Here is a 56,580-nt window from a genome sequence, read left to right as displayed (position 1 = left end):
CCGATCAGAATCCCTTGACCCCTGTCATGTCAGGCAGCTGGTGCGCAATCCCCTTGTGGCAATCGACGCAGGTATTCTCGCCACTGGCCAGGTTGGTGGCGTGCATCTGAGCGGCGCGCCGTCCTTGCAAGGAGAAGTCCATGTACTCGAAGTTGTGACAGTTGCGGCACTCCCTCGAATCCGTGTCTTTCATCCGCTGCCACTCTCGCTCCGCCATCTCACGGCGGTGAGACTCGAATTTCTCGCGGGTATCCACCTTGCCGGTCAACATGCCCCACAGCTCCTTGGAGGCCTGCACCTTGCGAATGATCTTGTAAGTCCACTCGTGGGGGACGTGGCAATCGGGGCAGCTGGCCCGCACCCCGGAACGGTTGGCATAGTGGATGGTGTCGCGATACTCGACGAAGACGTTGTCTTTCATCTCGTGACAGCCGGTGCAGAACTTCTCGGTGTTGGAGGCTTCCATGGCGGTGTTGAAACCGCCCCAGAAGATGACACCGCCGAAGAAGCCCATCATCAGCAGCACCCAGAGCGCCGCCTTGGAGGGCGACTTGAAGGTGGTCCAGATCCGCTGCACAAAACCGGGTAATTTCATCTAATGACTCCTTAGTTCAGCGCATCGACCGGTTTGAAAGTATTGTCCACCAGCGGCTTGGCATCGGTCTGCGGTACATGACACTGCAAGCAGAAGTAGCGGCGCGGCGAGACTTCGCCCAGGGTCAGGCCATCTCGCGACTCGAAATGGGTCGGGCTTATCTTGGGCGCCTTCATGGCGGTGGCATTCTTGAAGCTATGACAGGCCAGGCACTTGTTGACCTTCTTGTCTATCTCATAGTTGCGAATGTCATGGGGGATCAGCGGTGGCTGATGCATGTATTGGCGGGTATAAAGATCGCCATCCTTGCGAAAGTTCTTCATCTGGGCCGCGGGTGCCTCGACGGCAAGATCCGCACTGTTGCGCAGGGACTTGACGCCGCCGCTCTCGGTGGTGGCCTGTGGTGCCTCGGCAGCCATCAGACTCCCCGCCATCAGGCAGGCCAACATTGCTCCAATCAGCTTCTTCATTATTTTTTCTCCGAACATGTTATCCGCAAGGGCCCGCGCCGGGCAGGCCCCTGGGTAGCAAACGAGCGTCGCCCGGCGGCCGGGCGCTCATCAATGCCTGTTGCCTCAGGCCTTGGCGACCTTGACCGCACACTTCTTGTAATCCGTCTCTTTGGAGAGCGGATCCGTGGCATCCAGGGTCAACTTGTTGACCAGCTGGCTCGCATCGAAGAAGGGCATGAACACCAGGCCTCTGGGCGGCTTGTTGCGGCCACGGGTCTCGACCCGGGTCTTCACCTCGCCCCGGCGGGAGGAGACGATCACCTCCTCACCACGGCGCACGCCGCGAGCCTTGGCATCTTCCGGGTGCATGAACAGCACCGCATCCGGGAAGGCGCGGTAGAGCTCGGGCACCCGACGGGTCATGGTGCCGGTGTGCCAGTGCTCCAGCACGCGGCCGGTAGAGAGCCAGAGATCGAACTCCTGGTCCGGGGACTCGGCGGCCGCCTCATAAGGCAGCGCGAAAATGACCGCACGGCCATCGGGTTTGCCGTAGAAGTTCACCCCCTCCCCCGCCTTCACATAAGGGTCGAACCCTTCGCGATAGCGCCACAGGGTCTCCTTGCCATCGACCACGGGCCAGCGCAGGCCGCGCTCTTCGTGGTAACGATCGAAGGGTGCCAGGTCATGACCATGACCGCGACCGAAGGAGGCGTACTCCTCAAACAGGCCTTTTTGCACATAGAAGCCAAAGTGCTCGGCCTCGTCGTTGAGCTCGCCTTTGCTCTGCGCTTTGGGGAACTGATCGATCTGACCGTTGCGATAGAGCACCTCATAGAGGGTCTTGCCTTTCACTTCCGGCATCTTGGCGATAAGTTCCGCCGGCCACACCTCTTCCACGGTGAAGCGCTTGGCAAACTCCATCAGCTGCCACAAGTCGGACTTGGCCCCTTCCGGCGCCTTGACCTGCTGGTGCCAGAACTGGGTGCGGCGCTCGGCGTTACCATAGGCGCCCTCTTTCTCCACCCACATGGCGGTGGGCAAGATGAGATCGGCCGCCTGGGCGGTCACGGTCGGGTACGGGTCGGAGACCACGATGAAGTTGGCCGGGTTGCGATAACCGGGCAGCCCCTCCTCGTTCATGTTCGGGCCGGCCTGCATGTTGTTGTTGCACATCACCCAGTAGGCATTGAGCTTGCCATCCTTGAGCATGCGGCTCTGCAGCACGGCGTGATAACCCACCTTGTCCGGGATGGTGCCTTCCGGCAGTTTCCAGATCTTCTCGGCGATGGCGCGGTGCTTGGGGTCAGTGACCACCATGTCGGCGGGCAGGCGATGGGCGAAGGTGCCCACTTCCCGGGCGGTGCCACAGGCGGAAGGCTGGCCGGTCAGGGAGAAGGGACCGCTGCCCGGGGTGGAGATCTTGCCGGTCAGCAGGTGGATGTTGTAGCAGAGGTTGTTGGCCCAGACGCCGCGGGTGTGCTGGTTGAAGCCCATGGTCCAGTAGGAGACCACTTTCTTGCTTGGGTCGGCATAGATCTGCGCCAATTTTTCCAGCTTCTCTTTGGGCACACCGGAGAGCTTGGCCACCGAGTCCACATCGTAATCGGCCACGAACTTGGCGAAGTCGTCGAAACTCATCGGGGTGGAGTCGCCGCTGTCCGGGTTCTTGGCTTTCTGCTGGGTCGGGTGAGTCGGACGCAGGCCGTAGCCGATGTCGGTGACCCCCTTGCGGAACTGGGTGTGCTTGTTGACGAACTCCCAGTTCACCTTGTCGTTCTGGATGATGTAGTTGGCGATGTAGTTGAGGATCGCCAGGTCGGTCTGGGGCGTGAACACCATGCCGTTGTCGGCCAGCTCGAAGCTGCGATGCTCGAAGGTGGAGAGCACATGCACCTGCACCTCTTGATGGGAGAGGCGGCGATCCGAGATCCGTGACCAGAGGATGGGGTGCATCTCGGCCATGTTGGAGCCCCACAACACGAAGGCGTCCGCCTGTTCGATGTCATCGTAACAGCCCATGGGTTCGTCCATGCCGAAGGTACGCATGAAGCCGACTACGGCCGAGGCCATGCAGTGACGGGCGTTGGGATCCAGGTTATTGGAGCGGAAACCCGCCTTCATCAGCTTGGAGGCGGCGTAGCCTTCCCAGACGGTCCACTGGCCGGAGCCGAACATGCCAACCGCGGTCGGGCCCTTCTCTTTGAGGGTGGCCTTGAACTTCTCGGCCATGATGTCGAACGCCTGATCCCAGCTGATGGGGGCGAAGTCGCCATTCTTGTCGAACTTGCCATTGGTCATGCGCAGCAGAGGCTGGGTCAGGCGATCCTCGCCATACATGATTTTCGACAGGAAATAGCCCTTGATGCAGTTCAGACCGCGGTTGACCGGGGCCTCCGGATCGCCCTGGGTCGCCACCACGCGCCCGGCCTGGGAACCCACCAGTACGGAGCAGCCGGTACCGCAGAAGCGGCAGGGTGCCTTGTCCCATTTGATGGCAGTCTTGTCAGTACTGGTGATCAGGTTGGCCGCCAGGGCGGGAGCACTGACACCGGCCACGGCCGCCGCGGCTGCGACCGCGTTGGCCTTCATAAAGTCGCGTCGACTCAGCTTCATGACATTTCCTCACATTGCTTATCGTTATTATCGAACTGATGGTAGATGAGACCGGCGCAGAGCACCCCCGGCATCCCGTTGATAGCCTCTATGGCCATCATGATGAGCCACGCTGACTCAGCGCCATGGCGTGTTATTCCTTGCATTGGACATCGCGCTCATCGAACTGGTGGTAGATGAGACCGGCAGACAGCACCCCCGGCATCCCGTTGATGGCATCGATGGCCGCCATGATGGGGCGCTGACTCGGCCCCTCCAGGGTGACAACCAACTTGCCCTCCTCACTGACCACATGCACTTCGGCCCCTTCGAGGGCACCAATCTGCTCGGCAAGCCGATGGCGCAAGGGGGGCTGTGTCAATACCACCAGGCTGGATACGTGGTATTCCTGCTCAAGCTGGACATCGGCTGGCTGCGGTTTCATTCATGCTCCTTCGCGGCCGGGCTGGCCACCTTGATACTGTCAACCGGGCAATCTGCGACACAGGCGCCACACCCGGTGCACAGGGCGGCATCCACGCTTGGGGTTGGCACCCGACCGAGTATGGGGATAAAGCGGATTGCCCTCGTCTCGCAGCTATCCTGGCAGCGCTGGCAATAGACCTGGCCGTTGGCCAGGCAGCTTTCGGCTATGTGGGCGATATAGTCCCAGGGGGATTGTTCAGTCGGGCGAAACAGCGGCTCGCTGCAAGCGCTCGCACAGTCGCCACAGAAGCTGCACTCACCCCGGCTGAAGTCGAGTTCAGGAAAGCCGCCATCCCCTTTGATGATGATCTGTTCGGGGCAGGCGGTGAGGCAATCACCACAGCGGCTGCAATCGGCGACAAACGCGGGCCAGGGCAGTGACCAGGGCAACTGGGCAGCAGGTGTCACAGCCTTGAAACGGCCGCGCAGCAGGTGCCGGCGTGACAGCTTGACCCCATCGGACATATCCACTCCTTGTGAACCCCGAAAAACCTGGCCTGAACAGGCGAAATAAGAATGGCATCTGTAATACCTATTCTAATAGTGGGCCTATTTTGCGGACTCAACAAGTTAAGGGATATACCACCAGGGGGATAAACAGGGGGGATTATTGCGCTGGATCAATCCCTTGGCGCAAAAAATCGTAGGGGATATCCGTCAAGATACCCCCTAATAGGCAAACCGGCAGGAAGGAGAGGCTTGTTTGAGGCTTACCCGCCTATCGAAGCGAGATTAGGGGTCATGCCCGCATTCCCTTCGTGAAGGTGATGGGTCGCGGCCTTGCCGAGCAGGGCGACCCGAATGCGCTGGATCAGCTCATCCTGTTGCTGGTCGGCACTCAGCAGATCCCTGAGCTCGACGCCACTCTCTCCAAACAGGCACAGATGCAGCTTGCCGACGGAAGAGACCCGCAGCCGGTTGCAACCGGCGCAGAAATCCTTGCTGTAAGGCATGATGAGGCCAATGCTGCCGCGCGAGCCCGAGTGCTGGAACACTTGCGCCGGGCCATCATCCACCCCTCGCAACTGCTGCAGCCAGCCCTGCTCAAGCAAGTGCGCCTTGATGGTCTCGCCGCTGACGTGACGATCGCGAAACAGCGTGTCCATCTCCCCCGTCTGCATCAACTCGATGAAGCGCAGCTCGATGGGCTTGTCCCGGATCCAGGCCAAGAACTCGGCAAGCTGGCCATCATTGAGCCCCCTGAGCAGCACGGCATTGACTTTGACCGAGGGAAAACCGGCATTGAGTGCCGCCTCTATCCCATCCATGATCTCGGCCAGCTTGTTTTCACCGGTGATCTGGTGGAACTGGCGCGGGTCCAGGCTGTCGACACTGACATTGAGCGCGGTCAGCCCGGCGGCTCGCCACTCGGCGGCCCGCTCCTTGAGTCGATAACCATTGGTGGTCATGGCTATCTTGTCGATGCCAGGAGTCGCCGCCACCGTCTCGATGATCTCGGTGAAATCACGGCGCAGGGAGGGTTCACCACCGGTCAGGCGCACCTTGCGGGTGCCCATGGCAGCAAAACCGGACACTACCCGGCGGATCTCATCGACAGAGAGGAAGGACTTGCGCCCCTCGGGGCGATAACCGTCCGGCAGGCAATAGGTACAACGAAAATTGCACACATCGGTGACCGACAGGCGCAAATAGTAAAAACGACGGGAAAAACCATCTTCAAGTGGCAACATAAACACCTTTCCAAATACGGGAGGCCAGGGCATTTCTTTCCTGACCCTTACAGCGCGCATGTCGGCTGTCGGCAATCTTCCCCTTATCCAAAGACTTAGGCGAAAATGCTCGGAGTTCATCTAGTTTTTCGATGCTAGCACAAGTTGGAGTACACTCCCACGCAACTTATGGGGTATTTCAGCGGCGCAGAGGCTACATGGGGCAATGGTTCAGGGTTCATTCGGTCAGTAGCGCCATCGGCCGCTCCATGATGCTGATCCTGTTTATGGCGAGCCTGATCGCCCTGGTGGCCATGGTCACCCTCTTCTACTCGGTGCCCGATGCCAAGGCCATCAATCTGTCCGGATCCTTGCGGATGCAGGCCTATCGCATGGCCTATGAGATTGGTCAGGGGCAGCCTGCCCTCAAGCGGCTGGATCAATTCGAGCAGACGCTCAATGCCAAGGAGCTGCAAGAGACCCAGCGCTGGATAACCCCGGCGGCCCTGCGCCTTACCTATGGCGAAGTGCTGCGCCAATGGCAGTTGATGCGCAGCCACATAGAGCAGGCGACCCCCCAGCGCTACATAGACAACACGGAGCAGTTCGTCGCCGCCATCGATGACTTCGTCAACCAGATGCAGTACCACGTCGAATTCAAGGTGCGCATGCTGGCGCTGGCCGAGGGGCTGGGGCTCATCTCCATCATCACCATCGCCTGGTTCACGGTGCGCTTCACTCGCCAGCAGGTGGTGGCCCCCCTCAACCAGCTGGTCTATTGCGCCCGCCAGGTCCAGCGGCGTGAATTTGACCTCACCCTGCCCCCCCACTGCGACAACGAGCTGGGGGAGCTGTCCGACGCCTTTGGCACCATGGCCACCGAACTGGGCAAGCTCTATCGGGACTTGGAGAGCAAGGTCGAAGAGAAGACCGCCAAGCTGCAGCAGGCCAATGATACCCTCTCCTTCCTCTACACCACGGCCCAGAAGCTGCACGCCGCCCCCTTAAGCGGCCACACCCTGCAAAAGCTGCTCGACCGGGCCGCCGCTCATCAGCAGATAGCGCACATACGGCTGACCCGTTTCGAACACAATGCCATGCCGGTCTACCTCACCGGGCGCAGTGGCTGGCCTGGGGAACTCGAGGCGGTGGTGAGCTTCTATTTGCAGATGGATGACAGGGAGTTTGGCCGCCTCGACATCATCAGCCCCCACCCCATCGACGAGCGGCTGATGAAGAACTTTTCCATGCTGCTGGCCCAGGTCCTGCACAAGGATCAGACGCTCTTGCAGCAACAGCGCTTGTTGTTGATGGAGGAGCGGGCCGTCATCGCCCGCGAGTTGCACGACTCCCTGGCCCAGGCCCTCTCTTACTTGAAAATCCAATCCACCCTGCTCAAACGCGCCTTCAACAAGGGGGACAGCAGCAAGACCCAGGCGGCCATGGAGCAGATAGACGAGGGGCTCAGTAATGCTTACACCCAGCTGCGCGAGCTGCTGGGCACCTTCAGACTCAGCATCGGAGATGCCAATCTGGGGGAGGCAATCCACATCATGATAGAGCAGCTCAAGCCCCAGACTCAGGCCCAGATCCGGCTCCATTACGGTCTGTCCGATACGGATCTGGAAGCGGGCCAGCACATTCACATACTGCAACTCATCCGTGAGGCCGTCCTCAACGCCATCAAACATGCCAGTGCGCAACTGATTGATGTTAGCTGTGAGACCCTTGCCGATGGTAACATTCAGGTGCAAATCACCGATGACGGTGTCGGTATCGGCCATGCCCGTTCAGCCATCAACCACTATGGCCTCAGCATCATGGACGAGCGGGCCAGCAAGCTGCATGGGGTCCTGGCGATCAGCGAGATCCACCCCAAGGGCACCCGAGTGCACCTGACCTTTCCCACCAGCCTAACAAGAGATGCCTGATGGACGAGATAAAATACACAGTTCTGGTGGTCGATGATCACCCCCTGATGCGCAAGGGGATAGTGCAACTCCTGGCGTTGGAAGAGAACCTAGAAGTATGCGGCGAAGCATCCAACGGCAGTGACGCCATCGCCATGGCCAAGGCGGCCGAACCCGATCTGATCCTGCTCGACCTGAATATGAAAGGTCTCTCCGGTCTGGATACCCTCAAGGCACTGCGCGCCGAGGAGATCACCTCCCGGGTGGTGATCCTGACCGTGTCCGATGCCCGCCAGGACGTGGTCGCCCTGCTCAAGGCAGGCGCCGACGGCTACCTGCTCAAGGACACTGAGCCCGACACCCTCTTGGCCCAGCTCGGCGACGTGATGACGGGACAGCAGATCCTGAGCGAGCCGCTGCGCCCTTATCTGGAGAACATCTACGAGCTGGATCATCTGCAGCAGAAACTCGAGAGCCTGACGCGTCGCGAAATGCAAATCCTGCGCGAAATTGCAAAGGGTCTCTCCAACAAGCAGGTAGCCTCGGTGCTCCATATCTCGGAGGGGACCGTCAAGGTACACGTCAAGAGCCTGCTCAAGAAGCTCGAGGCCCAGAGCCGGGTCGAGGCCGCTGTCATGTATCTGGAACAGCGCCACTGAGTACAATGAAGCCACCCCAGGGTGGCTTTTTTCATGGTCTGGCACGGTCGCTGCATTACTCCCTCCAAGCATGAATCAACGGAGGAAGGAACATGAATAACACCACGCTGGCACTGTTCCCCTTACCGTCCCACATACTGCCGGGCGGCAAGCTGCCACTGCGACTGTTTGAGCCGCGCCACCTGCAGATGCTCAAGGAGTCTTTCGAACAGGACAAGGGCTTTGGCATCGTCATGGAGGAGTCCACCCCCTCGGGCTCCGCCGGGCGCATCCTGCCGGTAGGTACCCGGGTCAGAGTCACCGACTTCTATACCCTCAATGACGGTCTGCTCGGCGTCACCGTGCTCGGTCTGGATCGCTTCTGCATTCACAGCATGACGACGGATGAGCTGGGAGTGCGCCGTGCCGAGGTAGAGTCGCTGCCCAACTGGCCCAGCATCCACTCCGACTTCAGCGACGATCTGCTGGCCAACCGGCTGCGGGAAGTGTTCGATCAGTACCCCGAACTCGATGAGCTCTATCCCGACAAACAGTTCGAGGATGCCACCTGGCTGTGTCAGCGCTGGTTGGAAATACTGCCCATGCCCATCTACGAGAAGCAAATGCTGATTGCCAAGCAGAACAGTGAAGCGGCCCGCCAATTCCTGCGTCGGCTGATTGCCCGCTAACCTAGAGGGTTCCGAGCCCAGGCGCCGCCAAGGTGGAAATAGAAGAGCCTCGCGAGGCTCCCCCCTTGGCATCAGGCTGACCAGATAGTACAAGCAGATAGACCGCAGAGGAGCAGGGCAAGGGCTCCTGCTTGAGTGCACAGCCCCTTGCCAGAAATTTGCAAAATGCGAAAAATCTCAATATGAGATGTCAATATTCGCAATTTGCAAAAAAATGTATTCATTAGACACCAGATTTGCACCACATCGGCCTGAATTAGCGGGTCGGTGAAGATTTAAAAAGTTGGCACGTATCTTTCATATAGCTCTATACAACCCGATTTATCCCGTGCTCTCTTCAGTATTTGCTGAAGAACTGGTCAACTACCTAGTTGACCATTTTTTTTGCCTGCACTTTTTTGCCTGCACTTTCGCACGAAAAAGCTCGAATGGATCTCAGTGTGCCGTCACAGCCTGTCCCACGCTCCCATGGCAGTCTGCCCCCTCCCTGTGACAGGGCCATGACACTCAGCAGTGACGCGTCAGGCACTCGCGCAGCCGCGCCAGACTGATGGGTTTGGCCAGGAAGTCCGTCATGCCAGCGGCCAGGCAGCGCGCCCGGTCTTCGGCCATGGCATTGGCGGTCAGCGCCACTATCGGCATCTGATAACCCAGCTCGCGCAGCAACCTGGTCGCCTCCAACCCGTCCATCTGCGGCATGCGCATATCCATCAAGATGAGATCCGGCGCCTGCTCCGTCACCTGGGCAATAGCCTCAAGACCATTGCCCGCGAGACGGACCCGGCTCACCAGTTTCTGCAGCATGAGCGAGACCACGAGCTGATTGACCGGGCTGTCTTCCACCACCAGCACCTCCAGAGGCCGCAGCATCATTGTCTGCTGACTGGGGCGCGTCTCACTCTCGCAGGGCACGCTGAGCCCGGGCAGACTGAACCAGAAGCGACTCCCCTCCCCCAGCCGGCTCTCCAGGCAGAGCTCGCCCCCCATCAGGGCGACCAGTCGCTTGCTGATGCTCAAACCCAGCCCTGTCCCCGCGCAGTGGCGAGTGGCCGAGCTGTCGACCTGGGTAAAGGGTTCAAACAGGCGTCCCTGATCCCCTTCGCTGATGCCGATACCACTGTCTTGCACCTCGATGCGCAGCCGCACGCCGTCCCAGCCCATCCTGAGCACCACCCAGCCCCGCTCGGTGAACTTGACCGCATTGCCAAGCAGGTTGTTGACTATCTGGGACACCCGGACCGGATCCCCGAACAGAACCTCGGGCACGGCCTCCTCCAGCTCGCATCGCAAGCTGAGCCCCTTGCTCCTCACCATGGCCTGCAGCGGCTCCATGATCGACTGGCAGAGGTGCCGGGGGGAGAAACGCTCGCAGTACAGCTCCAGGCTGTGGGCCTCAATCTTGGAAAAATCGAGCACGTCATCGATGATGGTCTGCAGCAGCCGCGCCGAGTGCGCCGCATGACCCAACAGCGATTGCTGGGCTGGCGCCAGGGCCTCGTGCTGCAATAGATCCAGCATGCCCATCACGGCATTCATGGGGGAGCGGATCTCGTGGGTCATCATGGCCAGGAACTGGGACTTGGCACGATTGGCGGCCTCGGCCTGATCCCGGGCCTGGGCCAGTTGCTGCTCTCGACGGATCTGGGGGCCAATATCGCGGGCCGTGCCGCTATAGCCGCTGAATCCCCCTTGCGGATCGAAACCGGGCTCGGCGCTCACCTCCATCCAGCGCACGACTTCGCCGGTGTTGATGCGCACCCGCTCCGCCCGAATGGCCTGACGCCCCTCCACCAGATGCCGAAACTTGTCCCAAGGCTCTCCCTCCCGCTCGTGGGCAACCTCATAGAGGCTGCGCCCCGTCTCCATGGTCATGACCCCGCCCTGATAGCCGGGAGCCGAGACATAGCGGAGCCTGTGGTCGGCATCCGTCTCCCAGAACCAGTCCGAGGCCATGGCGGCGAAGCGACGAAAACGGCGCTCGCTCACCTGCAGCTCCCGGGTTTTGAGCGCCACCTGCTGCTGCAACCGGGCCCGGTAAGCAATGTTGACCAGCGCTTGGGAAATGAGTGGGCGACAGCGCGCCAGCGCCGCCTTGCTTTGCAGATCCAGCCCCCCTCGAACCGAGTGCCGACACAGCAAGATACCGACAAAGCCCGGGGCGTGCAGGCCGGTCAGCATCAGGCTGGCCCAGCCAGCCTTGCCAGCCATGGCCGCAAACTCGGGCAGTTGGCCCGGGTCATAGATGACCAGGGTCTCCCCCGCCAGGGCGCGAGCGAACAAGGTAGAATGGCGCCAGGTGTGACCACACTCCCCGGGCTCGGTGCTCAGATGGGTGACGCCCGATCCTTGCTCCCAGGCCAGTACGTCCGCCTGCTCGAAACCGATAAAGGGCTGCAGGCTGCGGATCAGGCTGTCGAGCACCTGATCCAGCGTGCGGGCCTCGGCCAGGGTACCCAGGCCGGCCAGCAGGGTCTGCGACTCCTGACGATACTGCTCCTCCCGCGCCCGACAGTGCACCAGCTCCAGCAAGGTCGCCTGCAGCTTGTCGTTCAGGGCTTCCAACTCCTTGCTGTCGGGGTTCGGAACAGGGGTCATGCGGGTTCTCCCAGCAGTATCACGGCGGAGACCATCAGGTTGCCGTGCGCCAGCTCGCCATAAGGCAAGCGCCCCTGCTCGCCGAAGGTAAAGGGGGTAATAAAGGGGATGGCGCCGAGTTGGGTCTCGAACAGGCTGCCAAATTCGTGGATCCGCTCCCCGAGCGCCAGCCGGCAACCGGCGCAGAAGATGAGCAGGGCGCCGAAGGGGCGCATCTCGCGGCAGCGGCCATAGGCGGGCTCGATGCGACCCGCCGCCAGACTGCGGGCGAGGAGCCCCTCTTCACTGCCATACATGAGCGTCAATCGCTCCCCTAGCTCGATATCGGTAAAGAGCCGCAGCCCACCACGGGCCGTCACCGCCTCCGGGTGGGAGAGCTTGTAGTAGGGCACCCCATCCAGGGTGCCCCGCTGACGCGCCAGCGGCGCCAAGGTGCTCTCCTTGAGGATGGGGCCGACCGGCAGGGTATTCACTCCTCGCCACCGGGCATAGACCTGGGCCGCTGGCTCACCATCCAAGGTCAATACCTCACGCCCCTCCCTGGCCGTCACCACCCCATGATGGGCGGTGGCGAGGTAGCCGGAGTGAAACTGGAACGCCAGCTCGCAGTCCGGATAGAGCAGTGCCAGCACGACCCCCTGCTTGCCCTCCCCTGCTTGCCAGCAGACTTGCCAGTCGCCACTCACCCTGTCGTCGGCGGCAGATCCCCCCACCACTGGCACCTGGCTGCCAAATTCGGCCTCAATGGCCCCCAATACGGCCTCCTCCTGACCTGGACTGGCATGGAGCAATATCATGGCCGGCAGTTCGCCCGGACGTGCCGCCTGGGCCATGGCGCCATGCAGCAGGCTTTTCATGTCAATCTGGTCACCGAGCGCCCCGGCCACCCCATAGCTGCACCCGATGAGGCGCGTGTTGGGATAACGGCTAGTCAGCTGAGCACGCAAGATGGCGGCATCATGGGCCTGGGTGAAATAGACAAGCAGCAAGGCCGGCTCCCCCTGCAGGGTCGCCAGGCGTTCGCACACCTCGCGACAAGCAAGCATCGAGCTGGTTGCAAGGGAGTGAGCCGTCAGAAAGTCCACCTGCTATCTCCTGTTAAATCTCATTGAACGATGACGCCTGGGAGCATCCGGGAAACAGGCCCGCTTTTGCATCGCCCCTGTCATCGCAATCGGGGCCAAGAAAATCAGGTGCAGCGATCAAGCAAAAGTCATACCCTTTGCGAAAAATTCCGCTGTTGCCGAAAAATCGGATCAGGGGCAAACAACAACATGGGGCCCATGACTACACTGGGCCATCATGAGTCAGCACGGGGATCTCTATGTGGCAGAAAAATATCAATGACTTCCAGCATGTCGTTGCCATTGGCGGTGGCCACGGCCTGGGTCGGGTGCTCTCCTCCCTCTCTTTCCTCGGCGAGCGCCTGACGGGCATAGTGACCACCACGGATGATGGCGGCTCCACCGGGCGGCTCCGTCAGGGTCAGGAGTGCATCGCCTGGGGCGATCTGCGCAACTGCCTCAACCAACTGGTCACCGAGCCCAGTATCGGCAGCATGCTCTTCGAGTATCGCTTTGCCGGCCGGGGCGAGCTGGCCGGTCACAACCTTGGCAACCTGATGTTGCTGGCGCTGGACAATTTGTCGGTGCGCCCTCTCGATGCCATTCGTCTCATCAGCAACATGCTGAAAATTGAGAGCAAACTGTTGCCCATGTCGGAGTTTCCCACCGATCTCAGCGCCCGCTCCGCCTGTGGCAACCAGATCCTCGGTGAGGTATCCATCGACAAACTGGACAGCCCGCCCCTTTCACTCACTCTGAGCCCCAAGGTGGCGGCGACCCGGGAGGCGGTATGCGCCATCGCCGAGGCTGACATGATAGTGCTGGGACCAGGCAGCTTTCTCACCTCCATCATGCCCCCCCTGCTGCTGGAAGAGATTGCCCAGGCCATAGGTCAGAGCCGCGCAAAATTGGTCTTTATCACCAATCTGGTGGCGGAGAAGGGGCCGGCTGGCCAGATGGATCTGCTGACCCAGTGGCGCTGGCTCGAACAGCACATTGGCACGGGGCGGGTCGATGCCATCATAGGTCCGCAGGGCCAATACCCGGCCGAGCTGGATGGCTTGCTGATGACGGCCTCTCTGGGTGAGGAGGGCCTGCCCCATCGTCACGACAGGGCCAGGCTCAAGGCGGCGCTGGACAGGGCAATTCACTGGCGCAAGCGTCACTGACCCCGGCGCCTGGGATTCAGGATGATGGCTGGCAGTAATGGTTCAACTGGGTGAATACCTGGGGCAAAGACTGCTGCAACTGGCCGATGAGCAGGCCGCTCTCGGCACTATCCTGACGCTGACAGGCCAGCTCCAGGGCCACCACCTGCTGCTGGCTGAGCCGGGCACCATAACTGGCGCAGGACGATTTGAGGCTGTGGGCCAGTCGCCCCAGCGCCCGCCACTCTTCCTGCTCATAAAGGGGCGGCAATTGGGCAAGCTGCTCGCCCACCTCCTCGATAAAGACCCCGATCACCACGGGCATCATCTCTTCGCCAATGTCTTCGGCCAACTGGGCCAAAACCGCCTGATCCAACAGTGTCATCTTGCCTCCTGCAATATGGTATCCAAATAGAACATAGATCAATGGCGGCGAACAGGGGGAGTCAAATCATCCCCAAGCATCCTGGCCTGGGGATGGAAAAACTGTGATCTGGCTCCATTATCGTGAAGTGGCCCGCCCCATGTCATCGCAATGGCTTGCAACAAAATTAACATTAAGACAACAATGTGGACCATGAGAATGAGCAGGGCTCAATATCACCTCATCCCTTTTTGCCTGTATGGCTGCTGCGAAGAACCAGGGTAGATTTCTACCCTGGTATTTTTTTAGACCGGGTTGTCGATATCGACAAAGATCACCTCAACGCCATGCTCGGTGGCCAACCACTCCCCCAGTGCCTTGACGCCATATCGCTCGGTCGCATGATGGCCTGCGGCGAAAAAGTGCATGCCCATCTCCCGAGCCGTGTGTATGGTCTGCTCCGACGCCTCCCCCGAGATGAACGCATCTATGCCCTGCTCCGCGGCGAGGTTGATATAACTCTGTCCCCCGCCGGTACACCAGGCCACGGTTTCGATGAGGGCAGGTCCGCTCTCGCCGCAGTGCAGCACAGCGCGGCCCAGCCGTTCGCCAATCCGTGCGGCCAACGCCTCACCGCTCAGGGGGTCGTCAAACTTGCCGACCATGGCCACGCTTTTCTTGTCCCAGGGCTCCAGACCACGACGCACCCGGATGCCGAGCAGCTTGGCCAGCTGGGCATTGTTGCCAAGCTCCGGATGGACATCCAGTGGCAGGTGATAGGCGAACAGATTGATGTCATGGGTGAGCAGCGTCTTGAGGCGACGCTGCTTCATGCCGGTGACAACCTCGGCCTCCCCCTTCCAGAAGTAGCCATGGTGTACCAGTATGGCGTCGGCTCCCTCGGCCACGGCGGCGTCGAGCAACCCCTGGCTGGCGGTGACCCCTGTGACTATCTTGCGGATCTCGTCGCGCCCCTCGACTTGCAGACCATTGGGACAGTAATCCTTGATGGCATGGGGTTCGAGCAGCTGATTGAGTATGTTGGTGAGTTTCTGGCGGCGGATCATAGGCCCCTCTGTGCCCGGATGGGCGAGCTGACAAAGGGCCATGATAATCGAGCCCGCCGACCAAGGCCATGGTGGCGGGCTCACACTGGTGTCCTTGGCCCGTCAGCGGGACGGCAAGGGCGCCAGGGTCAGGCGCGACTGGGGCGCCTCCGGTTGCAGGATAGGGCTCAGGCGGGCAGGAGAATACCCGCCTCTCGCATCTGCGCCAGCTTGTAGCGCAAGGTGCGCGAGCTGATGCCGAGCCGCTCGGCAACGGCTTTACGGCTCCCCTTGCAGTCGTGCAAGGTCTCCAGAATGATCTGGTGTTCCTGCTGCTTGAGCTCGCTGCCGAGCCGCTCGCCGCTGAAGGGGCGCTCGACATTGCCCGCAGTGTCCGCCGGGATGAGTCCGGCCTCGCCGACCCCCAGCGCGAATGCCCCCACGTCTCCCGGCTCCAGGATCAACTGGGCGACCCCTATCTCGCCATCGGTGGAGAGGATCAGGGCCCGCTGCACCACGTTGTCCAGTTCGCGCACGTTGCCAGGCCAGGGATGGGCGAGCAGCAGCGCCGCCGCCTGAGAGTCCAGCCTTGGGGTCGGCAACCCTTGTTGAGCCGCATGGAGCGCAAGCAGGTGCTCGGCCAGGGGCAGTATGTCCCCGGTCCGCTCCCCCAGGGCGCGCCAGTGCAGGGGGAACACATTGAGCCGGTAGTAGAGATCCTCCCGAAACAGCCCCTCTTGCACCGCTCTCTTGAGGTCGCGATTGCTGGTGGCAATGACCCGCACGTCCAGGGGGATCATCTTGCGACTGCCGAGCCGCTCCACCTCTTTCTCCTGCAATACCCGCAGCAGCTTGGCTTGCAAGGAGAGATCCATCTCGGTTATCTCATCGAGCAGCAGGGTGCCGCCCTGAGCTTGTTCGAACTTGCCAGGACAGCCCTGCACGGCGCCGGTGAAGGCCCCCTTGTCATAGCCAAACAGGGTCGCCTCCAGCATGTTCTCCGGAATGGCGGCGCAGTTGATGGCCACAAAGGCTTGTTCACTGCGCGGGGAGTTGTCGTGTATGTAGCGGGCCAGCACCTCCTTGCCCGTGCCACTGGGCCCGGTCACCATGACGGTGGCCTCGCTTCTCGCGACCCTTGCTGCCAGCTGGAACAGCTCGGCACTGCGCGGATCCCCATGCACCACAGTACGCCGCTCCACTTTCTGAGCCGGCACATAGCGACTCACCTGGTTGAGCAGCACCTCGGGGGAGAAGGGCTTGGCGAGATAATCGATGGCCCCCTCGCGCATGGCGCGCACGGCACCGTCTATGTTGGCATGGGCCGTCATCAGCAGCACCGGGATCTGGGGGTAGGCCTGGCGGATGTTGCCCAGCAAGGTGAGGCCATCCATGCCCCCCATCTGAATGTCGGAGATCACCATGTCGAAGGGCTGGCGCGACAGGGCAAGCAGCGCCCGCTCACCGCTCTCGGCCTCACGACACTCGTAACCGCCGAGCAGCAGGGTATCGATCAGCGCCTCGCGCAGACCGGCATCATCTTCAACGACCAGGATCCGGGCCTGACTCATACGCTTGCTCCCAGGGACTGAGCGGTCTCATTGGAATGGAAAATCAGGGTGACGACATGGCCATCACCCCATCGGAGGTCTGCGACACTCATGCGACGACTCCCAGGGCTAGAGCGCCCTCATGCAAAGGGAAAGAGAGGGTAAAGCAGCTGCCCTCCCCCGGTACCGAGGTCACCTTGACCTCCCCCTGATGGGCCCGCACCACGGATTGCACCACGGCCAGTCCCAGGCCCGTGCCCTGGCTGCGGGTCGTAAAGAAGGGTTCAAAGATCTGGGCGAGTTGTTGATGGGTCATGCCTTTGCCGTTATCGATCACCCTCAGCTCGACCCTGTTGTCGCTGCGCACCGCACTCACCATGAGGGAGTTGGCCCCCGCCTGGGCGCCATTGGCAATCAGGTTATTGATGGCACCCGCCAGGGCATTGCTGTTGGCAAGCAGGCAGAGATCGGGCTCAGGAGCCTCGATATGCAGGCTGCACTGCTGCTGATGGCAGAACGCCTCGGCGCCCAGTTGCACCTCGCCCAGCAATCCTTGGACCGAGATGGGGGCCACCACCTGGCTCTCGCCACTGCGGGCGAACAGCAAGATGTCGCTGATCTGTTTTTCCAGATCCTGCAACCTGGCCATCAGTTTTTGCTGAAACAGCACCCGTGATTCCGGCTTGAGGGTGCGGTTGGCCAGGTTGGCGCCATAGAGCATGGCCGCCGACAGGGGGGTGCGGATCTGGTGAGCCAGGGAGGCCGCCATGTTGCCAAGTGCAGAGAGGCGCTTCATGTGGTTGACCCTGTCCTGGAGGCGGCGGGTCTCGGTGAGATCGGTGAGGAACACCAGCTGGCCAGGTTGATCCGGCAACGGCTGGGTAGAAAGCTGCACCCGGCGACCATCTTTCAGGGAGATCTCGTGGCCGTCATCGGCCCTGGGCTCGAAGCAGCGGCCGATGATGGCGCGCCAGCTCAACCCTTCCAGCGGCTCGCCGAGCAGCGCATGGGCTGCGGGGTTGGCGCGGGTGATGGCCCCCTGGCCGTCGAGCAGCAGCACCCCGGTCGGCAGCGCCGTGAAAATGGCATAGAGCTGACTGACTTCGTGGGACTGGACCGGGTTGTCTTGCTGTTGGCTCGTCATAAACCTGACCTCAAACGGGGAGTACGTTCAGGTTATTCAAGTTCTATGCCAGATAAATTTACTGTTTTAAATCATTAGGTTAAATAGATGCGTCAAGGGGTTGACCCTAGGCTTCCTTGCTCATGCCATATTTCTTCATCTTCTCGACCAGGGTAGTGCGGCGCATGCCGAGCAGATCGGCGGCCCGTGCCACCACCCCTTCCTGGGATTCCAGGGCCTGGCGGATCAGCTCCACTTCCAGGTCGGCCAGCATCTCCTTGAGGTTGACCCCCTCCTGGGGCAGCTGCATCAGGTTGCCGTTGCCAGGGCTCGCCAGCAGTTCGGGAGGATCCTGGAACACGGCAGCCAGGGCATCGCGCTCATCCATCTCGGTCAAGCGGGCGTCTCTGGGTTCGCAAGGCAGCAGTCGATAGCGGCTCGGCAGATCCGAGACATCCACTATCTGCTGGGGATAGAGGATCAGCAGACGCTCAAGCAGGTTGGAGAGCTCGCGCACATTGCCGGGCCAGGGGTATTGCAGCAGGGATTCCATGGCACGCTGGGTCAGGCGAATGAAGCCCTGATGCTGCTCCGAATGGCGATTGAGCAACTCCTGCAGCAGCAGCGGAATATCATCGATACGATCGCGCAGGGGGGGGGTATCGATAGGGAACACATTGAGGCGGTAGTAGAGATCTTCCCGAAATTCCTGGGTGCGGATCATCGCCTCAAGATCCCTGTGGGTCGCCGCTATGATGCGCACGTCCGCCTGGATAGGCTTGCCGCCGCCGACCCGGTCGAACAGCCGCTCCTGCAACACCCGCAGCAGTTTGACCTGCATCGGCATCGGCATGTCGCCAATCTCGTCGAGGAAGAGAGTGCCGCCCTGGGCCAGCTCGAAGCGGCCACGCCGCGCCGCGATGGCGCCGGTGAAGGCCCCCTTCTCATGACCAAACAGCTCGCTCTCAAGCAACTCTGCCGGAATGGCGCCGCAGTTGATGGGCACGAAGGGACCGCCAGCACGAGTGGAGAGTTCATGGATGGCGCGCGCCACCACCTCCTTGCCGGTCCCGGATTCTCCCAGGATCAGCACATTGGCATCGGTCTGCGCGACCTGGCCGATGAGACGGCGCACCTCTTGAATGCCCTTGCCCTTGCCCACCAGCAGCCGCAACAGGGTTTGACCCTTGTCATGGGTCTGCTGTTTCGGGTGCAAGGAGACAAACGCCTGGCAAAAGTGCAGATGGCGGGTCAGGGATTCATAAGAAAACGGCGCCTGGGCCACCCCGATGAAGTTGCTATTGGGCAGCGCTATCTCGGTCAGGGAGACGAAGGGGGTGCGGGGGTATTGTTCGAGCAGCGCGCTCAGGGGACGATCCGCCAGCTCGCCGATCAGGACCCCTTGCAGGGGGCCCGAGGCTTCGATGGCCATGTCGAGATCCCCCTGTGCGACCTCTTGCCAAGGAATTCCCATGAAGGAGAGCACTGTACCCAACTGCTGGCGTCTAGCGACATCCGTATCCACTATCAGCACGCCCATTGCCATCATATTCATCCCTCTTCCACCGCCGATTCTTATTGCTATCGCCAGCCACCCCGCAAGGGGGGGGAGGCACAAGGCGCACAAAGTGCCAAAATTCCGGCACCTTGTCAAAAACTGTCGCGCCAGAATGTGTCCTGGCCGACATAGTGGCAACAGATGTTTCCAATCAGGGACGTTGCGCCCCATCAACCTTAATCACTCGAGTCCGAAAATCCCATTCCGATCGCCAGTTTCAGTGCTGCGGGTTCGGCTTGAGGGTCGCATAGCGGCACTCGGGGAAGCGGGTACAGGTGAGAAACTGCTTGCCGGCATAGGGCCCCTTGCGGGCCTCGCGATCCAGCAGAGGCGCGCTGCAGCGTGGGCAAGCGTGGGATTTGGCCGGCGCCGCATCATCCTGGTCATGGATCTTGTGTTCCTGCTCCATACCCTCCTCGTCCTCATCCAGCGAGGTGGCGGTGAATACCCCCTGGGGCATCGCCTCTGGCTCGCCACTCGCAAACGTCCGGGAGAGGGATCTCATCATGGGCAGATCAAGGGGGGCCTTGTCCGCGTCTTGCTCCCTGTCATGACGACGGCCAGCCCCTTTGCTGGTGCGCCCACTCGCTGCATCGGCCTGGGGCCGAGTCAGCGGCCTGGGGGTATCGCCCAGATCCACGGCACCGAGGGATTGCGGGTTGAAGGTCGGTTCACGCCTTGCTCCCCCGCTGAGCGCGGGTTCCATCAGGGGATCCAGCGCATCCTCGGCGAGCAACAAGGCCTGTACCTGTTCCCTGAGCTCGTCGAGATCCGCCGCCTCCTGCCCCACCAGGAGCAAGAGCGGCAAGTCGGCGCGCTCACACAGCTGCTGCAACCAGCGATCCCGGCTCGGTCGACGCTTGCCCTGCCCCGGCGCCAATCGCTCGACCGCGCAGACCAGCGACAGATCCTCGGGGTCACAGAGCAGATAGTCGAACTGACGATCCCCCATGCTGGCCAGCTGCTTTTGCCATTTTCCCTTGCCAACCCCCTTGCCCGGCAGCAGCACGTCTTTGAGACGCACATGGGTAAAGAGTTGCACCTCCCCTTGCAGCAGTGCCTGCAAGGCCGCGAACTCGCGATGGCGCTCCGAGGTCATCAGCGTCTCTTGCAAGGAGCAGGAGACAACCCTGGCACGGCGAGCACGCCAGACAAACAGGACAGCAACGAGGGCCAGTACTAACAGACCGGGTAACAGCAAGCCATTCATGGAGGGGGCAATCCGACTAACGAAAGAGGGGCATAATATTACCACAACCCCCGGCCACAACCGCTATCTGTCAAGGCGCAAAGGCCGGATGCGGCCATCGGCAGAATAATTTCGGTTTTGGCCGGGTCAGGGGGTTCATCTGGCCTGCAACGGCAGGCACAATGAAGTGGACTCACACACAAGGAGAGCAGGATGCAAAAGCAATTGGTTGTCACAGTCATAGGCGCAGACAGACCCGGCATAGTGGAAGAGTTGGCCGCCCTCATCAATCTGCAAGGGGGCAACTGGCTCGCCAGTTCCATGAGCGAATTGGCCGGTCAGTTTGCCGGCATCCTCCAGATCAGCGTGGACGATGCCCACTACCGTACCCTGTGCGAGGCGCTCTCCCTGCTGGCCGGACTCAAGGTGAGCTTCGCCGAAGGGGTGCTCAGTGCCGAGCCCGAGCGCCAGCTGATGCTGACGGTCACCGGCAACGACAGACCCGGCATTGTCCATGAAGTGGCGAGCATCTTGCGCCAGCTCGGCGCCAACGTCATCGACCTGACCACGGGCTGCGAGGCCGCCCCCCACTCCGGTGCGCCGCTCTTCTATGCCCATGCTCTGGTCGCCCTGCCCCAGGGACTGGCCCTGCCGACCCTGATCGATGCCCTGGAGTCCCTCTCGGACGATCTGGTGGTCGACATCGATCAAGACGTGGAAGATTGATGCCGCTGTCATTAAAGCGTCACAAAACCGTCATCTAATGATGCCCATTCGTTCCACGGGATTGGATAAACAGAGGCACTGATGAGCACCGACAAGCTGTATGAAGAGAAGGAACTGAGCTGGCTCTCTTTTAACGAGAGGGTGCTGCAGGAGGCGATGGACAAGACGGTGCCGCTCATCGAGCGGATCCGCTTCCTCGGCATTTTCTCCTCCAACCAGGACGAGTTTTTCAAGGTGCGGGTCTCCGAGGTGAAGCGCCGCATCCTGATCAACGAGGTCCATGGCGGTGATGACGAGGCCAAGGGGCTGCTGCGTGCCATCCAGCAGAAAGTGATGGCGCTCGGCGAAGCCTTCGACAACACCTACAAGGAGCTGCTGATAGCCCTCGCCCGCCACAATATCTTCCTGGTCAACGAGAATCAGCTCTCCGACAACATACAGCTGTGGATGCGGGTCTTCTTCAAGGAGAAGGTGCTGCGCCACCTGATCCCTATCTTGCTCAACAAGGAGGTGAACCCGGTCAAGTTTCTGAAAGACGAGTACACCTACCTGGCGGTGGAGATGAAGAAGCAGGGCCAGGTGATCCAGTACGCCCTGGTCGAGGTACCGACCGACGATCTGCCCCGCTTCGTGCAACTGCCCTCCGAGGGCACCCGCCGCAAGAAACAGATCATCATTCTCGACAACATCATCCGCTTCTGTCTGGATGACCTGTTCAAGGGCTTCTTCGATTACGACGAAATCGCCGCCTATGCGGTCAAGCTGACCCGGGATGCGGAGTACGATCTCTCCGACCAGCTCGATCTCAGCCTGGTCGACAAGATGAGTGATGGCTTGAAGCAGCGCCTCACCGCCATGCCGGTACGCTTCGTCTATGAGCGGGAGATGCCCGCTGCCATGATAAGCTTCCTCAAGCTCAAGCTGCAGATCAGCTCCTACGACGCCATCATGTCCGGCGGCCGCTATCACAATTTCAAGGATTTCATCGGCTTCCCCAATGTCGGCCGGGATTATCTGGAAAACCCCAAGCTGCCGGCCCTCGATTGCCGCGACTTTGATGGCTTCGTCAACGCCTTCGATGCCATCACCAAGCAAGACATCTTGCTCTACTACCCCTATCATAAGTTCCACCACTTCACCGAGCTGGTGCGCCAGGCGGCCTTCGATCCGGCAGTGAGCGCCATTCGCATCAATATCTATCGGGTCGCCAAGAAGTCGCGCATCATCCACTCCCTGGTCGATGCCGCCAACAACGGCAAGAAGGTGACTGTGGTGGTCGAGTTGCGGGCCCGCTTCGACGAGGCGGCCAACATCGACTGGGCCAATGTCTTGACCGACGCCGGGGTCAAGGTGGTGTTCGGGGTACCCAGCCTCAAGATCCACTCCAAGCTCTGCCTCATCACCCGTCTCGAGCAGGGTGAGGCGGTGCGCTATGCCCATATCGGCACCGGCAACTTCAACGAGAAGACCGCCAAGATCTATACCGACTTCTCTCTGCTGACCCGCAACCCCGACATCACCGCCGAGGTAGAGGGAGTATTCGAGTACATCGAGTACCCCTACCGCCGCTACAAGTTCAATCACCTGCTGGTCTCCCCCATCAACTGCCGCCGCCAGCTCTACCGGTTGATTGACAACGAGTTGACCAACGCCAAGGCGGGGCTGCCCAGCGGCATCACCCTCAAGATCAACAATCTGGTGGACAGAGACCTCATCAACCGTCTCTATGCGGCGGGCCAGGCCGGGGTGCCCATCCAGATGATCATCCGTGGCATGTGCGCCCTGCGCCCCGGGGTGCCGGGTCTCAGCGAAAACATCAGAGTGATCAGCATCATAGATCGCTTCCTCGAGCATCCACGGGTCATGGTGTTTCACAACAAGGGCAATGTGCAGCTCTATATCTCCAGCGCCGACTGGATGAGCCGCAACATCGATGGTCGCATCGAGGTGGGCACCCCCATCTATGACGATCGGCTCAAGCAGCGCATCCTGGATATACTGGAGTTGCAACTGAGTGACACCACCAAGGCGCGGGTCATCGATGCAGAACAGCAGAACCTGTATGTAAACCGGGGCAACAGGCGCAAGATCCGCTCCCAGGTTGCCACCTACGACTATCTCAAACGCATCGAGTCAACTCCCCATGGACAATAGCCTTTATGCCGCCGTCGATCTGGGCTCCAACAGCTTCCACATGGTCATCGCCCGTCTCACCGACGGGCGCATGCAGATCATCGACAGGATCAAGGAGCGGGTCCGGCTGGCGGAGGGGATGGATGATCAGCATAGAATGTCGGTCGAGGCCATGGCCCGCGGTCTCGCCTGCCTGACCCTCTTTGCCGAACGGCTCACCAACATCAAGCCGGATCAGATCCGCATCGCCGGCACCTATACCCTGCGCCGGGCCAGCAATGCCCGCGAGTTCGTCGCCAAGGCAGCCAGCTTGCTCCAACACCCCATCGAGGTGATCAGCGGTCAGGAGGAGGCCCGTCTCGTCTATCAGGGCGTGGCTCACACCCAGCATATCGAGGGGCCTGTGCTGGTGGTGGATATCGGCGGCGGCAGCACCGAACTCATCATTGGCGAAGGATTCGAACACAAGGCGCTCACCAGCCGCAAGATGGGGTGCGTCAGCTTCACCCAGAGCTTCTTTGCCAACGGCAAATTGAGTGAAAAGGCCTTCAACAGTGCCGTGCTGGAGGCGCAGCATCAGCTCGCCCCCATCATCAACCAATACCATAAGCTCGGCTGGCAGAGCTGCCTGGGCAGCTCCGGCTCGATCCGTACCGTGCGCGACGTGTTGCAAGGAGAAGGCTGGACCGATGGCAGCATCACCCTGGCGGGGCTCGAGCGCCTCAAACGGGAGCTGCTCGAGCACAAGAAGGTCGAACAGCTGAAGTTCTCTGGCCTGACCGAGGATCGCCAAGGGGTGTTTGCCGCGGCGGTCGCCATCCTGCTTGGGCTCTTTACCTCCTTGCCCATCGAGCGGATGGAGTATTCGGACGGCGCCTTGCGCGAGGGGCTACTCTATGAGTTCGAGGAGCGTCTGCAGCACCACGACATTCGCGAGCGCACCGCGCTGGCCCTCAGCTCCCACTATCGCATCGACAAGCGCCAGGCGACCCGGGTGGAGCAGAGCGTGCTAACCCTGTTTGATGCCCTGAGCGACCCCTGGCAGATGCCCATCGAGCCTTATCGCGCCATCCTCGGCTGGGCGGCGCGACTGCACGAGATTGGCCTTGCCATCAACTACAGCGGCATCCATCGCCACTCCGCCTATATCTTGCAACATACCGACTTGCCCGGTTTCAACCAGGACGATCAGGCCCTGCTGGCCGCCCTGGTGCGCTTCCAGCGCAAGGGGCTCAAGCTCTCGGAGCTGCCCACCCTGCCCAACCACGATGAACACACTGTGCTGCGCTGCATCCGCATCCTGCGCCTCGCGGTGGCCGCCCACCACAGACGCCAGGACAAGCTGTTGCCTGAATGGCGAGTGCAGGCCGCCGGGGATCAGCTGGTGGTCACCCTGCCAACCGACTGGTGCGAGGAGAACCGGCTGCTGATGCAGAATCTGGAAAAAGAGCAACGCTACTGCCAGGAGCATGGCTGGCCCTTGCTGTTTCAACTGAGCTGAACCATACCCCCCTGAAAACAACAAAGGCAGCCTGAGCTGCCTTTGTGCATTTGATCTCTGCGCGCTCAGCTCAGCTCAGGCAGGATCAACTTGGCTATCTCGAAGTAGATGATGAGGCCGGTGCCATCGACCAGGGTCGAGATAAAGGGGGCCGACACCACGGCCGGATCCATCCGCAAGCGGCGCAGCAGCAAGGGGATGATGGAGGCGACGATGGCGCTCCACAGCACGATGGCAATGATGGTCAGGGTGACCACCACCCCTACTTCCACGCCCACCCCCAGACTCCAGGCCCGTACCCAGGCAGCCACGGCGATGGCCACCGAGACCAGCATGGCGGTGGAGATCTCTTTGCGCAGCACTGTGCCAAGGTTGCGCAGGCTGACCTCCCCCACCGCCATGGCCCGCACCAGGGTGGTGGTGATCTGGGTGCCGCTGTTGCCGCCCGTGCCGATGAGCAGCGGAATAAAGAAGGCCAGGGCGATGGCCGCCTCCAACTGCTCCTCGAAGGCCCGCAGCACAGTGCCCGTATAGGCCTCGGCCACGAACAGGATCAACAGCCAGCCGATACGCTTGCGCCACAGCTGCCAGGGGGTGGCATGGAGATAAGGGGTTTCGAGGGGGGATGAGCCACCTTGCAACTCGGCATCCTCGGTGGATTCGAGCTCGAGTATGTCGGCGGCATCATCCAGGTGGAAGATGCCGAGCAGGCGACCATCGGATTCCACCGGCAGGGAGAGCAGATCCCGCTCCACCAGCATCCGCGCCGCCAGCTCCTGATCCATGCGGGCGTCGAGGCGGATCAGATCCCGCTCCATCAGCTCGCACACCGCCCTGTCCGGCTCGGCCACCAGCATGGTCTTGAGCGAGAGATAGCCGAGCAACTGGCCACTCTCATCGACCACATAGATATCCTGGAACACCTCGGCGTTGTCCCAGGCATCGTGGATCCGCTGTTTGGCGCTGGCGATGGACTCCTCCCCCTTGAGGGTGAAGAAGTCGTGACGCATGTGGGCGCCCACCGACTCGCTTGGCCAGCGGAGCAGCCCCTTGAGCTCGGCACTCACCCCGGATGGCAGACTCGCCAACAGGGAGGCGCGCTCCCGTTTCCCCAGGCTGCGCAACATGGCAAGCAGCTCACGGCGCGGGATCTTGCCTTGCACCAGGGTCAGCACACTCGGGTGCAGGCGCAGCAACAGCCGGGCACCGCAGGTGCGGGCCAGCATGCCGAGCAGTCGGGCGCCATCGGCCCCCAGGGTATCAAACAGACAGTTGAGCTCTTCCTGGCGCAGGGCGAGCAGCTGGTCGGCCCGCGCATCCGGGGCCAGTTCATTGTCGAGCCAGGCCTGCAGGGTGGGCAGGTCGAGCAGTTGATGACGGTTCAGTAACAGATGTGTTTTCTTCATCGAAGATAAGCCTTTGTGATCCCGGCGAGCCGGGCTATCCCGCGAGGGATGGGCTGATAAGAAAACAGCAATTGATGGACGAGAAATCGGCAGGAAATGACGCCGTTCGGCGTGTCATCATCCCCACGTGCCAGCTTTAGCACTGCATAACGTATCCGGTGAACCGGAAGCCACTTGGGTTAACACCTTAATCCGATGATAACTGTCCTGAGCTTGGGCGTCTCTCGACGTCGTGAGATCAGTGGCCTGTGTTTATGCAGGAGCCTCGCCTAACGAGATGCTGCGAAAAAGCAGGCAGATGCGACGCACCTTGCCTGCCCTGCTATGGTCGGTCAGACCCGCCAGGGAGTCAAACGCTATGAGCCTTTATTAACAATCCCTTACAACTCTCAAGCCGGTTAGCGAATGTAGTCGAACAGGGTCAGCTTGCTGATATTGCTAAACGCCTGCTGAGAGGCGCTCATGGCCGCATTCTCCTTGGAGAGGGTCGAGATCACCTCATAGAGATCGATCTCGGACACCTTGGCCCTGGCCTGCTGGTTGAGGGTATCGAGCCCGGTATTGGAACTCATCACCTGCTCCAGGCTGTTCATCCGCCCCCCCAGCGCACCGAGCCCGGTGTCCATCCGTTGGCGGGCATTGCCCAGATGGGCCTGGGCATCCTGCGATCTCAGCTGGAAGTCATCATTGGAGAGATTCGGGTCGCGCAGGGCACCGAGAAAGTCGGAGATACCGTTGAGAATGTTGTCGTTCTTTGGCTGATCCAGGGAGAACTCCTGCACTGTGCCGGCGCCTTGACTCAGATTGAGGGTGAGGCCGTTGAAATTGATATCCTCCCCGGCCACATAGTCGCCATTTTGCAGCACATTGCCGCCCACGTCGGTGATCTGGTAGCTATCCGGCACCCCCGCCACCGTGGTAACTGTGTATTTGTTGCTGGCCAGGGCGCTGTCATAGTTGGTGCGATAGAAGTTGTCGAACTGGCCTTGAGCCCCCACCTTGACCTGGATATCGGCGGTATCGGCACTGGCAGTGCGCCGGGTCGGCACCGTCTCGAACAGATCCAGACCCGAATCATTGGCGGGGATGCGCACCGTGGAGGAGACCTGGATCTCCCGCTGACCGGTATCCCCCTGGAACACATAGTTGCCGCTGGGATCCTTCACGAAGGGTTGAGTCTTGCTCTGGTTGCCGCCGAAGATGTACTCCCCTTGCGAATTCTTGCTGTTCATCAGGTCGAACATCTGTTGCTGCAAGCCTTCCAGCTCCTTGGCCACGGACTCGCGATCCGTCTGACTCAGGGCCGAGTCGTTCGCTTTTTGCATCAGGGTCTGGGCACTGAGCATGGCATCATTGAGGGAGCTGAGGATGGTCTCCTCGTGCCCCAGGCTGTTCTCCAGCAGGCTGCCATTGACGCCATATTGCTGGAACAGGTCTATCTCCTTGGTCAGCGCCATCTTCTGGCTCATGCCGGACGGATCCTGACCCGCCGTCTTGAACTTGTCCCCGGAGTAGAGCTGCTCATAGGCGGTATTCTGCCGTTCGGCCGCCGCACTCAGGGAGGAGAGCCCGCGGTTGTACATCATGTTGGTGGTGATGCGCATGACTTACCTCACTGATGACAACAGGGTGTCGAAGATAGTTTTGGCGGTGGTGACCACCTGGGCCGAGGCGGCATAAGCCTGCTGGAAGCGAATGAGATTCCCCGCCTCCTCATCCAGGCTGACCCCGGAGACACTCTCGAAGATGGCGCTGCTCTGCGCCAATTTGCCCTTGTTGGCCAGCATCTCGGTGTTGGCCTGACTGGTCTTGTTGCCCACCCCGACCACCAGCCCGGTATAGGCCTCGTTGAAGGTCATCTTGTCATTGCCGCTGGCGGAGCTGCTGCTCTTGCGCACCAGATCCTTGTTCTGCAATTCAGCCAGGGCCAGGCCGTTGGCATTGTCGGAGAAACCGTTCTTGTTGTAACTCAGGGTGAAGCTGTCATTGGCCTGGACCTGACCCGTGATGCTGAATTCATAGCCTGGGCTCTGACCCGGATCGGCGTACACCTTGGGGCCACCGAGCGGGCTCTCGAGGGCGGCCATCAGGTTCTGGCCCTTGCTGCTGGCGGGCGCGACCCCTATGAGCGTGGTGCCATCTTTCTCATAGACCTCATAGTTGCCACTGCCGTCTATCTTGACCACTTGCGGCGCTGCGGGATCCAGGTCATTACCGGTAAAACCTGAGCCTGCCCCCGTGTTGCCTACGGTGCCGAGGGAGATGATGCCCGAGCCCAGATTCTGACTGCTCTTGTCGGCCTTGAGGGGAGAGGCCAGCGCCAGATCCTCGGCGCGGTTGATCAGCTTTTCAATCCCGGCTGCCGCCTGCTTGGTCGGTTGCAGCAACAGCTTGTCCCCTGCCGCCGGCGTGCCGGACAAGTCGATGGAGATGCCATGACCCGGCACCTCGAAACTGGCGGGCGGCGTGCTGCCGGTGGCGACGGAGGTACGCTTGCCATCACTGCCGATGGAGAAGACCTCAAAGCCGGTGGCACTGCTGAAACTCACCTCATAATCGAGGGCGGTCACCTCGCTCCCCTTGCCGGGCACGAAGTGGACCATGGCCTCCCCCGAGCCGGTGTTCTTGGCAAAGGGCAGTCCTTCACTGCTGGGCAAGGAGAAGAGGTCCCCCCCCAGCTCGTTGTCGAGATCCAGGCCCAGGCGGTTCTGCTGATTCATGGCGTCGGACAAGGAGATGGCGAGTTGCCCCAGTTCACGCTTGGTCGGTTCGAGATCGCGACGGGCAGAGAAGAGGCCCCCAAGGCCGCCCCCCAGCACCTTGTTGTCTATCTTGGCCTGATTCTTACCGAGATTGAGCTGCAGCTCCTTGTCCCTGGAGTCGGGATCCCCCGGGATCACCGTGAACTGGGCCACAGAGCCATCCAGCACCAGTGAGTGGCCCGAGCTCATGTTGACCAGCACGCTGCCATTGGGCTGGGTGACGGTACGGATATCCATCTTCTGGGAGAGCTGGGCAATGGCATCATCGCGCTGATCGTAGAGCATCAGGTTCTCTTCCCCCGTGCCCTGGGTGCGCACTATCGCCTTGTTGATCTCATTGATGTTATTGAGCAGGCTGTTGACATGCTGGGTCTCGTCATCGATGCGATCGTTGATGACGTCACTCTGTTTGTCGAACTGGGAGGAGAGGGTGTGGAAGCGATTCACCATGCTGCCGAGCCCGGTGAGGGTGGTATTGCGCGCCCCCAGATCCGCCGGCGATTCGTTGGCGGTATGGAACCCCTTGAAGTAGGCGGTGATGGCCGTGCCGACGCTGTTGCTGGTATCCCCCAGCAGGCTGTCCACGGTAGAGAGCTGTTCGAAACGCATGGAGGATGCGTTGAAGGCGGAGGTGTCGCGACGCAGCTCACCCTGGGCATACTGGTTGATCACCCGCTCGCTCATGCTCTCACCCGTGCCAAACCCGATGGCATTGGTGTAGATCAGGGTGCGTTCCCGGGTATAGCCCTGGCTATTGACGTTGACGATATTGTTACTGGTGGTCTGCAGCAGTTTCTGATGCGCCAGTACCCCAGAGGTTCCTATCCCAAGCAGATCGCTTGCCATGCTTTACAGCTCCGTGTCTGTGTATTGGGCAATGTGTTCACTGCGCAATACCTGTTTCAATTTATTGGCGTACTGGGGGTCGGTGGCATATCCGGCCTGCTGCAGTGCCTCAAAATAGCGATCCGGGCTGTCGGCCTTGGCCAAGGCGCCCTTGTAACGGCTCCCGGATGTCAGGAAATCAACATAGTCATTGAAACTCTCTTCGAACGAGTCGTAGGAGCGAAACGCCGCCTTCTGACGGGAGGCGACACCCTGCTCATACTCCAGGGTGCTGACCACGGCCTTGTCCCCTTGCCAGCGCGGATCGGCCTTGATGCCAAACAGGTTATGGCTCATCTGGCCGTCCCCATCCTTGATGACCCGCTTGCCCCAACCACTCTCCAGGGCCGCCTGGGCGACCAGCACCGCCGGGTTCAATCCCAGCTTGTCGGCGGCCTTTTTGGCCATCGGCATCAACTTGCTGACAAAATCGCTGGGGGAATCAAAACCACTGCCCGCCGAGGGGTCACGCAGCCCCTGGGGGGGCTGCTGTCCCATGGCCGGTATGCTGCGATGGCGCCTGCCAAGGGCGGCACTCCCGGTCAGCTCTCCTGGCTCCATGGTCTTTTCAGCAAAATCCTTGCCAACTTTGGAGGCTTCGATCAGACCATGCTCACTGCCGGTCGGGGCCACATAGGGTTTGTGCGCCCGTTCGGTGCGCTGGGGCAGCTTGAGGACGCGGCCATCCTCATGCTTGAAGCTGTCAGGGGAGAACTGCTTGACCACCATGTCGGCCAGCCCCAGCCCGCCTTTCCCTGACATGTCGGAGACCCGCTGCTGGTCGAGCATGCCTTCGTAGAACTGGGTGTAGCTGCTGCTAAAGGGGTTGTCCGCGGTCAATGCCTGGCTCGCCTCTCGCATACCCTTGAACAACATCTGGCTGAAGATGGATTCGAACTGGCGGGCTGCCGACTGGAGCGCCTGCTGCTTGCCCTCCTTGGTAAGGCTCATTTGACGCAACTTATCCAGGTTCTGGATATCCTGCACCATGCCTAAATCCACGCCTTTATTGTCGATATTCGCCATCTTGCTTACCTTCTTTGCCGCCTGTGGCAAGCCCTTGCCGGTTGGCTGCCACGGGGCAGCCAAGGTTGGAGACTGTTACAAAATAACCAGCTGGCCTTCGATGGCACCCGCCTGCTGCAGGGCTTCGAGGATGGCCATGAGATCGCCCGGCGCGATGCCGACCTGGTTCACCGCCCGGACCAGATCATCCAGGGTGGCGCCAGTATCGAGCTTGAACATGCGCCCCGGCTCTTGCTGCACATTGATGGTGGAGTTGTTGGTGACCACCGTATCCCCCCCCGCGAGCGGGTTGGGTTGAGAGACCTGCTGGTTCTCGGCAATGGTCACCGTCAGGCCGCCATGGCTGATGGCCGCAGGCTTGAGCCTGACCTGGCTGCCGATGACGATGGTGCCGGTGCGCGAGTTGACGATGATCTTGGCCGCCTCGGCACCCGGATCCACCTCCAGGTTCTCTATGGTGGCAAGATAGGCGACTCGCTGACCCGGATCCCGGGGGGCAAACACCTTGACCGAGGTGGCATCCAGTGCCTGGGCGGTATTGGGCCCCACCAGATTATTGATGGATTCCGCCAGGCGGCGCGCCGTGGTGAAGTCGGAGCGATTGAGGTTGAAGGTGATGGTATCGCCCTGGCTGAAGGAGTTGGGCACCTCACGCTCGACGGTGGCGCCATTGGCAATGCGGCCCACGGTCGGGGTATTGACCACCACCTTGGAACCATCGGCCCCCTCGGCGCCGAGACCACCGACCACCAGACTGCCCTGGGCCACCGCATAGACGCGGCCATCCAACCCCTTGAGGAAGGTCTGCAGCAAGGTGCCGCCCCGCAGGCTCTTGGCCTCGCCGATGGCGGAGACGGTCACGTCTATGGTCTGGCCCGGCTTGGAGAAGGGGGGCAGGTCGGCGTGAATGGCCACCGGCGCCACGTCTTTTATCTTCGGCTTGATGTTGTCGGGCACCTTGATGCCGAAGTTGTTGAGCATGGTGCGAAATGTCTGTTCGGTGAAGGCGTTGTTCTTCTCGCCGGTGCCGGGCAGACCCACCACCAGGCCATAGCCCAGCAGCTGGTTGTTACGCACCCCTTCGACCGAACTGATGTCCTTGATACGGGCAGCCTGGGCCGCCAGGGGTAACAGGCAGCAGCACAGACAGAGTAGACGGAGTCGTTTCATGGGTTGTCCTAGCACTAGAGTGGCCACCAGGGACCATTGAAGAAACTGGTCAGCCAGCCCTGTTCCTGGGTATTGGCCAGGTCACCGGTACCACCGTAGTGGATACGGGCATTGGCCACCTTCTGGGAGGAGACGCTGTTGTCCGAGGTCACGTCTTCGGGGCGGATGAGGCCGGTGATACGGATATACTCGTTGCCGTTGTTGAGCATGATCCACTTCTCGCCACGCACCACCAGGTTGCCGTTGCTGAGCACCTTGGCCACGCTGACCGAGATACTGCCCTGCAAACTGTTGCTCTGATCCGCCTTGGCCTGCCCCTTGAAGGCGGAATCTTGCCCGATGGAGGCCGACATATTGTACGCGCCGGCCGTGATGGGCACGCCCCCCAGGCTGACCGGATCCAGATTGAAATCATTCTCCTTGCCGGTCTGGGTGTTGGCCTTCTTGGAGGCGGAGGTCGACTCGGCCAACTCGATGGTGATGATGTCACCGACCTTGTGGGCCTTGATGTCCGAGTAGATGCCATTGACCTGATCGGGCTGAAAGATGGCACCGGTCGGGCGCACCGACACCGGTTCGGATTCACCATAGACCGGGGAAAACTCGGGGTCGTCCGGTTTGGCGGTATTGAGGGTGCTGGTACAACCCCCCAGCGCCAACAGGCCCAACATCCAGATGTGTTTCATTGCAAGACTCCCATTACTGCCGCTGGGTAAGAGAAGAGGTTATGTCCGTTGGGTCAGGTAGGACATCATGGAGTCCACCGCCGAGATCACCTTGGAGTTCATCTCGTAGACCCGCTGGGCCTGAATGAGGTTGACCAGCTCCTCGGTGACGTTGACGTTGGAGACCTCCAGCATGCCCTGCTTGATGACACCGAGTCCGTCCGCACCGGCCGTGCCTTCGATGGGCGCTCCGCTCGACTGGGTCTCGAGGAACATGTTCTCACCCATGGGCTGCAGGCCGGAGGCGTTGACGAAGTCGCTGATGTTGATCTGGCCAATCACCTGGGATTGACCGTCCCCCTTGAGCTGGATGGAGACCTGACCATCCTCGCCTATGGTGACGCTCTGGGCGTTTTCCGGGATCTGGATCTCGGGCTGCAACGGATAGCCGTTGCCCGGGGTGACGATAGTCCCCTCGTCATTGAGGGTGAACTGGCCGTTGCGGCTATAGGCGCTGCTGCCATCGGGCAGTTGCACCTCGAAGAAGCCACGCCCATTGATCATCAGATCCAGGGAGTTGTCCGTGGTCTGCACGTTGCCCTGACTGAAGCTCTTCTGGGTGGCGACCACCTTGGCCCCCGCCCCCAGCATCAGGCCGGACGGCAGCTCGGTATCGGCCGAGGAGCGCCCCCCCGGCTGATTGATGTTCTGATAGAGCAAATCTTCGAAGATGGCTCGGGATTTCTTGTAGCCAACGGTACTGGCGTTGGCGAGGTTGTTTGAGGTAACGGCGATGTTGGTCTGCTGGGCATCCAGTCCCGTCTTGCCTATCCAAAGTGCAGGATTCATGTCTGGCTCCTAATTAGCTGATACGCAGCAGCTGGGTTTGGGCTTCGTCGTTTTCCTCGGCCGTCTTCATCATCTTGACCTGGGTTTCAAACTGACGTTGCAAACGAATAAGGTTGGTCATCTCGTCGACCACATTGACGTTGCTGTTCTCCAGCGCACCGGCGATCAGCCCCACATCGGCAGAGGCCGGTTCAGGCTGGCCATCCTTGCGGCGAAACAGCCCATCTTGCCCCTTCTCCACCGCATCCGCCGCCGGCCTGACCAGCTTGATGCGCTGAAAATCTTCCGGCAAATTGGGGGCGGCCCCTTCCGGGCGACCGGTGATGGTGCCATCCCGGTTGATCTCCACCTTCTCGAGGGGCAGCGGCAATACGATGGGCCTGCCTGCGTCATCCACCACATTGAGCCCGGTACTGGTCTGCAGATTGCCGGTGGCACTGAGTTCCAGATTGCCCATGCGGGTGAAGGCTTCTCCCCCCTTGTCATCCTGTACCGCGATCCAGCCCTGACCATCGAGGGCCACGTCCAGATCCCGCCCCGTGGTCATCAGGGAGCCGTGCTGCAGGTTCTGGCCCGGCCGCTCGGTCATGGCAAATACCCGGGTCGGCAGCCCTTCGCCAAACGCCTGCATGGCGCGAGCCTGCTCGAAGTCAGACTTGAAGCCCGTGGTGTTGGCGTTGGCCAGGTTGTTGCCACGCACAGCCAGGCTGTTCATGTTCTCTTTGGCACCGGACATCGCGATATAAAGAAGGTGGTCCATGGGTTCTCCGTCAAACAGATGACTCTGCCTGGAATAAAGCAATTAAGATGCCAAGAAGATTAGATGGATTTTAAGGTGTTGATATATAAAGAAAGGGCGCCGAAGCGCCCTTGTGTGCTGGCCACAAACTTATCAGCGGATCTGCAATATGGTCTGCTGCAGCGAGCTGTTGATTTCCAGAGAACGGGAGTTCGCCTGGAAGTTGCGCTGGGCCGTGATGAGATCCACCAGCTCCGAGGTCAAATCCACGTTGGACTGCTCCAGGGCCGACGACTTGATGGAACCGAAGGTGCCCGAGTTCGGGGTGCCAGGCAGACCATCGCCGGAGAGCAGGGATTCACGCCAGGAGGTATCACCCACCTGAGTCAGCCCCTGGGCGTTGGCAAACTTGGCCATGGCCACCATGGCCACCTTGACCGTGGTCGCGTTGCTGTAAGTCGCGGAGACGATGCCGTCATTGGTGATCTCGACCTTGGTCAACCGTCCTACCGTGGAGCCATCCTGGGTCAATTTATTGACTTCGAAGGGGGACGAGTACTGGGTCACGGTGCCGAACTTGATTTCGATCTCCTGGGTGGGATCGGCGCCATTGTCGATGACGCCCGCCCCCGGCGTACCCAGGGCTTCGGTCTTGATGATGGCCGGGGTAATGGTGTTCACCTTGCCATCGGCATTGAACGTGATACTGGCGCTGAGCGGGGGGGTGGCCACCCCGGTTGCTGGCGTAGTGATGGCACCACCGGTGATATCGATGGGTTTGTCGCCCTCATACAGATACATGCGCCAGGAGGTCGGGTTGGCCGACTTGGTGGGGTCGGTCGCATCCGCATCCTTGACGAAGTACTGGGTGATGGTATGAGGCTCACCAAGGGAGTCGTAGGAAACCACAGAGGTGGACGACGAATAGGTGGATGAATCCTTGGGATCGAAGGTAGAGGGGTTGACGACCTGAGGGGTCGCAGTCGCAGGCAGGTTGAAGCTGGCCTCGACCGTGGTGGTCTGTTTGGGCTCACCCGCCTTGTCCGGGATCTGGATGGGCTTGGTGGCATTGAGGCTCACCGCCTTGGGGGTGCCGTCGGCATTGATCTCGTACCCCTGCAGGAAACCGCCGGAGTTATTGACCATGTAGCTGTTTTCATTGAGCTTGAAGGCACCGGCCCGGGTGTAGCTGCGATCCAGGGCATTGACCCCGTCCGAGGTGACGAAGAAGCCATTGCCCTGAATGGCGAGATCCAGGGAGTTGTTGGTAAATTGCAAGGCCCCTTGCTGGAACTGTTGCGCCACGGCACCGGTCGCCACACCATTGCCCACCTGGGTCTTGGAGTTGACGAAGATGGAGTTGGCATAGACATCGGCAAACTCGGCGCGGGACTCCTTGAAGCCGATGGTGTTGACGTTGGCAATGTTGTTCGCGGTGACGTTCAGGTCTTTTTGAGCCGCATTGACGCCACTGAGGGCATTGTTAAATGACATGTCTTTCTCCTTAGATCACTGCGTTATTGGTTGGGGTGGGCGTCGGGGTCGACTTGCTGCCAGAACCGGAAATTTCCAGCACATCAGTGAGGTAGATACCGCCCAGCCCTTTGAGTTTCAGGGTGCTGGGTGAGCTGGCCGAGCCCAGGGTGACACTCTCCACCTGGGCATAGGTCAGGGCCGGCAGACTCTCGGACTTGCCCGCGACCGTTGCGCTGGCTTCAATCTGGTACTTGCCTGTCTTGGCAGGATTGCCATCCTTGTCCAGGCCATCCCAACTGAAGGCCACGTTGCCCTGGTGATCGCCCTCGAGGGCGAACTCCTTGACCACCTGGCCACTCTCATCTTTCACCGTCACCTTGACGTTGCTGCCGCCATCACCGGTTGCAATGACCCCCGAGATGTCGCCGCCTTTTTCCAGATAACCGGTATTGGACGGGATCAACACATCCTGGCCGACCAGTGCCGAGGCCTGCAGCGCCTGGCTCGAGGTCATCAGGCTGTTGAGGCTCTCCATCTGGGAGGAGAGATTGTTGATCCCCTCTGAGGTAGACATGGACGTCATCTGGGACAACATCTGGGCGTTATCTACCGGCTTGAAGGGATCCTGATAGGAGAGCTGCATGGTGAGCAGCTTGAGGAAAGACTCCTGATCCAACTCCTTTTTCTGGACGGTGTTTGCGGTCTGGTTCGATGCAACGCGATTGACGCCCAGTACGCTGTCATAGGTATCTGCCATTTACTTGCCGCCCCCTATCAGGACTTACCGAGATTGAGGGTCTGCTGCAGCATGCGCTTGGCAGAATCGGCAATCTGGACGTTGGTTTGGTAACTGCGCGAGGCGCTGATCATGTCAGCCATCTCCTCGACCATGTTGACATTGGGTTTGAAGATGAAGCCATCCTTGTCGGCCATGGGGTGATTGGGATTGAATTCCTTGAGCAGCGGTGCCTTGCTCTCAACGATGCCCTTCACCTCGACGCCGACCGACCCCTGGCCATCGGACATGGCCTGCTCCAGCTGGGCGGCAAAAACTGGCCGCCTGGCATGGTAAGTTCCTTCCACACTGGAGCTGACGCTGTCGGCGTTGGCCATGTTGCTGGCCACGGTATTGAGTCGCACCGACTGGGCACTCATGGCAGAACCTGCGATGTCAAAGACCTTGAACAAACTCATTGCTGTGCTCCTTGGTTTTGTTGCAAGGCCTGGTCCAGGCCGCGGCGTATCGGATCATTGCTGAAGCGGTAAGCGATCAGGCATAACAAAGCGTCAGGCTTCATCATCCCTGCTCTCCCTTGAGGGCCTTGAGCAGGCCGCTTATCTTGCCGTTCATGAACTCGACCGAGGTCTGGTATTCGAGACTGTTGCGCAAAAACTCGCTGCGTTCCTGCTGCAGATCGACGGTGTTGCCGTCCCCGGTGTCGGGCTGGAGCGGGTTGCGGTACTGGGATGTGCCCGGCTTGTCCATGTTCAAGGCAAAGTGGCGCTCGCTGGTCGTGGCCAGACTGAACCCCTGTTGATGCTGCTGCGCCTGGGCCATGGCATCGCCGAAGTTGATGTCCCTGGCCTTGAAGCCTGGGGTATCCGCGTTCGCGATATTGCTAGATAGCACCTCGGCACGTTTGGCGCGCACGCTCAACGTGTATTGATGAACACCAAAAGCCTTGTCGAATGAAATTGCCATAACACACCTCCTGCTTGCTGGATTCTTAGCAAGAGGTGTGCCAAAGGAAGAGATGGGAGGGGTTATTTGACTTTGTAAACAATACCGGGGTTGCAGCGGATCATCTCGAACCTGTCGGTGAGGCCCGCCAGGGACTCCGAGGCACCCAGCATCAGGTAGCCGCCCGGATTCAGGCTGGCCGCGAACTGGTTGAGGATCTTCGACTTCACTTCAGGGGCAAAGTAGATGAGCACATTGCGGCAGAAGATGATGTCGAACTTGCCGAGCAGGCTGTAGCTTTCCAGCAGATTCAGGGGGCGGAAGGTTGTCAATTTTCTGACACGATCCACGACCCGCATCTTGTTGTCACCATGGGGCTCGAAGAATAACTTCTTGCGCTCTGGGGAGAGGCCGCGGGCCAACGCCAGGCTGTCGTATACCCCCTCCTTGCACTGATTGAGCATGGTGGTGGAGATGTCTGTGCCGATGATCTGTACCCCGCCCGGCAAGGTACCAGGGCGTTTGACCTGCTGCTCCAGCGCCGACATGGCGATGGAGTAAGGCTCCTGACCCGAGGAGGAGGCCGCCGACCAGATCTTGATGGGGCGGCCACTCTTGCCCAGCTCCGGGAAGATCTTGTCGGTGAGCAGCTGGAAGGGATAAGCATCCCGAAACCAGAGGGTCTCATTGGTGGTCATGGCATCGACCACCGCCATCTTCAACTCCCGCTCACGCAGGCTCATGGAACGGGTCACCAATTCAGACAGACTCTCGATGCCAAACTGAGCCATCAAGGGGGACAGGCGGCTCTTCACCAGGTATTGCTTGTTGTCACCCAGCACAATTCCGCACTGCAGCGCCAGAAAGCTGCTGAATTGCTTATATAAGTCGTCTGACAGTGTCTTCATGTATGCGTTCTTCTTGTTTTAGAGTGCGCCTTGAACGGCCTTGGCCAACTCATCGGGCTGAAACTTGGCGATAAAATTGTTCGCCCCGACCTTCTGCACCATGGCCTGGTTGAACACCCCACTGAGGGAGGTGTGCAGGATAACATGTAAATCCTTCAGGCTGGGATTGTTGCGGATCTCGGCGGTGAAGGTGTAACCATCCATCTCGGGCATCTCTATGTCCGAGATGACCAGGGCGATTTGATCCTTGATGGGGCCATTTTTGGCCATCTCCAGCAGCATGTTGAGGGCCTCGCGGCCATCTTTTGCCAGCACGCATTGCACACCGATGGCATCGAGCGCCCGCTGCACCTGTTTGCGCGCCACCGAGGAGTCATCGGCCACCAGCACCGGTCGTCCCTGGGTATTGTGCTCTGCGCTCACCGCCACCAGCTCCTGGCTCACCTCGGTCGAGACCGGGGAGATCTCGTTGAGGATCCGCTCAACATCGAGGATCTCCACCAATTCGCCATCCACCTCGGTGACCGCCGTCATGTAGTTAATGCGTCCTGCCCCCTTGGGGGGTGGCAAGATAGATTCCCAGTTCATGTTGATGATGCGTTCGACCGACTGCACCAGGAAGCCCTGGATGGATCTGTTGTATTCCGAGATGATAATGAAGCACTTGGAGAGATCGGCGATGGGCCTGTTACCCATGGCCATGCTGATATCGATCACCGAGATAGTCTGGCCACGAATGTGCGCCACACCGCGAATGCAGGGATTGAGCTTGGGCATGACAGTCAAGGGCGGGCACTGCAACACCTCGCGCACCTTGAAGACGTTGATGCCAAATCGTTGACGCCCATTGAGTCGAAACAGCAGCAACTCCAGGCGATTTTGCCCGACCAGTTGAGTCCGTTGGTTTACCGAGTCCAGAATACCGGCCATACACACTCCCTAAAAACGCCTGGCATTATTCATGCATGTTGTGCATGCGCCATGTTGACTCGCGCCAGATTCCCAGCGGTTCCAGGAACCCATCTTGGCGCGAGCATAGTGAACAGTTGTCTTATACGTTATCCACTTATCGACCAGCGGACGAAAATGATTAACAGACTTTTCCTCATCCTGTTGCTGCTCAGCGGGGCCAACAAGGCCCTGGCGTCCGATATCAATGCCGGGTTGCAAACCCGGGCGGAGGAGTTCGTGCGCGATCAGCTCTCCTTGCCCCTGGATGCCCGTGCCGAGCTCAGTGCCGCCAGCATAGATACCCGCTTGCAGCTCACGGCCTGCGAGCATGATCTCGACATCAGCCTGCCTGCCAAGATGGAGATCAGACGCAACACCACTGTCTACCTCAAGTGCAACGAGACGCCGGGCTGGGATCTCTATCTGCCGGTGCGAGTCAGCATCCAGAAGCCCTATATCACCGTCTCGGAAGCCATCGCCAAGGGGGATATTCTCGGTCGCAACCAGCTTATCCAGGCCTACGAGGATCAGACCCTGATCCGTGGTGACTATATACAGGACATAGAGGCGCTGGTCGGTACTCGCAGCAAACGCGAACTCAGACCCGGCCAACCGGTGCGCCTGAATCAGATCTGTGTGATCTGCAAGGGCGATCAGGTTACCCTCATCGCCGAAAACAGCAGCATGCAGATCAAAACCATGGCGCGCGCCTTGCAAGATGGTAGCTTCGGCGACATGATCAAGCTGGTTAATATCAGGTCCGGCAGGACGGTACAGGGCAAGGTGAATTCAGTCGGCTCCGTTATTGTCAGCTTCTGAATGAATTTTTTGGTAATTTTCCCTAAAGTTCCGGTAGCTTAGACCGATAAACGGGTAAGCAGGCAGCAAAGCGAATAAAGGTAACCAAGATGGCTATTAACAATATCAACAACTTGGCAGGTAATCGGGTACAAAATACCGGTAACAGCCAGAGCAGCGTGGCCAAGTCGACCAACGGCGGACAAGATGCCCGCACCACTCAGGTCAAGGTCGATTCAGTCTCCCTGACCAGTGAGGCGCAACAGTTGCAACAAGTACAAAAAAACCTCAACTCGGTATCGACCGGGAATGAGAGCCGGGTGGAAAGCCTGAAGAAAGCCGTGGCCAGTGGCCAGTACCAGGTCAATGGCGAAGCCGTTGCCAAGAAGATGTTCAGCTTCGAAGCCAAGCTGGAAAAAACCCTGGGATGATGAGTCTGGCTGCACTGCTGCAACAACAGCATGATCAGCTGACCCAGATGCAGGGTTTGCTGAGCGAAGAGTTTGAACTGCTCAAGCAGCGCAGAGCCTTGGAGTTGCCGACCCTGGCAGAACGTAAACAGCAGTTGCTAAGTGCCATAGAGGCGCTTGATACCACTCTGGCCCAGCAGCCCGATCTTCAGGATAGGCTCGCACACCAGCCGGATATCATGGCCAGGATCGCCGATGCGCTGGTCGCCTGCCAGCAACAAAACGATACCAATGGTCGCCTGCTGGAGCTGAGTATTGTCTCCAATCGCCGCCTGGCCGGTTTCCTGAACCAGCTGCGAGACAGAAACTCGCTCACCTATGATGCCAAGGGCAACACCCGCTCCGGCACCCGCTCCCCGGGGATCAAGGCCTAGCCTCTCCCGTCTGCCTTCCCGGCCCCTCAGGGCACCCTTTTCGCTTTACTCATCATCGATCTTCACTCGTGAGCCGCCCAACCATCGGGCTGGGCACTCAGGTTCACCACTGTCATCTCCCCTCCCCCCCCTGCTCAGGCAGACCCCTCTGCCAGAGAGAGCCGCTGCAGCACCCGTCCATCCTGCGCCGCCCGCAGACTCAGCTCCCCCGCTTCATAGCAGACCAGGCTGGCAGGTAGCTCGCCCCGGGGAAAACAGAGAGAGCCCGGATTGACCATGACCCGCCGTTGCTCGCCCTGCCCTGTGCGCCTCAGCTCGGGCAGGTGGGTATGACCGCTCAGATAGAGGCTGCCCGGCGGCAGAGGCACGGCATCGGCGTGATAGAGATGACCATGACTCATGAACCAGCGCCGCCCATCGACCAGCAGTTGGTTGTAGGGCGCCATCATGGGGAAATCGAGCAGCATCTGATCCACTTCCGAATCACAGTTCCCTCGCACCGCCAGAATGCGACTGGCCAGGCCATTGAGTCGTGCGGCCAGCGCCGCCGGCTGGTAGCCCTCGGGGACGGGATTGCGCGGACCATGGCTCAGCAGGTCCCCGAGCAGCAGCAAGTGATCCGGCTGCCAGGGCCCAAGCCAGGCCATGACACCGTCAAACGCGCTCAGGCTGCCATGCAGATCCGAGAGAATGGCGAGTCTCATCACTTGGCCCCTGAAGGAGTTACGAAATAGAGATCCTTGGTGGCGATCGCCCCCTTGAGATTGCTGCTGGGCAAGCCACGCAATTGGGGATCGACCAGCCGCATCTGGTTGTAGTGATAGAGGGGGATGACGGGCACATCCTGCTCTATCAGACGCTCGGCCTGCTGATAGAGGTGGCTGCGGCGCTGCTCATCCAGGGTCGCCGCAGCCTGCTCTAGCAGTTGATCATAGTGAGGGTTGCAGTAGCCACTCTCGTTTTGCGGATCCAGGCAGCGCAGGGCATTGAGCATGGCAGAGGGTTCCACATAGTCACCAAACAGGAAGGATCGCGCCACCATGAAGTCGCCGCTGTTCTTGGCAAGCTGATAGGCATTCCACTCCATGTTGCGCAGTTCGACCTCGACCCCGAGGGGCTTCCACATGCTGGCCACCGCCAACGCCATGCGTTTGTGGTTCTCCGAACTGTTGTAGGTGAGGGTCAGGCGCAGGGGATGAGTCTCGTCGATGCCCGCTTCCTTGAGGAGCTTAACGGCCATGGCGCTGCGGATATCCTGGGAGGCGTTCGCCAGCTCAGGGGTGGTGGCCGTATAACCCGGTATATCTGGCAGCAGGCGCCAGCTGGGCAGCTCCCCCTGAGCACTCACCTTGTCGGTCAGCAGCTGGCGGTCGATCACCATGCTCAGGGCCTGGCGTACCCGCACGTCCTGCAACTCGGGTTTGTTCATGTTGAAGCTATAGAGGTAGGTGCCGAGCAGCGGCAGGCCCCAGAGCCGTTCAGGGGCAGTGGCCTTGATGCGGGCATAGTAATCCTGGGCGACCCGGTTGGTGAGCTGGATCTCTCCCGCCTCGTAGCGCAGTCGTTCGGCATGCTGGGAAGCGAGCGGCAGATAGGTGACCCTATCGATGCGAGTGTGGCCGTTGTCCCAATAAGCGGGGTTGCGCTCGGCCTCCAGCCGCTCGTTCATCACCCAGCTAGTGAGCCGATAGGCACCATTGCTGACGAGATGAGCGGGCTGGGTCCACCCCTTGCCAAATTCGGCAATCACTTGCCGTGGCACCGGCACGAAGGGGCGCTGACTGATGAGCTGCAGAAAATAGGGGACGGGCCGCTCCAGGGTCACCTTGAGGATCTGATCCCCCTCTGCAACCACCCCCAGCGAGTCAAGATCCAGGGCACCCGCATAGATGGAAGCAGCATTGTTGATGCCCGTGGCCAGCATCAGCCCCGCCGAGGGAGAGGCCAGGGCGGGATCGAGCAAACGGCGCCAGGCATAGACAAAATCCTCCGCCTTGAGGGGGGTGCCATTCGACCAGTGCAGGTTGGGGCGCAGGAAGAAACGCCACTCCAACCCATCCGGGCTCTGCTCCCACCGCATGGCCTGGGCCGGTACTATCTTGCCCTCGCCATTTTCGCTCACCAATCCCTCGAACAAGTCGACCAGGATCACTTCACCGGGAAAGCCGCTGCGCACCAGGGCCGGATCCAGGGATTCGGGCTCGGCACCATTGCCCTTGACCAGAGTCTGACGGGGGGCGAGATCCGGGGCGGCATCCACGGGCGTGGCGAGGGCCACCTGGCTCAAGGTGCCGCCACATAGCAAGGCGCACAACAGGGGAGAGATCCGGCGCAGGGCGGGATGGACAAGACGGTGATACATACAACTGACCTCTTTTCGCAATGCTTTACCAAACATGAGGGGAAGGCCGACGGCGCGCCTGATGACGAATGCATGATGCCGTCCTTGTTATCCCCGAAAACGCCCCGTATTGTATCCGGCTCGCCCCTGAGATGGAGTCTTTCGGGCATTTTTTTTCGTCGTTGGCATGAAATCCGGATGACTGGCGCAGGCAACGGTTTGCCGCGCCTTTCCCCCTTGAGACGCCGCAGTCTTTATGCAGTATGAGTCACGGGTGCAGGGCGTGGCCTGCTACGGCTTTGCAGCTACTTTTTCGTTGTTGTCATGAAGGTCGGGGAGTGGCACAGGTCGCCGCCTGACTCGGCTTTCGGACTGGATGTTCAGAGGTCTTTATGGGGTACGAGTGGCTGGCGCTGGCTGCCGCCAGTTTATGGGCGGTTGCCGCCCTGATATCGGTCAAACCGGCTCGCCATCTGGGGGCCTTCGCCTACAGTCGCTGGCGCATGTTCCTGGTCAGCCTGATGCTGGGGGGGGCCAGTCTGGCAACGGGTGGCTGGCAGAGCCTGAGCGCCGGGGCCGTGCCTCTGCTGATCCTCTCGGGTCTCATCGGCATCTTCATTGGCGATACCGCCCTGTTCGCCTGCATGAACCGACTCGGCCCCCGCCGCAGCGGCCTGCTCTTCTCCTGCCATGCGCTCTTCTCCGCCCTGCTCGGCCTCTGGCTGTTTGACGAGACGCTCACCGGCTGGCGGCTGCTTGGCGCCCTGCTGGTGCTCACCGGGGTCATGCTGGCCATACTCTTCGGTCGGCGCGGCCAGTCCCATGACTGGGAGCAGGTTCGCGGCCACATCGCCATCGGCATAGGACTGGGTCTGACTGCCGCCCTGTGTCAGAGCCTGGGGGCCATCATTGCCAAGCCGGTCATGGCCGGCAGCGACATAGATCCGGTCAGCGCCTCCGGGGTGCGCATGGCCAGCGCCCTGTTTGCCCATTGCGTGCTGCGCCTGCTGCGGGTGCCCCTCGCCATGCCCCTCAACCCCATCAATCGCCCCATTCTCGCCATGATTGGAGTCAATGGTTTCCTGGCCATGGCTTTGGGGATGACACTGATCCTGGTTGCCCTGCGCCAGGGGGATGTGGGCATGGTGGCCATTCTCTCCGCCACCACCCCTGTGGTGTTGCTCCCCCTGCTCTGGTGGCATTCGGGTCAGCGCCCCAGCCTACCCGCCTGGGCGGGTGCCCTGCTCGCCACCCTGGGTACCATTCTGGTGCTGGGCATGAGTGGCAGCCATTGAGTCATGCCCTCCCCCATGGGACCTGCTGAACAGGCGCCGCCCCTGTGGGCAACGCCGCTCCCTGACCCTCAGGGAGGGGATGAGAAGCCATAAAAAAACGGCGGGAGCCTGTCAGCCCCCGCCGTTTTCCCATCCCATATCCCCACTCCTGCCCAGGCAATGTGGCTGGGCACCAGGTGACTCAGAACAGGGCAATCTCTTCGTCAGTCAGCTCACGATACTCGCCAAGTTCCAAGGTCTCATCCAGCATCAGCGGGCCTATCTGCTCACGGTGCAGGCCGACCACCTTGTTGCCGATGGAGGCGAACATCCGCTTGACCTGATGGTACTTGCCCTCTTGGATGGTCAGCCGCGCCTCGCACTCCCCCAACAGCTCGAGCTTGGCCGGGCGCGTTTTATCGGTCTCATTGCGCAGGAAAACCCCATCGGCAAACAGCGAGACCGCATCCTGATGAACAGGGTCCGCCAGCCAGACGCGGTAGGTCTTGGCACACTCGTGGCGAGGCGAGGTGATGCGATGGGACCACTGGCCATCGTCGCTGATCAGCACCAGGCCTGTGGTATCGAGATCGAGGCGCCCCACCACATGCAGCTTGCCGATGGCCGGCTCATCCAGCAGCGCGAACACCGTCGTGTGATCCGGATCCTCATTGGAGCAGACATAGCCTTCCGGTTTATGCAGCATGAAGTAGCGGTTGCGCCTGTCGAGGCTCAGCATGACGCCGTCAAACTCGATCTGGCTCTGTTCGTTGATATGGAAAGCGGGTTGTTTGACCACGATGCCATCCACTATGACCTCTCCTCGCCTGATCACTCGGCCCGCCAGGGAGCGGGTCAGATCGGAACAGTCGCAAAGAAATTTATCGAGCCGCATTCACTACCTCAACATTGCCATCGGGAAAAGGGCGACATTATATCGGCCAACCGTGACAACTCCAGCATTAACGCCCGCCAGGCCTGTGACGGCCTCCGAAACCAGTGGTAGACTCGCCCCATAATCAGCCTAAGTGACCAGGCACCATCATAAAGGCAGAACCCTATGATCTCAGCCTCCCCCCATCCCGTCATTGCCATCAGTAGCCTCAAACCCGGCATGTTCGTGGTAGCCATCATCAGCCAACGGGGCGACATGGAGATTGCCCAGACAGGCCGGGTCAACGATGAGCGCCAGATTGCGGCCCTGGTGACCCGCGGCGTGCTGAGGGTGCGGGTCGATCTCAGTCGTAGCAAGCTGGCCAAGGCTTCCCCCCCTTGTACCGCCGAGCAACCAGACAGCTCCTCTCTCTCGATGACTGCCCCCCAGGGGCTTCGTGTCCCGGGTGAGGGGCGCGAGCTCAAGATCCGCCGCCTCTATCAAGAAGCCCGTGAGCTGCAAGGCAAGTTCATTCGCCAGCTCAAGGCGGGCGAACCCATCGATATCACCTCGCTCGCCACCGTGGCCGAGGAGATGGTCGACACCATGTTCAGTCACGGGGATGCCATGCTCTGTCTGGCCCGCATCCGGGCCAAGGATGCCTACCTGATGGAACACTCCATGAACGTGGCCATACTGCTCGCCAACTTCGGCCGCTATCTGGGGCTCGAACGCAGCGTGCTCAAGGAGTTGACCCTGGGAGGGCTGCTCCACGATGTGGGCAAGATAATGACCCCGGATGCCGTGCTCAACAAACCGGGCAAGCTGACCGACGAAGAGTTTGCCATCATGCGCGAGCATGTGGTGCACAGCCACGACATCCTCAAGGCGACGACGGGAATCACCCCCACCATGTTGGAGGTGGCCGCCAACCACCATGAGCGGCTGGATGGCTCAGGTTACCCCCGCCACCTCAAGGGAGAGCAGCTCTCGCTCTACACGCGCATGAGCGCCATTGTCGATGTCTATGATGCGGTGACGGCAGACAGGGTCTACAAGCAGGGGATGCAGCCGACCCAGGCGTTCAGGATCCTGCTCAAGGGGGCTGTCACTCACTTCGATGAGGGACTGGTGACGCGTTTTATCAAGTGCATGGGGGTCTATCCGGTTGGCACCCTGGTACTGCTCTCCAATCAGCGCCTGGCCTTGGTGATGCAACGCAACGAGCTGGCGCCACTCAAGCCCCTGGTCAAGGTGATCTATCACGCCACCCAACGGCACTATCTGGAGGTGCACCTGCTCGACCTTGCCAAAGCCAGCGTCAATGAGACCATAGAGAGCACCGTGGATCCCAAGGATTATGGCATCACCCTCGCTCATTTCATCTGACGACACCACGGCGCTATAAGGGAGTCCGGCGCCGGCCGCGCTCAGGCTGGCCGATCGGTACCGTTGCCAGGCGCGGTCCAGTGGGTGATGAGAAACTCTCCATCGAGGGGAGAGAGATCGAAGCGCAGGCAGGCCTCCTCGATAGCATGGGGATCACTGGCGTGTCCCTCAGCCAACCAGCGTACCGCCCGGCGCAGATCCTCGCCATGGGGAAGCAGGGAGTGATCGCTCATGGGGTACCTCCGTATTTACCATTTATCAGGACCCGCACCGCGGGTGCTCTCCCTTAGAGTTTAGTCTGCGCAACCCCTCCCCGAGCACTTCCCTGGCTCTTGGGCAATCAAGGCAGCTCGCCAGGGCGATGACCCCATCACAGGCGGCTTTGAGCATTGGCACCTTGTATCGAGTGCCGGCGCCCCCTCAACGGACACCTAAATCAGCCTGAAACTGGCGTTCCGGTTGACGCCGGGCACCCTGTCGAGGTTATGCTCGACACCTTGCCTGCCTGTCCTGGCGGGATCATTACCTTCGTTATCAAACAAGGATGTGTCATGCAAGCCAAGGACAAGTGTCTGGCAGCCCTGGTTATCCTCTGCTGGGGCCTCAATTTCGTGGTGATCAAGTGGGGGCTGGACGGCATACCGCCCCTGCTGCTGGGCGCATTGCGTTTTGTCGGCGTGGTCTTTCCCGCCATCTTGCTGGTTCCAAAACCCACCATCCCCTGGCGCTGGCTGCTGGCCTACGGCGGAACCATCAGCCTGGCCCAGTTTGCCTTCCTGTTTAGCGCCATGAAGTTTGGCATGCCCGCAGGCATGGCCTCCCTGGTGCTGCAATCTCAAGTGGTATTTACCCTGCTGTTCGCCATGATCTGGCTGGGAGAGCGCTGGCAGCCCCACCACTGGGTTGCCCTGCCGTTGGCAGGAGCCGGTCTCTACCTCATCGCCACTCATGGGGAAGGCAACCTGACCCTGCTCGGCTTCGTGCTGACCCTGTGCGCCTCCGCTTGCTGGGGACTGGGTAACGTCATCAACCGCCAGATTGGGCTGCGCTATCAGGTGGCCTTGCCGAGCCTGATCGCCTGGGGTGGTCTGGTGCCCATAGTGCCGTTTCTCGCCCTCTCCTGGCTGTTCGAGGGGCCGGCGCTGATCGTCCATAGCCTGCAACAGTTCAGCTGGAAAGGGTTGCTCTGCGTGCTTTATCTCTCGCTGGTTGCCACCTGGCTCGGCTACGGGCTGTGGGGCCGGCTGCTGATGCGCTACCCCGTAGCCCAAGTGGCGCCGCTCTCCCTGCTGGTCCCCTGCGTCGGCATGGTGACTGCCGCCATCTTGCTCGATGAGCATCCAACCCCCTTGCAGTGGCTGGGCTCTGCGCTGGTGCTGCTCGGCTTCCTGGTACACCTGCTGGGGGGGCGGTTGGCCCTGTCCAAACCATTGACCCGGGCCTGATGCCCTCTCATGATGGGCCATGCCAATGGCTTGGCCCGCTATTGTAAAATAAACGCCTCAACACGCAGCCACGACAAGGAAGCAAAGGATATGCGACTGAATCACCTGGGGGCCGCCGCCCTCGCCCTGTGCTGGACTCAGCTCGGCTGGAGTGCCACCCTGCCAACGGATCTCAAGTGGGAAAGCAACGATACGGATCCCGTCTATGCCGATCCGGCTGCCCAGCGGGGCGGTACCTTTCGGACCTTCATGACCAGTTTTCCGCTGACCCTGCGCAACTATGGCCCCGATGCCAATGGCGCCTTCGCCGGTTATATGCGGGAAAACCGGCTGCCCCTGCTGGCCAGCCACCCCGACACCGGCAATCCGATCCCCATGCTGGCCAACCAGTGGGCGTTCGGGGCCGATCACAAGACCATGTATTTTCGCATCAACCCCAAGGCCCGCTGGTCCGATGGCGTACCGGTCAGCGCAGACGACTTCCTGTTCACCCTCAAGATGCTGCGCAGCAAGCAGATCAATGCCCCCTGGTACAACAACTACTACAGCACTCAAATTGTCGATGTGATCAAGTTCGATGACCACACTCTGGCCATCACCAGCGGCAGCGAGAAGAGCCGGGAAGACTTGCTCGATTCCCTCCCCTTCTCCCCCGAGCCCAGTCACGCCATCACACTCGATGACAACTGGGTGCGGGAGTACAACTGGAAGGTATTGCCGGTGACGGGCCCCTATCAGCTCAGCGAGGTCAAGAAGGGCAAATCCGTTACCTTCAGCCGCATTCCCGACTGGTGGGGTAACGACGAGCGCTACTTCCAGCACAGGTTCAATCCCGACCGCATCCAGATCAAGGTGTTGCGCGATCTCAACATTGCCTGGCAGCACTTCCTGCGCGGCGAGCTGGATACCTTCGGACTGGTGATCCCGAACTGGTGGCACGACAAGACCAAGACCCCCGAATTTGACAAGGGCTACATAGACCGTATCTGGTTCTATACCCAGACCCCGCAATCCCCGAGCGGTCTCTATCTCAACATCGATGACCCTTTGCTGAGCGACCTCAATGTCCGGCTCGGCATCCAGTACGCCCTCAACATCGACAAGATGCTGAGTACCTTGCTGCGTGGCGACTACCAGCGTCTCAACAACTATGGATCCGGTCAGGGAGACTTCACCAATAACGCCCTCAAGGCGCGGCCCTTCGACCCTGCGCTCGCGCGCAACTATTTCGCCAAGGCGGGTTTCACCAAAGCCGGGCCAGAGGGCATATTGCAAGATGCCAAGGGCAGGTCACTGTCACTGAACGTGATCTACACCACCTCGGAGCACTCCCAGCGCCTCACCCTGCTGCGTGAAGAGGCCAAAAAAGCGGGTCTTAATCTGGATCTCAACCTGATGGATGCCTCAGCGGGCTTCAAGGCCATGCTGGAGAAGAAACACCAGAGCGCCTGGATGGCCTGGAGTACGGGACGTTATCCCGCCTACTGGGAATATTTCCACAAGGTCAACGCCCACAAGCCACAGACCAACAACATCATGAACATCGATGATGACGCCATCACGGCCCTGGTGGAGCAGTACGACAAGGAGTTCGATTTTGCCAAGAAGGCCGAACTGTCGCGGCAGATCCAGGCCCGGCTCTATGAGCTGGCCAGCTTCGTGCCCACCTATCAGGTTCCCTATACCCGGGAAGGGGCCTGGCGCTGGATAAAACTGCCCAAGGAGATTGCCACCGCCAAGAGCGAAGTGCTCTATTGGCCCCTCGATGGCTTCAACTCCGGCTACAGCTACGGCGGTCTGTTCTGGATAGATGAGACGGTGAAGAAGGAGACCCTGAACGCCATCAAGCAAGGCACCCGCTACCCTCAGGTCAATATCCGCGACACCCGCTACCTGCAGCCCTGAGTCCGTCATCGGATGCCCAATACGACACAACCCCGCCAATGGCGGGGTTGTGTTTAGCACAAGCGGAGGGGAATTAACCGCGCTTGGCCTGCTTCTGGGCAACCGCATCGGCCACGTCGGCAGGCTCGAGTACGATGCCTTCCTGATCCGGGGTCGGGAACACGGCCACGCAGAGCTCATCCTGCTCCATGCCTTCCACCCAGCGCTCCAGCCACACCTTGAGGGTGATGGACTGCGGCTTGCATTCAGCCCACTCGCCTTCGGCCCAAGCCTGGGCGTATTCGGGGTGCGGCCATACCGGGATGCAGTCTTCGTCTTCGGTGGTCAGCATCATGACGCCGTGTTCGTCGGTCAGCACGAACAGCTCTTCGTGCTCGACCAACTTGCTGATGAAGTGATCAAAGCGGTAGTCGGCGTTCAGTTGCAGCGCGGCATTGCGCTCGGTCTCGGTCAGTTCATAGCTCATGGTCAAGTCTCTTATGCAGTGCCAAGGATCGCGATGGGCCTGGGCTGCCGAGTCGATGATGACCCGAACCGGGCTGGCTCGCGCAATAAAGGGCGACATGTTCACATCTTGCCGCAGCCTTGTCCAGTGAATGGACGCCCCGCGCAGTCAGGACACGGCTGGTTAACGCCACAGTTAAGGATGCCACCCGGTCAACCAGGGCGGCTCAAACAGGGTGACCCCGTAAACTCAACGGCTTCATCATCTCTACAGTGCGGGAATATGCAGCACTATCTCGGCCTGCTCACTCAGACGCTGACGCAGCCAATAGGCCGATTCAACCTCGACGAAACAGAGCAGATCCTGCCCCTTGGCCGCCGTCATCAGCTGCGCAAATCGCAGCTCCTGCTGGCGTTCCCAAGCCTGGGCCAACTTGCTGCCATGAGCCTCATCCACCACTCCCCTGCGCAGTTCAAACAGGTTATCGGTGATCGGGTGATTGATCTTGGCCGCACTGCCCCAGTAAAGGCGCAGGTTATCCAGCATCTCTTCGTCATAGTTGGCCAAGGCGTCCAGCTCGGGGGTATCACCGCTGTCGCTCACGGCAAAATCGCACCAGCCAGCGGAGAGGGAGGCAAGCTCACGCAGTGCTTGCGGGGCTACCTTGGCACGCAAGGCCGCCACATCCGGACTGCTCAGAGGGGGTAACCAGACCTCCCCCTCATGCTCACTCAACGGGGACAAGAGCTGCGCCACCGGATAGATGGGAAACTGGGGAGAGAGACGGTGAAGCAGAGAAATCAATGTGATGCGGGTCATGCGGGTTGCCTTGGAGAAGGGAATACGAGGGACTGGGCCGATGAAGCCCTATCCTATCACGGTGAGCGGCAATGCTCATCGCACCGCCTGCCTGAAAAATCGCCATACGGCCTGTCCACCCACCATAATCGCCAATACTTTGACCCAGCGCCCACTAAACTCCCTCGGGGAGTGCTAATTTGCATACATCATTAGCGTAAGGAGCCTGTCCATGATTGGGATCGACCAGATTTCTGAAGACTTTATCCATGAACTGAAAGTACTGGCCTGCTTTGATCCGGCGAATTTGAGTGTGGGGATCAAGTTACGCAGTGATATGAGTGATACGCTCTGCCAGGCGGCAGGACGCCTGCATCAGCAGGGTCTGATCAGCGCCGAGGATGGCGGCTATCTGACCCCCTTTGGCATGACAATGGTTGAACACCTGCAACACCTGCTCGTGGCCCTCAGGCCGGTGGCATAGGCGCCGCCCAGAGCGAAAAGTTCAACAGTTCCCAGCGTGCGCCTTGTTGCAGGTGACACGCAAACAGCAAAGGACCTTCGGGTCCTTTTACATTGCCGTCCACCAGCCACTGCTGGTCCCTGTGGGGCACGGGGCGGGTCTCAATACTGATGGGTGCGGCCTCGCCCCCGAGTCGAACCTGCAAAAATTGCAGGCAAGTGAGGCGGGCCTGCTCGGCGGCAACCAGATCAGGCTGTGTCCCGGCTACCGGAGACGCTTGAGTGGCTGATGGTGGCAAGGGGAGCGCCACAACGACCGCCAGGCAAGCGGCGAACCAGATCCTTCTCTTCATCGACGAACCTGCCGAACAGTCCTGTTCCTGTTGATACCTTATTTCTAACACACTCAGACGAGCACGCTCAACCCGCCATGACACCGTGATGTCAGGCGCAGCCACACAAGGCCATATCCAGAGCAGGAGTGGTCATATCACGAAGGAAATCGCCGCCATCCCTGCCGCTAAGATCAGCTTGGCAAAGCCCAGATAGACAAAAAGCCGTGGTACCAGAGGCACCACGGCTTTCTTAAATTCTGTAACAATTACAGAGCGGTTACGTTCTCAGCCTGCGGGCCTTTCTGACCTTGGGTCACGGTGAACTGTACGCGCTGACCTTCAGCCAGGGTACGGAAACCGTTGCCTTGAATGGCGCTGAAGTGTACGAACACATCCGGGCCATTTTCTTGCTGGATGAAGCCGAAGCCTTTGGTTTCGTTGAAGAATTTAACGGTACCGGTGATCATGTTAGACATATCTATTAAACCTGTATTCAAAAATTACTCGTGCCTTGAAAGGCGGATAAAGCTTCGAAAAGAGGGAATGACTTATGGACACTAGAAGGGGATGTGAAACATCGTATTCAGTAACATAAATATTGCCTTTTTCAAGCTCGACTGATTATACGTAGCTTTGTTCATTACGCAAACATATTTGTGCCCTGCCAATGGCAGGGCACAAGGCCTAGCAGGCAGGGGCCTCCAACGCCTTGACCAGCGCCTTGAGGAAGCGCGCCGCCTCGCCGCCGGTGCAGGCTCTGTGGTCAAAGGTCATCGACAATGGCAGGGCCCTGACCGGCCTGGCCTCCCCTTGCACGAAGACCACCTTATCGAACAGTGTCCCCGCCCCTATGATGGCCACCTGGGGCGGTGTCACTATCGGACTGGCGTAGCGACCGGCGATGGCACCGAAGTTGGTGAGGGTGATGGTCGCCCCCTGGAGCATCTCCCGCGGCACAGCCCGTGCCTTGACGTCGGCTATCATGCGATCCAGCCCCTGGCGAATGTCGCCAGGCTCCCGCTCGGCCACATTCTCCATCACAGGAACATAGAGCCCATGGCGTGAGTCCACGGCGATGGCCACATTGACCTCCGTAAACAATCGCCGCGACAAGGTCTCGCCATCGAACCAGGCGTTCATCGATGGCTCGGCCCGACAAGCGACGCCGATCGCCTTGATGAGACGTACCGTCACATCTTCCTCGGCCCGCCAGGCTCGCAGATCGACCTCATCGGTGATGCTGACCGGTACCACGGTGCGATGCGAGTGTTCCATTGCCTTGGCCATGGCCCGGCGAGCCCCCTTGAGGAACTCGTTGCCGCTGCCTTGCTGCGCCTCGAACGCCTGCTGGACATCCAGCTCCAGCACCAGGCCGCCAGCGCCGCTGCCCCTGAGACTATTGATGTCGATGCCCAGCTGCTGGGCGAGTTGACGTACCGCCGGCATGGCCTGCACCAGACGACCGCCAGCAGCCAGCACACCGGCCACGAAGTGATCCTCTATATGTTGCTGGCTGCTGCTCACCTTGCCCACGACGGTGCCATCATCTTCTCCGCCCTCAAACTCCACCAGGGGGGCGCCTATGTGCAATATGTCTCCCTCCTGACCACAGAGCCGAGCGATGACCCCATTGACTGGCGAGGGCACATCCACCAGTGCCTTGGCCGTCTCGACCGAGAGCAGCACCTGATCGACCTTGACCGCATCGCCGGCAGTAACCTTCCACTCCACGATCTCCGCCTCGGCCAGTCCCTCGCCCAAATCCGGCAACTTGAAATATTTCATGATCCGTTCTCCATCCGCGGGGACATCACCAAAGGTTGAAAAATCTCATGGCTATTTTTTGCTCGACGGCCAGTTCGCCACAATGTGAAGTAGTTCATAGCCACTTGTTCTCCATCAGCTGGTGCGCCGCCAGGGCGATATCCTGCTCGGTGATGAGGTAGTGCTCCTCATTGCGGTAATAAGGCACGGCGGCATCGACACCGGTGAGCCGCTTTGGGGGGGCCTTGAGGCTGGTAAACGCCTCTTCCGTCACCCTGGCCACTATCTCGGCCCCCACCCCGAAGCTGCCACACGCTTCATGTACCACCAGCAGGCGGCCTGTCTTGCGTACCGAGGCGAGTATGCTAGCCATGTCGAGGGGCTTGATGGTGGCGAGATCCAGCACCTCGCACTGGATGCCCTCATCGCTCAGCGCCTGGCTGGCACGCATCACCTCCAAGATACAGGCTCCCCAGGCCACAATGGTCAGATCATGACCGCTGCGCAGGGTAAAACAGACATCCAGCGGCAAGCCGATGCCGTCATCCACCACATCGGATTTCATGGCGCGATAGATGCGATCCGGCTCGAAAAACATCACGGGATCCGGGCTGCGGATGGCCGATAAGAGCAAGCCATAGGCCCGCCTGGGACTGGATGGGATCACCACCCGCAAGCCGGGAATATGGGCAAACAGCGCCTCCACGCTCTCGCTGTGGTGCTCAGGGGAGTGGATACCGGCGCCATAAGGAGAGCGATAAACGATGGGGCAACTGAGCCGGCCCCGGGTGCGGTTGCGCATCCGTGCCGCCTGGCAGATGATCTGCTCCATGCCGGGGAAGATGAAGCCCTGGAACTGGAATTCGGCCACCGGCTTGAGTCCCTGGGTGGCCATGCCGACCGCCACCCCGGCGATCAGCCCCTCCGCCAGCGGGGTGTCTATCACCCGTTTGAAGCCGAACTTGTCACGCAGGCCGACGGTGGCGCGAAACACCCCGCCATTGACCCCCACATCCTCACCCAGCACCACCACGTCGGGGTCGTGTTCCATCTCGTGATGCAGCGCCAGATTGATCGCCTCGAGCAGTGTCATGTCACTCATGGTGTCGCCCTCCTTGCCCGGCCATGGCCTTGTCGATGATGCGCTGGCGCTGACCGAGATAATCCCGGGGCAGCTCGGCAAACTGGTAATCGATGAGGGACTCCGGCGGTTGCGCCGTCAGTGACTCATAGGCGGCAACAGCGAGATCCACTGCCTTTGCGGCATCGGCCAGCAGAGCCTGCTCCTGCGCTTCGTCCCACCAGCCTCGCTCGGCCATGAACTGGCGCAGCCGCTTGACCGGCTCCTTGGCCCAGGCGGCTTCAACCTCGGCGGCATCGCGGTAGCGGGTCGCATCATCGGCGGTGGTATGGTCGCCGAGCCGGTAGCTGATGGCCTCGATCAGGGTGGGTCCCTTACCGGCGCGGGCCCGCTCCACCGCGCTCAAGGTGGCATCGTAGACGGCGAGCACATCATTGCCATCGACCTGGATGCTGGGTACCCCGGCACCAAGGCCCTTCTGGGCCAGAGTCGGCGCACTGGATTGCAGCTTGCGTGGTACCGAAATCGCCCACTGGTTGTTGTTGATCACCATCACCATCGGCAGGTGCCAGACACCGGCACAGTTGAGCCCCTCCAGGAAATCCCCCTTGGAGGTGCCGCCATCCCCTATGGTGACCACGGCGACCCTGGGCTGGTTGCGCAGCTTGAACGCCGCCGCGACGCCGCAGGCATGGGTCACTTGCGTGGCGATGGGCACGCAGATGGGCAAGTCCTCAGAGGGCGTGCCGTCTGGCTTGTTGAAGACGCTCCCCCGCTCATCACCGCCCCAATACTGAAGATTCTTCTCCATTGGCACGCCACGCACGAACAGGGTGGGCATGTCGCGGTAGTAAGGCACATAGACATCCTGGGCCTGCATGGCGAGACCGACGCCAATGCCGACCGCCTCGGCCCCCAGATGGGAGGGGAAGGTCCCCAGCTTGCCGGTGCGTTGCAGGGCGATTGCTTTCTTGTCATAGCTGCGCACCATCACCATGTTGCGGTAGAAAGTGTGCAGCAGCTCCTTGTCCAGCCAGGTCGGAAGTGTGGCGACCGGGCGCCCCTCCTCATCGAGGTAACGAAGGAAGGGGATGTCGACATGGGTCATAACTGGCTCCTTGCCGTGATTGCGTCACCACCAGCGGCGACCCTTAAAATGTAAACAAGTTGTTAAGCAAAGCGCAATGCGGCAAAAGCAAATAACCCCAGTGATATCCTCTTTATTTAGCTCAATAAGCAGCCAATCGGTCTGACGCGCAGTGTCTAGTCCTGAAATAG

The 56,580-nt window shown here is 60.4% G+C and carries 53 protein-coding genes and 2 riboswitches; of the genes, 15 read left to right on the top strand and 38 right to left on the bottom strand.

Translation table 11 applies throughout. The features are described from left to right. Positions 1-4: 4 nt before the first annotated feature. The 6 genes from BN1130_RS16755 to moaA all read right to left on the bottom strand — a co-directional run bounded on the left by BN1130_RS16755 (position 5) and on the right by moaA (position 5,816). Positions 5-595 carry a cytochrome c3 family protein gene (locus BN1130_RS16755; RefSeq protein ID WP_042043366.1) on the bottom strand — a complete coding sequence of 197 codons (591 nt, stop codon included), beginning with the start codon at positions 593-595 and terminating at the stop codon, positions 5-7. A gap of 11 nt (positions 596-606) precedes the next feature. Further along, positions 607-1,065, bottom strand: a complete 459-nt coding sequence (locus BN1130_RS16750; RefSeq protein ID WP_042043363.1) for a nitrate reductase cytochrome c-type subunit — start codon at positions 1,063-1,065, stop codon at positions 607-609. A gap of 105 nt (positions 1,066-1,170) precedes the next feature. Next, complete coding sequence (gene napA, locus BN1130_RS16745) at positions 1,171-3,660, bottom strand: nitrate reductase catalytic subunit NapA (RefSeq protein ID WP_042043361.1); 2,490 nt, start codon at positions 3,658-3,660, stop codon at positions 1,171-1,173. A gap of 133 nt (positions 3,661-3,793) precedes the next feature. Then, a complete protein-coding gene (locus BN1130_RS16735; protein WP_042043360.1) occupies positions 3,794-4,084 on the bottom strand; it encodes a chaperone NapD in 291 nt (96 codons plus the stop codon). Beyond that, complete coding sequence (gene napF, locus BN1130_RS16730) at positions 4,081-4,590, bottom strand: ferredoxin-type protein NapF (RefSeq protein WP_042043359.1); 510 nt, start codon at positions 4,588-4,590, stop codon at positions 4,081-4,083. The genes BN1130_RS16735 and napF overlap by 4 nt, the downstream gene beginning before the upstream one ends. Before the next feature lie 245 nt (positions 4,591-4,835). Further along, a complete protein-coding gene (moaA, locus tag BN1130_RS16725) occupies positions 4,836-5,816 on the bottom strand; it encodes a GTP 3',8-cyclase MoaA (protein WP_042043581.1) in 981 nt (326 codons plus the stop codon). After that, a riboswitch (molybdenum cofactor riboswitch) is annotated at positions 5,804-5,943 on the bottom strand. It overlaps the preceding gene by 13 nt. A gap of 70 nt (positions 5,944-6,013) precedes the next feature. Between moaA and narQ the strand changes: the two genes are divergently transcribed. The 3 genes from narQ to BN1130_RS16710 all read left to right on the top strand — a co-directional run bounded on the left by narQ (position 6,014) and on the right by BN1130_RS16710 (position 9,032). After that, positions 6,014-7,726 carry a nitrate/nitrite two-component system sensor histidine kinase NarQ gene (gene narQ, locus BN1130_RS16720; RefSeq protein ID WP_042043358.1) on the top strand — a complete coding sequence of 571 codons (1,713 nt, stop codon included), beginning with the start codon at positions 6,014-6,016 and terminating at the stop codon, positions 7,724-7,726. Continuing rightward, positions 7,726-8,364 carry a two-component system response regulator NarL gene (gene narL / locus BN1130_RS16715; RefSeq protein ID WP_042043357.1) on the top strand — a complete coding sequence of 213 codons (639 nt, stop codon included), beginning with the start codon at positions 7,726-7,728 and terminating at the stop codon, positions 8,362-8,364. The genes narQ and narL overlap by 1 nt, the downstream gene beginning before the upstream one ends. A gap of 92 nt (positions 8,365-8,456) precedes the next feature. Further along, entirely contained in the window at positions 8,457-9,032 is a 576-nt protein-coding gene (locus BN1130_RS16710) for an LON peptidase substrate-binding domain-containing protein (RefSeq protein ID WP_042043356.1), read from the top strand. Between the two features lie 507 nt (positions 9,033-9,539). Here the strand turns inward: BN1130_RS16710 and BN1130_RS16705 are convergent. Next, on the bottom strand, positions 9,540-11,627 hold the full coding sequence (locus BN1130_RS16705) for a PAS domain-containing sensor histidine kinase (RefSeq protein WP_042043355.1): 2,088 nt from the start codon (positions 11,625-11,627) through the stop codon (positions 9,540-9,542). Next, on the bottom strand, positions 11,624-12,673 hold the full coding sequence (locus tag BN1130_RS16700; protein WP_042043580.1) for an FIST signal transduction protein: 1,050 nt from the start codon (positions 12,671-12,673) through the stop codon (positions 11,624-11,626). The genes BN1130_RS16705 and BN1130_RS16700 overlap by 4 nt, the downstream gene beginning before the upstream one ends. 278 nt (positions 12,674-12,951) lie before the next feature. Between BN1130_RS16700 and BN1130_RS16695 the strand changes: the two genes are divergently transcribed. Then, a complete protein-coding gene (locus BN1130_RS16695) occupies positions 12,952-13,860 on the top strand; it encodes a gluconeogenesis factor YvcK family protein (RefSeq protein ID WP_042043354.1) in 909 nt (302 codons plus the stop codon). 16 nt (positions 13,861-13,876) lie between these two features. Here BN1130_RS16695 and BN1130_RS16690 read toward each other — a convergent pair whose 3' ends face one another. The 6 genes from BN1130_RS16690 to BN1130_RS16665 all read right to left on the bottom strand — a co-directional run bounded on the left by BN1130_RS16690 (position 13,877) and on the right by BN1130_RS16665 (position 20,690). Further along, a complete protein-coding gene (locus BN1130_RS16690) occupies positions 13,877-14,224 on the bottom strand; it encodes an Hpt domain-containing protein (protein ID WP_042043351.1) in 348 nt (115 codons plus the stop codon). Positions 14,225-14,508: 284 nt separating this feature from the next. Beyond that, entirely contained in the window at positions 14,509-15,270 is a 762-nt protein-coding gene (locus tag BN1130_RS16685) for a Nif3-like dinuclear metal center hexameric protein (RefSeq protein ID WP_042043349.1), read from the bottom strand. A gap of 167 nt (positions 15,271-15,437) precedes the next feature. Beyond that, positions 15,438-16,820: a sigma-54-dependent transcriptional regulator gene (locus BN1130_RS16680; RefSeq protein WP_042043348.1), complete on the bottom strand. Its 1,383-nt coding sequence runs from the start codon at positions 16,818-16,820 to the stop codon at positions 15,438-15,440. A gap of 88 nt (positions 16,821-16,908) precedes the next feature. Beyond that, positions 16,909-17,943, bottom strand: coding sequence for a sensor histidine kinase (locus tag BN1130_RS16675; protein WP_042043346.1), 1,035 nt, complete (start codon positions 17,941-17,943; stop codon positions 16,909-16,911). A 106-nt stretch (positions 17,944-18,049) separates the two neighbouring features. Beyond that, a complete protein-coding gene (locus BN1130_RS16670; protein WP_042043579.1) occupies positions 18,050-19,471 on the bottom strand; it encodes a sigma-54 dependent transcriptional regulator in 1,422 nt (473 codons plus the stop codon). Positions 19,472-19,697: 226 nt separating this feature from the next. Further along, positions 19,698-20,690: a DUF2726 domain-containing protein gene (locus tag BN1130_RS16665; RefSeq protein ID WP_084218244.1), complete on the bottom strand. Its 993-nt coding sequence runs from the start codon at positions 20,688-20,690 to the stop codon at positions 19,698-19,700. 192 nt (positions 20,691-20,882) lie between these two features. Between BN1130_RS16665 and BN1130_RS16660 the strand changes: the two genes are divergently transcribed. The 3 genes from BN1130_RS16660 (at position 20,883) to ppx (ending at position 25,029) form a co-directional block, all read left to right on the top strand. Continuing rightward, positions 20,883-21,395 (top strand): glycine cleavage system transcriptional repressor, encoded by a 513-nt coding sequence (locus BN1130_RS16660; RefSeq protein ID WP_042043344.1) that lies wholly within the window; start codon positions 20,883-20,885, stop codon positions 21,393-21,395. Positions 21,396-21,476: 81 nt separating this feature from the next. Next, positions 21,477-23,549, top strand: a complete 2,073-nt coding sequence (gene ppk1 / locus BN1130_RS16655; RefSeq protein ID WP_042043343.1) for a polyphosphate kinase 1 — start codon at positions 21,477-21,479, stop codon at positions 23,547-23,549. Next, the gene (ppx, locus tag BN1130_RS16650) at positions 23,539-25,029 is read left to right on the top strand and encodes an exopolyphosphatase (RefSeq protein WP_042043341.1); all 1,491 of its coding nucleotides are present in this window, start codon (positions 23,539-23,541) and stop codon (positions 25,027-25,029) included. The genes ppk1 and ppx overlap by 11 nt, the downstream gene beginning before the upstream one ends. 65 nt (positions 25,030-25,094) lie before the next feature. On the opposite strand, the gene mgtE is transcribed toward ppx, so the two are convergent. The 14 genes from mgtE to BN1130_RS16580 all read right to left on the bottom strand — a co-directional run bounded on the left by mgtE (position 25,095) and on the right by BN1130_RS16580 (position 39,526). Then, entirely contained in the window at positions 25,095-26,435 is a 1,341-nt protein-coding gene (gene mgtE / locus BN1130_RS16645; RefSeq protein WP_042043339.1) for a magnesium transporter, read from the bottom strand. A gap of 114 nt (positions 26,436-26,549) precedes the next feature. Next, positions 26,550-26,719: riboswitch (M-box (ykoK) riboswitch) on the bottom strand. Between the two features lie 114 nt (positions 26,720-26,833). Then, a complete protein-coding gene (flgL, locus tag BN1130_RS16640; protein WP_042043338.1) occupies positions 26,834-28,039 on the bottom strand; it encodes a flagellar hook-associated protein FlgL in 1,206 nt (401 codons plus the stop codon). A 3-nt stretch (positions 28,040-28,042) separates the two neighbouring features. Further along, positions 28,043-30,043: a flagellar hook-associated protein FlgK gene (gene flgK / locus BN1130_RS16635; protein ID WP_042043336.1), complete on the bottom strand. Its 2,001-nt coding sequence runs from the start codon at positions 30,041-30,043 to the stop codon at positions 28,043-28,045. A 3-nt stretch (positions 30,044-30,046) separates the two neighbouring features. Beyond that, entirely contained in the window at positions 30,047-31,108 is a 1,062-nt protein-coding gene (flgJ, locus tag BN1130_RS16630) for a flagellar assembly peptidoglycan hydrolase FlgJ (RefSeq protein ID WP_042043335.1), read from the bottom strand. A gap of 75 nt (positions 31,109-31,183) precedes the next feature. Beyond that, positions 31,184-32,278 (bottom strand): flagellar basal body P-ring protein FlgI, encoded by a 1,095-nt coding sequence (locus BN1130_RS16625; RefSeq protein ID WP_042043334.1) that lies wholly within the window; start codon positions 32,276-32,278, stop codon positions 31,184-31,186. Between the two features lie 14 nt (positions 32,279-32,292). Next, positions 32,293-32,964 carry a flagellar basal body L-ring protein FlgH gene (gene flgH, locus BN1130_RS16620; protein WP_042043333.1) on the bottom strand — a complete coding sequence of 224 codons (672 nt, stop codon included), beginning with the start codon at positions 32,962-32,964 and terminating at the stop codon, positions 32,293-32,295. Between the two features lie 39 nt (positions 32,965-33,003). Further along, positions 33,004-33,792 carry a flagellar basal-body rod protein FlgG gene (gene flgG / locus BN1130_RS16615; RefSeq protein WP_042043331.1) on the bottom strand — a complete coding sequence of 263 codons (789 nt, stop codon included), beginning with the start codon at positions 33,790-33,792 and terminating at the stop codon, positions 33,004-33,006. A 13-nt stretch (positions 33,793-33,805) separates the two neighbouring features. Further along, positions 33,806-34,552, bottom strand: a complete 747-nt coding sequence (locus tag BN1130_RS16610; RefSeq protein ID WP_042043330.1) for a flagellar basal body rod protein FlgF — start codon at positions 34,550-34,552, stop codon at positions 33,806-33,808. Between the two features lie 132 nt (positions 34,553-34,684). Beyond that, entirely contained in the window at positions 34,685-36,025 is a 1,341-nt protein-coding gene (gene flgE, locus BN1130_RS16605) for a flagellar hook protein FlgE (protein WP_042043329.1), read from the bottom strand. A gap of 10 nt (positions 36,026-36,035) precedes the next feature. Beyond that, a complete protein-coding gene (locus BN1130_RS16600) occupies positions 36,036-36,764 on the bottom strand; it encodes a flagellar hook assembly protein FlgD (protein ID WP_042043327.1) in 729 nt (242 codons plus the stop codon). 17 nt (positions 36,765-36,781) lie between these two features. Then, a complete protein-coding gene (gene flgC, locus BN1130_RS16595) occupies positions 36,782-37,201 on the bottom strand; it encodes a flagellar basal body rod protein FlgC (RefSeq protein WP_005894515.1) in 420 nt (139 codons plus the stop codon). 103 nt (positions 37,202-37,304) lie between these two features. Then, entirely contained in the window at positions 37,305-37,709 is a 405-nt protein-coding gene (flgB, locus tag BN1130_RS16590; RefSeq protein WP_042043325.1) for a flagellar basal body rod protein FlgB, read from the bottom strand. Between the two features lie 62 nt (positions 37,710-37,771). Beyond that, entirely contained in the window at positions 37,772-38,596 is an 825-nt protein-coding gene (locus BN1130_RS16585) for a CheR family methyltransferase (RefSeq protein WP_042043324.1), read from the bottom strand. An 18-nt stretch (positions 38,597-38,614) separates the two neighbouring features. After that, positions 38,615-39,526 carry a chemotaxis protein CheV gene (locus tag BN1130_RS16580; RefSeq protein ID WP_042043323.1) on the bottom strand — a complete coding sequence of 304 codons (912 nt, stop codon included), beginning with the start codon at positions 39,524-39,526 and terminating at the stop codon, positions 38,615-38,617. Positions 39,527-39,760: 234 nt separating this feature from the next. Between BN1130_RS16580 and flgA the strand changes: the two genes are divergently transcribed. The 3 genes from flgA (at position 39,761) to BN1130_RS16565 (ending at position 41,189) form a co-directional block, all read left to right on the top strand. Then, a complete protein-coding gene (gene flgA, locus BN1130_RS16575) occupies positions 39,761-40,366 on the top strand; it encodes a flagellar basal body P-ring formation chaperone FlgA (RefSeq protein ID WP_042043577.1) in 606 nt (201 codons plus the stop codon). 89 nt (positions 40,367-40,455) lie between these two features. After that, positions 40,456-40,776, top strand: a complete 321-nt coding sequence (gene flgM / locus BN1130_RS16570) for a flagellar biosynthesis anti-sigma factor FlgM (protein ID WP_042043322.1) — start codon at positions 40,456-40,458, stop codon at positions 40,774-40,776. Continuing rightward, entirely contained in the window at positions 40,773-41,189 is a 417-nt protein-coding gene (locus tag BN1130_RS16565) for a flagella synthesis protein FlgN (RefSeq protein ID WP_042043321.1), read from the top strand. The genes flgM and BN1130_RS16565 overlap by 4 nt, the downstream gene beginning before the upstream one ends. A gap of 134 nt (positions 41,190-41,323) precedes the next feature. On the opposite strand, the gene yfcE is transcribed toward BN1130_RS16565, so the two are convergent. Further along, positions 41,324-41,893, bottom strand: a complete 570-nt coding sequence (gene yfcE / locus BN1130_RS16560) for a phosphodiesterase (protein WP_042043320.1) — start codon at positions 41,891-41,893, stop codon at positions 41,324-41,326. Next, positions 41,893-43,551 (bottom strand): peptide ABC transporter substrate-binding protein, encoded by a 1,659-nt coding sequence (locus tag BN1130_RS16555; protein ID WP_042043316.1) that lies wholly within the window; start codon positions 43,549-43,551, stop codon positions 41,893-41,895. Before BN1130_RS16555 ends, yfcE begins: the two co-directional genes overlap by 1 nt. A gap of 371 nt (positions 43,552-43,922) precedes the next feature. Between BN1130_RS16555 and BN1130_RS16550 the strand changes: the two genes are divergently transcribed. Further along, a complete protein-coding gene (locus BN1130_RS16550; protein WP_042043315.1) occupies positions 43,923-44,825 on the top strand; it encodes a DMT family transporter in 903 nt (300 codons plus the stop codon). Positions 44,826-45,006: 181 nt separating this feature from the next. Here BN1130_RS16550 and rsuA read toward each other — a convergent pair whose 3' ends face one another. Next, entirely contained in the window at positions 45,007-45,699 is a 693-nt protein-coding gene (gene rsuA, locus BN1130_RS16545; RefSeq protein WP_042043314.1) for a 16S rRNA pseudouridine(516) synthase RsuA, read from the bottom strand. Between the two features lie 165 nt (positions 45,700-45,864). Between rsuA and BN1130_RS16540 the strand changes: the two genes are divergently transcribed. Beyond that, positions 45,865-47,067: an HD-GYP domain-containing protein gene (locus BN1130_RS16540; RefSeq protein WP_042043313.1), complete on the top strand. Its 1,203-nt coding sequence runs from the start codon at positions 45,865-45,867 to the stop codon at positions 47,065-47,067. 41 nt (positions 47,068-47,108) lie between these two features. Here BN1130_RS16540 and BN1130_RS16535 read toward each other — a convergent pair whose 3' ends face one another. Continuing rightward, a complete protein-coding gene (locus BN1130_RS16535; RefSeq protein ID WP_042043310.1) occupies positions 47,109-47,300 on the bottom strand; it encodes a hypothetical protein in 192 nt (63 codons plus the stop codon). Positions 47,301-47,618: 318 nt separating this feature from the next. Here BN1130_RS16535 and BN1130_RS16530 point away from each other — a divergent pair, with 318 nt between their 5' ends. Further along, on the top strand, positions 47,619-48,512 hold the full coding sequence (locus BN1130_RS16530; protein ID WP_042043309.1) for an EamA family transporter: 894 nt from the start codon (positions 47,619-47,621) through the stop codon (positions 48,510-48,512). Between the two features lie 90 nt (positions 48,513-48,602). Continuing rightward, positions 48,603-50,417 (top strand): extracellular solute-binding protein, encoded by a 1,815-nt coding sequence (locus BN1130_RS16525; RefSeq protein WP_042043307.1) that lies wholly within the window; start codon positions 48,603-48,605, stop codon positions 50,415-50,417. Between the two features lie 73 nt (positions 50,418-50,490). On the opposite strand, the gene BN1130_RS16520 is transcribed toward BN1130_RS16525, so the two are convergent. Both BN1130_RS16520 and BN1130_RS16515 read right to left on the bottom strand, forming a co-directional pair. Then, entirely contained in the window at positions 50,491-50,883 is a 393-nt protein-coding gene (locus BN1130_RS16520) for a DUF2750 domain-containing protein (RefSeq protein ID WP_042043575.1), read from the bottom strand. A gap of 246 nt (positions 50,884-51,129) precedes the next feature. Beyond that, entirely contained in the window at positions 51,130-51,681 is a 552-nt protein-coding gene (locus BN1130_RS16515; RefSeq protein ID WP_042043306.1) for a hypothetical protein, read from the bottom strand. Between the two features lie 211 nt (positions 51,682-51,892). On the opposite strand from BN1130_RS16515, the gene BN1130_RS16510 reads away from it, so the two are divergent. Further along, positions 51,893-52,144, top strand: coding sequence for a TIGR02647 family protein (locus BN1130_RS16510; RefSeq protein ID WP_042043305.1), 252 nt, complete (start codon positions 51,893-51,895; stop codon positions 52,142-52,144). 579 nt (positions 52,145-52,723) lie between these two features. Here the strand turns inward: BN1130_RS16510 and BN1130_RS16500 are convergent. The 4 genes from BN1130_RS16500 to pdhA all read right to left on the bottom strand — a co-directional run bounded on the left by BN1130_RS16500 (position 52,724) and on the right by pdhA (position 56,410). Continuing rightward, positions 52,724-52,933 (bottom strand): cold-shock protein, encoded by a 210-nt coding sequence (locus BN1130_RS16500; protein WP_042043304.1) that lies wholly within the window; start codon positions 52,931-52,933, stop codon positions 52,724-52,726. 208 nt (positions 52,934-53,141) lie between these two features. Next, a complete protein-coding gene (locus BN1130_RS16495; protein ID WP_042043303.1) occupies positions 53,142-54,242 on the bottom strand; it encodes a dihydrolipoamide acetyltransferase family protein in 1,101 nt (366 codons plus the stop codon). Positions 54,243-54,336: 94 nt separating this feature from the next. Beyond that, positions 54,337-55,323 carry an alpha-ketoacid dehydrogenase subunit beta gene (locus tag BN1130_RS16490; RefSeq protein ID WP_042043302.1) on the bottom strand — a complete coding sequence of 329 codons (987 nt, stop codon included), beginning with the start codon at positions 55,321-55,323 and terminating at the stop codon, positions 54,337-54,339. Next, positions 55,316-56,410, bottom strand: a complete 1,095-nt coding sequence (gene pdhA / locus BN1130_RS16485) for a pyruvate dehydrogenase (acetyl-transferring) E1 component subunit alpha (RefSeq protein ID WP_042043301.1) — start codon at positions 56,408-56,410, stop codon at positions 55,316-55,318. The genes BN1130_RS16490 and pdhA overlap by 8 nt, the downstream gene beginning before the upstream one ends. Positions 56,411-56,580: the final 170 nt, after the last annotated feature.

This window comes from Aeromonas rivuli, assembly GCF_000820045.1.
In the GTDB taxonomy this organism is placed as follows: domain Bacteria; phylum Pseudomonadota; class Gammaproteobacteria; order Enterobacterales; family Aeromonadaceae; genus Aeromonas; species Aeromonas rivuli.
Note: the sequence above shows the minus strand (reverse complement) of the source record. Positions and strands in the feature narration are given on the sequence as shown.

Coding starts and splice junctions, on each gene's coding strand:
- BN1130_RS16755 (WP_042043366.1), bottom strand. CDS start 595: ATGAAATTACCCGGTTTTGTGCAGCGGATCTGGACCACCTTCAAGTCG.
- BN1130_RS16750 (WP_042043363.1), bottom strand. CDS start 1,065: ATGAAGAAGCTGATTGGAGCAATGTTGGCCTGCCTGATGGCGGGGAGT.
- napA (WP_042043361.1), bottom strand. CDS start 3,660: ATGAAGCTGAGTCGACGCGACTTTATGAAGGCCAACGCGGTCGCAGCC.
- BN1130_RS16735 (WP_042043360.1), bottom strand. CDS start 4,084: ATGAAACCGCAGCCAGCCGATGTCCAGCTTGAGCAGGAATACCACGTA.
- napF (WP_042043359.1), bottom strand. CDS start 4,590: ATGTCCGATGGGGTCAAGCTGTCACGCCGGCACCTGCTGCGCGGCCGT.
- moaA (WP_042043581.1), bottom strand. CDS start 5,816: ATGTTGCCACTTGAAGATGGTTTTTCCCGTCGTTTTTACTATTTGCGC.
- narQ (WP_042043358.1), top strand. CDS start 6,014: ATGGGGCAATGGTTCAGGGTTCATTCGGTCAGTAGCGCCATCGGCCGC.
- narL (WP_042043357.1), top strand. CDS start 7,726: ATGGACGAGATAAAATACACAGTTCTGGTGGTCGATGATCACCCCCTG.
- BN1130_RS16710 (WP_042043356.1), top strand. CDS start 8,457: ATGAATAACACCACGCTGGCACTGTTCCCCTTACCGTCCCACATACTG.
- BN1130_RS16705 (WP_042043355.1), bottom strand. CDS start 11,627: ATGACCCCTGTTCCGAACCCCGACAGCAAGGAGTTGGAAGCCCTGAAC.
- BN1130_RS16700 (WP_042043580.1), bottom strand. CDS start 12,673: ATGCTTGCTTGTCGCGAGGTGTGCGAACGCCTGGCGACCCTGCAGGGG.
- BN1130_RS16695 (WP_042043354.1), top strand. CDS start 12,952: ATGTGGCAGAAAAATATCAATGACTTCCAGCATGTCGTTGCCATTGGC.
- BN1130_RS16690 (WP_042043351.1), bottom strand. CDS start 14,224: ATGACACTGTTGGATCAGGCGGTTTTGGCCCAGTTGGCCGAAGACATT.
- BN1130_RS16685 (WP_042043349.1), bottom strand. CDS start 15,270: ATGATCCGCCGCCAGAAACTCACCAACATACTCAATCAGCTGCTCGAA.
- BN1130_RS16680 (WP_042043348.1), bottom strand. CDS start 16,820: ATGAGTCAGGCCCGGATCCTGGTCGTTGAAGATGATGCCGGTCTGCGC.
- BN1130_RS16675 (WP_042043346.1), bottom strand. CDS start 17,943: ATGACGAGCCAACAGCAAGACAACCCGGTCCAGTCCCACGAAGTCAGT.
- BN1130_RS16670 (WP_042043579.1), bottom strand. CDS start 19,471: ATGATGGCAATGGGCGTGCTGATAGTGGATACGGATGTCGCTAGACGC.
- BN1130_RS16665 (WP_084218244.1), bottom strand. CDS start 20,690: ATGAATGGCTTGCTGTTACCCGGTCTGTTAGTACTGGCCCTCGTTGCT.
- BN1130_RS16660 (WP_042043344.1), top strand. CDS start 20,883: ATGCAAAAGCAATTGGTTGTCACAGTCATAGGCGCAGACAGACCCGGC.
- ppk1 (WP_042043343.1), top strand. CDS start 21,477: ATGAGCACCGACAAGCTGTATGAAGAGAAGGAACTGAGCTGGCTCTCT.
- ppx (WP_042043341.1), top strand. CDS start 23,539: ATGGACAATAGCCTTTATGCCGCCGTCGATCTGGGCTCCAACAGCTTC.
- mgtE (WP_042043339.1), bottom strand. CDS start 26,435: ATGAAGAAAACACATCTGTTACTGAACCGTCATCAACTGCTCGACCTG.
- flgL (WP_042043338.1), bottom strand. CDS start 28,039: ATGCGCATCACCACCAACATGATGTACAACCGCGGGCTCTCCTCCCTG.
- flgK (WP_042043336.1), bottom strand. CDS start 30,043: ATGGCAAGCGATCTGCTTGGGATAGGAACCTCTGGGGTACTGGCGCAT.
- flgJ (WP_042043335.1), bottom strand. CDS start 31,108: ATGGCGAATATCGACAATAAAGGCGTGGATTTAGGCATGGTGCAGGAT.
- BN1130_RS16625 (WP_042043334.1), bottom strand. CDS start 32,278: ATGAAACGACTCCGTCTACTCTGTCTGTGCTGCTGCCTGTTACCCCTG.
- flgH (WP_042043333.1), bottom strand. CDS start 32,964: ATGAAACACATCTGGATGTTGGGCCTGTTGGCGCTGGGGGGTTGTACC.
- flgG (WP_042043331.1), bottom strand. CDS start 33,792: ATGAATCCTGCACTTTGGATAGGCAAGACGGGACTGGATGCCCAGCAG.
- BN1130_RS16610 (WP_042043330.1), bottom strand. CDS start 34,552: ATGGACCACCTTCTTTATATCGCGATGTCCGGTGCCAAAGAGAACATG.
- flgE (WP_042043329.1), bottom strand. CDS start 36,025: ATGTCATTTAACAATGCCCTCAGTGGCGTCAATGCGGCTCAAAAAGAC.
- BN1130_RS16600 (WP_042043327.1), bottom strand. CDS start 36,764: ATGGCAGATACCTATGACAGCGTACTGGGCGTCAATCGCGTTGCATCG.
- flgC (WP_005894515.1), bottom strand. CDS start 37,201: ATGAGTTTGTTCAAGGTCTTTGACATCGCAGGTTCTGCCATGAGTGCC.
- flgB (WP_042043325.1), bottom strand. CDS start 37,709: ATGGCAATTTCATTCGACAAGGCTTTTGGTGTTCATCAATACACGTTG.
- BN1130_RS16585 (WP_042043324.1), bottom strand. CDS start 38,596: ATGAAGACACTGTCAGACGACTTATATAAGCAATTCAGCAGCTTTCTG.
- BN1130_RS16580 (WP_042043323.1), bottom strand. CDS start 39,526: ATGGCCGGTATTCTGGACTCGGTAAACCAACGGACTCAACTGGTCGGG.
- flgM (WP_042043322.1), top strand. CDS start 40,456: ATGGCTATTAACAATATCAACAACTTGGCAGGTAATCGGGTACAAAAT.
- BN1130_RS16565 (WP_042043321.1), top strand. CDS start 40,773: ATGATGAGTCTGGCTGCACTGCTGCAACAACAGCATGATCAGCTGACC.
- yfcE (WP_042043320.1), bottom strand. CDS start 41,893: ATGAGACTCGCCATTCTCTCGGATCTGCATGGCAGCCTGAGCGCGTTT.
- BN1130_RS16555 (WP_042043316.1), bottom strand. CDS start 43,551: ATGTATCACCGTCTTGTCCATCCCGCCCTGCGCCGGATCTCTCCCCTG.
- BN1130_RS16550 (WP_042043315.1), top strand. CDS start 43,923: ATGGGGTACGAGTGGCTGGCGCTGGCTGCCGCCAGTTTATGGGCGGTT.
- rsuA (WP_042043314.1), bottom strand. CDS start 45,699: ATGCGGCTCGATAAATTTCTTTGCGACTGTTCCGATCTGACCCGCTCC.
- BN1130_RS16540 (WP_042043313.1), top strand. CDS start 45,865: ATGATCTCAGCCTCCCCCCATCCCGTCATTGCCATCAGTAGCCTCAAA.
- BN1130_RS16535 (WP_042043310.1), bottom strand. CDS start 47,300: ATGAGCGATCACTCCCTGCTTCCCCATGGCGAGGATCTGCGCCGGGCG.
- BN1130_RS16530 (WP_042043309.1), top strand. CDS start 47,619: ATGCAAGCCAAGGACAAGTGTCTGGCAGCCCTGGTTATCCTCTGCTGG.
- BN1130_RS16525 (WP_042043307.1), top strand. CDS start 48,603: ATGCGACTGAATCACCTGGGGGCCGCCGCCCTCGCCCTGTGCTGGACT.
- BN1130_RS16520 (WP_042043575.1), bottom strand. CDS start 50,883: ATGAGCTATGAACTGACCGAGACCGAGCGCAATGCCGCGCTGCAACTG.
- BN1130_RS16515 (WP_042043306.1), bottom strand. CDS start 51,681: ATGACCCGCATCACATTGATTTCTCTGCTTCACCGTCTCTCTCCCCAG.
- BN1130_RS16510 (WP_042043305.1), top strand. CDS start 51,893: ATGATTGGGATCGACCAGATTTCTGAAGACTTTATCCATGAACTGAAA.
- BN1130_RS16500 (WP_042043304.1), bottom strand. CDS start 52,933: ATGTCTAACATGATCACCGGTACCGTTAAATTCTTCAACGAAACCAAA.
- BN1130_RS16495 (WP_042043303.1), bottom strand. CDS start 54,242: ATGAAATATTTCAAGTTGCCGGATTTGGGCGAGGGACTGGCCGAGGCG.
- BN1130_RS16490 (WP_042043302.1), bottom strand. CDS start 55,323: ATGAGTGACATGACACTGCTCGAGGCGATCAATCTGGCGCTGCATCAC.
- pdhA (WP_042043301.1), bottom strand. CDS start 56,410: ATGACCCATGTCGACATCCCCTTCCTTCGTTACCTCGATGAGGAGGGG.